At 67.8% G+C, this 57,671-nt stretch carries 51 protein-coding genes, 5 pseudogenes and 1 riboswitch (1 of these 57 running past the window's edge); of the genes and pseudogenes, 23 read left to right on the top strand and 33 right to left on the bottom strand.

Annotated elements, in window-relative coordinates; genetic code table 11:
• Together ACQR3U_RS18350 and ACQR3U_RS18345 are read left to right on the top strand one after the other, a co-directional pair.
• Positions 1-4,322, top strand: the 3' portion of a protein-coding gene (locus tag ACQR3U_RS18350) for an ATP-dependent helicase (protein ID WP_230811358.1). It extends 241 nt beyond the left edge of the window; 4,322 of the gene's 4,563 nt are visible here — the last part of the coding sequence; its start codon lies beyond the left edge, outside the window; it ends in the stop codon at positions 4,320-4,322.
• Position 4,323: 1 nt separating this feature from the next.
• Entirely contained in the window at positions 4,324-5,124 is an 801-nt protein-coding gene (locus ACQR3U_RS18345; protein ID WP_230811357.1) for a DNA-formamidopyrimidine glycosylase family protein, read from the top strand.
• Here ACQR3U_RS18345 and ACQR3U_RS18340 read toward each other — a convergent pair.
• A pseudogene (locus ACQR3U_RS18340) lies at positions 5,094-5,636 on the bottom strand (TetR/AcrR family transcriptional regulator); the annotation flags it as partial. The gene ACQR3U_RS18345 and the pseudogene ACQR3U_RS18340 sit on opposite strands and share 31 nt — an antisense overlap.
• Before the next feature lie 103 nt (positions 5,637-5,739).
• Here ACQR3U_RS18340 and ACQR3U_RS18335 point away from each other — a divergent pair.
• Entirely contained in the window at positions 5,740-6,261 is a 522-nt protein-coding gene (locus tag ACQR3U_RS18335) for a hypothetical protein (RefSeq protein ID WP_006550155.1), read from the top strand.
• A gap of 109 nt (positions 6,262-6,370) precedes the next feature.
• Here the strand turns inward: ACQR3U_RS18335 and glpD are convergent, their stop codons facing one another.
• Positions 6,371-8,101: a glycerol-3-phosphate dehydrogenase gene (glpD, locus tag ACQR3U_RS18330; protein ID WP_019288535.1), complete on the bottom strand. Its 1,731-nt coding sequence runs from the start codon at positions 8,099-8,101 to the stop codon at positions 6,371-6,373.
• A 116-nt stretch (positions 8,102-8,217) separates the two neighbouring features.
• On the opposite strand from glpD, the gene glpK reads away from it, so the two are divergent.
• The gene (gene glpK / locus ACQR3U_RS18325) at positions 8,218-9,732 is read left to right on the top strand and encodes a glycerol kinase GlpK (protein WP_230811356.1); all 1,515 of its coding nucleotides are present in this window, start codon (positions 8,218-8,220) and stop codon (positions 9,730-9,732) included.
• A 39-nt stretch (positions 9,733-9,771) separates the two neighbouring features.
• Here the strand turns inward: glpK and ACQR3U_RS18320 are convergent, their stop codons facing one another.
• Entirely contained in the window at positions 9,772-11,169 is a 1,398-nt protein-coding gene (locus tag ACQR3U_RS18320; protein ID WP_019288536.1) for an NAD(P)H-quinone dehydrogenase, read from the bottom strand.
• 211 nt (positions 11,170-11,380) lie between these two features.
• Here ACQR3U_RS18320 and ACQR3U_RS18315 point away from each other — a divergent pair, with 211 nt between their 5' ends.
• The gene (locus ACQR3U_RS18315) at positions 11,381-11,851 is read left to right on the top strand and encodes a gamma-glutamylcyclotransferase (RefSeq protein ID WP_006550151.1); all 471 of its coding nucleotides are present in this window, start codon (positions 11,381-11,383) and stop codon (positions 11,849-11,851) included.
• Between the two features lie 12 nt (positions 11,852-11,863).
• On the opposite strand, the gene ACQR3U_RS18310 is transcribed toward ACQR3U_RS18315, so the two are convergent.
• From ACQR3U_RS18310 to ACQR3U_RS18285, 6 genes are all read right to left on the bottom strand, one after another.
• Positions 11,864-12,910 (bottom strand): ABC transporter ATP-binding protein, encoded by a 1,047-nt coding sequence (locus ACQR3U_RS18310; RefSeq protein ID WP_006550150.1) that lies wholly within the window; start codon positions 12,908-12,910, stop codon positions 11,864-11,866.
• Positions 12,907-14,394 carry an ABC transporter permease gene (locus ACQR3U_RS18305; RefSeq protein WP_230811355.1) on the bottom strand — a complete coding sequence of 496 codons (1,488 nt, stop codon included), beginning with the start codon at positions 14,392-14,394 and terminating at the stop codon, positions 12,907-12,909. The genes ACQR3U_RS18310 and ACQR3U_RS18305 overlap by 4 nt, the downstream gene beginning before the upstream one ends.
• Before the next feature lie 74 nt (positions 14,395-14,468).
• Positions 14,469-15,512, bottom strand: coding sequence for an iron ABC transporter substrate-binding protein (locus tag ACQR3U_RS18300; protein ID WP_006550148.1), 1,044 nt, complete (start codon positions 15,510-15,512; stop codon positions 14,469-14,471).
• Between the two features lie 71 nt (positions 15,513-15,583).
• A complete protein-coding gene (locus tag ACQR3U_RS18295; protein WP_006550147.1) occupies positions 15,584-16,741 on the bottom strand; it encodes a M20 family metallopeptidase in 1,158 nt (385 codons plus the stop codon).
• Positions 16,738-17,898, bottom strand: coding sequence for a M20 family metallopeptidase (locus ACQR3U_RS18290; RefSeq protein ID WP_024101547.1), 1,161 nt, complete (start codon positions 17,896-17,898; stop codon positions 16,738-16,740). Before ACQR3U_RS18290 ends, ACQR3U_RS18295 begins: the two co-directional genes overlap by 4 nt.
• 78 nt (positions 17,899-17,976) lie before the next feature.
• Complete coding sequence (locus ACQR3U_RS18285) at positions 17,977-18,675, bottom strand: enoyl-CoA hydratase/isomerase family protein (protein ID WP_230811354.1); 699 nt, start codon at positions 18,673-18,675, stop codon at positions 17,977-17,979.
• Between the two features lie 66 nt (positions 18,676-18,741).
• Here ACQR3U_RS18285 and ACQR3U_RS18280 point away from each other — a divergent pair, with 66 nt between their 5' ends.
• Together ACQR3U_RS18280 and ACQR3U_RS18275 are read left to right on the top strand one after the other, a co-directional pair.
• Positions 18,742-19,554: a purine-nucleoside phosphorylase gene (locus ACQR3U_RS18280; protein WP_006550143.1), complete on the top strand. Its 813-nt coding sequence runs from the start codon at positions 18,742-18,744 to the stop codon at positions 19,552-19,554.
• The gene (locus tag ACQR3U_RS18275; RefSeq protein WP_230811353.1) at positions 19,551-21,050 is read left to right on the top strand and encodes a phospho-sugar mutase; all 1,500 of its coding nucleotides are present in this window, start codon (positions 19,551-19,553) and stop codon (positions 21,048-21,050) included. The genes ACQR3U_RS18280 and ACQR3U_RS18275 overlap by 4 nt, the downstream gene beginning before the upstream one ends.
• Before the next feature lie 54 nt (positions 21,051-21,104).
• Here ACQR3U_RS18275 and ACQR3U_RS18270 read toward each other — a convergent pair whose 3' ends face one another.
• Together ACQR3U_RS18270 and upp are read right to left on the bottom strand one after the other, a co-directional pair.
• Positions 21,105-21,806, bottom strand: a complete 702-nt coding sequence (locus tag ACQR3U_RS18270) for an MspA family porin (RefSeq protein ID WP_230811352.1) — start codon at positions 21,804-21,806, stop codon at positions 21,105-21,107.
• A 165-nt stretch (positions 21,807-21,971) separates the two neighbouring features.
• Positions 21,972-22,595 carry a uracil phosphoribosyltransferase gene (upp, locus tag ACQR3U_RS18265; RefSeq protein WP_024101551.1) on the bottom strand — a complete coding sequence of 208 codons (624 nt, stop codon included), beginning with the start codon at positions 22,593-22,595 and terminating at the stop codon, positions 21,972-21,974.
• A 112-nt stretch (positions 22,596-22,707) separates the two neighbouring features.
• Between upp and ACQR3U_RS18260 the strand changes: the two genes are divergently transcribed.
• From ACQR3U_RS18260 to ACQR3U_RS18240, 5 genes are read left to right on the top strand one after another with little or no spacing between them, the layout of a single operon-like run.
• Positions 22,708-23,043, top strand: a complete 336-nt coding sequence (locus ACQR3U_RS18260) for a type VII secretion target (protein WP_230811351.1) — start codon at positions 22,708-22,710, stop codon at positions 23,041-23,043.
• A complete protein-coding gene (locus ACQR3U_RS18255) occupies positions 23,040-24,035 on the top strand; it encodes a C40 family peptidase (protein WP_024101553.1) in 996 nt (331 codons plus the stop codon). The genes ACQR3U_RS18260 and ACQR3U_RS18255 overlap by 4 nt, the downstream gene beginning before the upstream one ends.
• Before the next feature lie 60 nt (positions 24,036-24,095).
• Positions 24,096-24,410, top strand: a complete 315-nt coding sequence (locus tag ACQR3U_RS18250) for a hypothetical protein (protein ID WP_006550134.1) — start codon at positions 24,096-24,098, stop codon at positions 24,408-24,410.
• Positions 24,407-24,775, top strand: coding sequence for a YbaB/EbfC family nucleoid-associated protein (locus tag ACQR3U_RS18245; RefSeq protein WP_121208949.1), 369 nt, complete (start codon positions 24,407-24,409; stop codon positions 24,773-24,775). Before ACQR3U_RS18250 ends, ACQR3U_RS18245 begins: the two co-directional genes overlap by 4 nt.
• A gap of 60 nt (positions 24,776-24,835) precedes the next feature.
• On the top strand, positions 24,836-26,074 hold the full coding sequence (locus ACQR3U_RS18240; RefSeq protein WP_064853108.1) for a hypothetical protein: 1,239 nt from the start codon (positions 24,836-24,838) through the stop codon (positions 26,072-26,074).
• Positions 26,075-26,269: 195 nt separating this feature from the next.
• On the opposite strand, the gene ACQR3U_RS18235 is transcribed toward ACQR3U_RS18240, so the two are convergent.
• Genes ACQR3U_RS18235 through ACQR3U_RS18225 form a run of 3 tightly spaced genes read right to left on the bottom strand, consistent with a single transcriptional unit; the run spans position 26,270 to position 29,107 of the window.
• Positions 26,270-27,355 (bottom strand): adenosine deaminase, encoded by a 1,086-nt coding sequence (locus ACQR3U_RS18235; RefSeq protein WP_230811350.1) that lies wholly within the window; start codon positions 27,353-27,355, stop codon positions 26,270-26,272.
• Positions 27,356-27,411: 56 nt separating this feature from the next.
• Entirely contained in the window at positions 27,412-28,695 is a 1,284-nt protein-coding gene (locus ACQR3U_RS18230; RefSeq protein WP_230811349.1) for a thymidine phosphorylase, read from the bottom strand.
• Positions 28,688-29,107: a cytidine deaminase gene (locus ACQR3U_RS18225; RefSeq protein ID WP_006550129.1), complete on the bottom strand. Its 420-nt coding sequence runs from the start codon at positions 29,105-29,107 to the stop codon at positions 28,688-28,690. Before ACQR3U_RS18225 ends, ACQR3U_RS18230 begins: the two co-directional genes overlap by 8 nt.
• A 253-nt stretch (positions 29,108-29,360) precedes the next feature.
• On the opposite strand from ACQR3U_RS18225, the gene sdhC reads away from it, so the two are divergent.
• Genes sdhC through ACQR3U_RS18205 form a run of 4 tightly spaced genes read left to right on the top strand, consistent with a single transcriptional unit; the run spans position 29,361 to position 32,753 of the window.
• A complete protein-coding gene (sdhC, locus tag ACQR3U_RS18220) occupies positions 29,361-29,768 on the top strand; it encodes a succinate dehydrogenase, cytochrome b556 subunit (RefSeq protein WP_071935442.1) in 408 nt (135 codons plus the stop codon).
• Position 29,769: 1 nt separating this feature from the next.
• Complete coding sequence (locus ACQR3U_RS18215; protein WP_006550127.1) at positions 29,770-30,210, top strand: succinate dehydrogenase hydrophobic membrane anchor subunit; 441 nt, start codon at positions 29,770-29,772, stop codon at positions 30,208-30,210.
• Positions 30,211-30,225: 15 nt separating this feature from the next.
• Entirely contained in the window at positions 30,226-31,977 is a 1,752-nt protein-coding gene (sdhA, locus tag ACQR3U_RS18210) for a succinate dehydrogenase flavoprotein subunit (protein ID WP_006550126.1), read from the top strand.
• Positions 31,977-32,753 (top strand): succinate dehydrogenase iron-sulfur subunit, encoded by a 777-nt coding sequence (locus ACQR3U_RS18205; protein ID WP_006550125.1) that lies wholly within the window; start codon positions 31,977-31,979, stop codon positions 32,751-32,753. Before sdhA ends, ACQR3U_RS18205 begins: the two co-directional genes overlap by 1 nt.
• Before the next feature lie 128 nt (positions 32,754-32,881).
• Here the strand turns inward: ACQR3U_RS18205 and ACQR3U_RS18200 are convergent, their stop codons facing one another.
• From ACQR3U_RS18200 to ACQR3U_RS18160, 9 genes and pseudogenes are all read right to left on the bottom strand, one after another.
• Positions 32,882-33,112: a LapA family protein gene (locus ACQR3U_RS18200; RefSeq protein ID WP_230811348.1), complete on the bottom strand. Its 231-nt coding sequence runs from the start codon at positions 33,110-33,112 to the stop codon at positions 32,882-32,884.
• Between the two features lie 68 nt (positions 33,113-33,180).
• Positions 33,181-34,209 (bottom strand): YhjD/YihY/BrkB family envelope integrity protein, encoded by a 1,029-nt coding sequence (locus ACQR3U_RS18195; protein WP_230811347.1) that lies wholly within the window; start codon positions 34,207-34,209, stop codon positions 33,181-33,183.
• Positions 34,210-34,225: 16 nt separating this feature from the next.
• Complete coding sequence (gene trpS, locus ACQR3U_RS18190) at positions 34,226-35,266, bottom strand: tryptophan--tRNA ligase (RefSeq protein ID WP_006550121.1); 1,041 nt, start codon at positions 35,264-35,266, stop codon at positions 34,226-34,228.
• A 75-nt stretch (positions 35,267-35,341) separates the two neighbouring features.
• On the bottom strand, positions 35,342-36,145 hold the full coding sequence (locus ACQR3U_RS18185) for an exodeoxyribonuclease III (protein WP_230811346.1): 804 nt from the start codon (positions 36,143-36,145) through the stop codon (positions 35,342-35,344).
• Between the two features lie 119 nt (positions 36,146-36,264).
• Positions 36,265-36,900, bottom strand: a complete 636-nt coding sequence (locus ACQR3U_RS18180) for an IS630 family transposase (RefSeq protein ID WP_269572361.1) — start codon at positions 36,898-36,900, stop codon at positions 36,265-36,267.
• Positions 36,901-37,098, bottom strand: coding sequence for a winged helix-turn-helix domain-containing protein (locus ACQR3U_RS18175; protein WP_200358356.1), 198 nt, complete (start codon positions 37,096-37,098; stop codon positions 36,901-36,903).
• A 129-nt stretch (positions 37,099-37,227) separates the two neighbouring features.
• Positions 37,228-37,425, bottom strand: coding sequence for an IS3 family transposase (locus tag ACQR3U_RS18170; protein ID WP_230811587.1), 198 nt, complete (start codon positions 37,423-37,425; stop codon positions 37,228-37,230).
• A gap of 103 nt (positions 37,426-37,528) precedes the next feature.
• Positions 37,529-37,639, bottom strand: a pseudogene (locus ACQR3U_RS18165) (tyrosine-protein phosphatase); the annotation flags it as partial.
• 294 nt (positions 37,640-37,933) lie between these two features.
• Positions 37,934-39,187 carry a metal-dependent hydrolase family protein gene (locus ACQR3U_RS18160; RefSeq protein ID WP_230811586.1) on the bottom strand — a complete coding sequence of 418 codons (1,254 nt, stop codon included), beginning with the start codon at positions 39,185-39,187 and terminating at the stop codon, positions 37,934-37,936.
• A gap of 197 nt (positions 39,188-39,384) precedes the next feature.
• On the opposite strand from ACQR3U_RS18160, the pseudogene ACQR3U_RS18155 reads away from it, so the two are divergent.
• The 3 genes and pseudogenes from ACQR3U_RS18155 (at position 39,385) to ACQR3U_RS18145 (ending at position 45,001) form a co-directional block, all read left to right on the top strand.
• Positions 39,385-40,024, top strand: a pseudogene (locus ACQR3U_RS18155) (hypothetical protein).
• A 214-nt stretch (positions 40,025-40,238) separates the two neighbouring features.
• Positions 40,239-42,815, top strand: a complete 2,577-nt coding sequence (locus ACQR3U_RS18150; protein ID WP_230811585.1) for a YhgE/Pip domain-containing protein — start codon at positions 40,239-40,241, stop codon at positions 42,813-42,815.
• On the top strand, positions 42,812-45,001 hold the full coding sequence (locus tag ACQR3U_RS18145) for a YhgE/Pip domain-containing protein (protein ID WP_230811584.1): 2,190 nt from the start codon (positions 42,812-42,814) through the stop codon (positions 44,999-45,001). The genes ACQR3U_RS18150 and ACQR3U_RS18145 overlap by 4 nt, the downstream gene beginning before the upstream one ends.
• 53 nt (positions 45,002-45,054) lie before the next feature.
• Here the strand turns inward: ACQR3U_RS18145 and ACQR3U_RS18140 are convergent, their stop codons facing one another.
• Positions 45,055-45,675, bottom strand: coding sequence for an IS630 family transposase (locus ACQR3U_RS18140; RefSeq protein WP_269572362.1), 621 nt, complete (start codon positions 45,673-45,675; stop codon positions 45,055-45,057).
• Positions 45,676-46,182 (bottom strand): winged helix-turn-helix domain-containing protein, encoded by a 507-nt coding sequence (locus ACQR3U_RS18135; RefSeq protein ID WP_200358362.1) that lies wholly within the window; start codon positions 46,180-46,182, stop codon positions 45,676-45,678.
• Positions 46,183-46,319: 137 nt separating this feature from the next.
• On the opposite strand from ACQR3U_RS18135, the pseudogene ACQR3U_RS18130 reads away from it, so the two are divergent.
• A pseudogene (locus ACQR3U_RS18130) lies at positions 46,320-46,421 on the top strand (IclR family transcriptional regulator); the annotation flags it as partial.
• A gap of 113 nt (positions 46,422-46,534) precedes the next feature.
• Positions 46,535-46,681: a hypothetical protein gene (locus ACQR3U_RS18125; RefSeq protein ID WP_230811557.1), complete on the top strand. Its 147-nt coding sequence runs from the start codon at positions 46,535-46,537 to the stop codon at positions 46,679-46,681.
• A gap of 46 nt (positions 46,682-46,727) precedes the next feature.
• On the opposite strand, the gene ACQR3U_RS18120 is transcribed toward ACQR3U_RS18125, so the two are convergent.
• Positions 46,728-47,942, bottom strand: a complete 1,215-nt coding sequence (locus tag ACQR3U_RS18120; protein ID WP_230811552.1) for a hypothetical protein — start codon at positions 47,940-47,942, stop codon at positions 46,728-46,730.
• 148 nt (positions 47,943-48,090) lie between these two features.
• The gene (locus ACQR3U_RS18115; protein ID WP_016692844.1) at positions 48,091-49,308 is read right to left on the bottom strand and encodes an NADP-dependent isocitrate dehydrogenase; all 1,218 of its coding nucleotides are present in this window, start codon (positions 49,306-49,308) and stop codon (positions 48,091-48,093) included.
• A gap of 270 nt (positions 49,309-49,578) precedes the next feature.
• Positions 49,579-49,690, top strand: a riboswitch (SAM riboswitch).
• A 134-nt stretch (positions 49,691-49,824) separates the two neighbouring features.
• Here ACQR3U_RS18115 and metX point away from each other — a divergent pair.
• Positions 49,825-50,952, top strand: a complete 1,128-nt coding sequence (gene metX / locus ACQR3U_RS18110; protein WP_230811553.1) for a homoserine O-acetyltransferase MetX — start codon at positions 49,825-49,827, stop codon at positions 50,950-50,952.
• Here the strand turns inward: metX and ACQR3U_RS18105 are convergent.
• From ACQR3U_RS18105 to ACQR3U_RS18095, 3 genes are read right to left on the bottom strand one after another with little or no spacing between them, the layout of a single operon-like run.
• Positions 50,949-51,233 (bottom strand): DUF3017 domain-containing protein, encoded by a 285-nt coding sequence (locus ACQR3U_RS18105; protein WP_024101562.1) that lies wholly within the window; start codon positions 51,231-51,233, stop codon positions 50,949-50,951. The two genes, metX and ACQR3U_RS18105, sit on opposite strands and share 4 nt — an antisense overlap.
• Positions 51,234-51,259: 26 nt before the next feature.
• Positions 51,260-52,114 carry a bifunctional methylenetetrahydrofolate dehydrogenase/methenyltetrahydrofolate cyclohydrolase gene (locus ACQR3U_RS18100; protein WP_006550113.1) on the bottom strand — a complete coding sequence of 285 codons (855 nt, stop codon included), beginning with the start codon at positions 52,112-52,114 and terminating at the stop codon, positions 51,260-51,262.
• Positions 52,115-52,119: 5 nt separating this feature from the next.
• Positions 52,120-53,595, bottom strand: a complete 1,476-nt coding sequence (locus ACQR3U_RS18095; protein WP_230811554.1) for a wax ester/triacylglycerol synthase domain-containing protein — start codon at positions 53,593-53,595, stop codon at positions 52,120-52,122.
• Positions 53,596-53,714: 119 nt separating this feature from the next.
• Between ACQR3U_RS18095 and ACQR3U_RS18090 the strand changes: the two genes are divergently transcribed.
• Positions 53,715-54,929, top strand: coding sequence for a glycosyltransferase (locus tag ACQR3U_RS18090; protein ID WP_230811555.1), 1,215 nt, complete (start codon positions 53,715-53,717; stop codon positions 54,927-54,929).
• 10 nt (positions 54,930-54,939) lie between these two features.
• On the opposite strand, the gene ACQR3U_RS18085 is transcribed toward ACQR3U_RS18090, so the two are convergent.
• The 3 genes and pseudogenes from ACQR3U_RS18085 to ACQR3U_RS18075 all read right to left on the bottom strand — a co-directional run bounded on the left by ACQR3U_RS18085 (position 54,940) and on the right by ACQR3U_RS18075 (position 56,965).
• Positions 54,940-55,554 (bottom strand): maleylpyruvate isomerase N-terminal domain-containing protein, encoded by a 615-nt coding sequence (locus tag ACQR3U_RS18085; RefSeq protein ID WP_230811556.1) that lies wholly within the window; start codon positions 55,552-55,554, stop codon positions 54,940-54,942.
• 149 nt (positions 55,555-55,703) lie between these two features.
• Positions 55,704-56,725: pseudogene (locus ACQR3U_RS18080) on the bottom strand (aldo/keto reductase).
• Between the two features lie 156 nt (positions 56,726-56,881).
• A complete protein-coding gene (locus ACQR3U_RS18075) occupies positions 56,882-56,965 on the bottom strand; it encodes an excalibur calcium-binding domain-containing protein (protein ID WP_228045153.1) in 84 nt (27 codons plus the stop codon).
• Positions 56,966-57,671: the final 706 nt, after the last annotated feature.

Genomic DNA, 57,671 nt, shown 5'->3' with positions numbered 1-57,671 from the left:
TGTACGTCTCGCCGCTCAAGGCCCTCGCCGTCGACGTCGAGCGCAACCTGCGGTCTCCGCTCGTCGGCATCACCCAGACCGCGAAACGGCTCGGTCTGACGCCACCCGACATCACCGTCGGTGTGCGTTCCGGCGACACCTCCCAGGCCGATCGTCGCGCCATGGCGCGCACGCCACCGGACATCCTCATCACGACGCCCGAGTCGCTCTTCCTCATGCTCACCTCGTCCGCGCGGGAGAACCTCGTCGGTGTCGAGACGGTGATCGTCGACGAGGTCCACGCGGTGGCGGGGACGAAACGCGGGGCGCATCTCGCGCTGTCGCTCGAGCGTCTCGACCAGCTCCTGCGCGCGCCGGCCCAACGCATCGGGTTGTCGGCCACCGTGCGACCGCACGAGGAGGTCGGCCGGTTCCTCGCCGGTTCCGCCCCCATCCGGATCGTCGCGCCGCCCTCGGCGAAGACGTGGGATCTCGCGGTGCGCGTACCGGTCGAGGACATGACCGAACTCGGGGTTTCCGAGCCCGACGAGGAATCGTTCTCACCCACACCGCAGGCCGGGTCGATCTGGCCGCACGTCGAGGAGCAGATCGTCGATCTCATCACCGAGCACCGGTCGACGATCGTGTTCGCCAATTCCCGGCGACTGTCCGAACGTCTCACCGCCCGGCTCAACGAGATCCAGGCCGAACGCCTCGGCGAGCAGGTGGACCGCGAGGGCGCACCGCCTTCGCAGCTCGGATCGCCCACCGAGACCACCGCCGGCGCTGCACCCGTGCTCGCCCGCGCCCACCACGGGTCGGTGAGCAAGGACCAGCGCGCTCTGATCGAGGACGATCTCAAGTCGGGCCGGTTGCGGTGCGTGGTGGCGACGTCGAGTCTCGAACTCGGCATCGACATGGGTGCGGTCGATCTCGTGATCCAGGTCGAGGCTCCGCCCTCGGTGGCCAGCGGTCTGCAGCGCGTCGGTCGCGCCGGGCACCAAGTGGGCGAGACCTCACGCGGCGTGCTGTTCCCCAAGCACCGCACCGATCTCGTGCACTGCGCGGTGACCGTCGAGCGGATGGTCGAGGGACACATCGAGGCGCTGCAGGTCCCGGCGAATCCACTGGACGTGCTCGCCCAGCAGACGGTCGCGGCCACGGCCCTCGAACCCGTCGACGTCGACGACTGGTTCGACACGGTGCGGCGCAGCGGATCGTTCGCGACGCTCTCCCGCGGCGTCTACGAATCCGTCCTCGACCTGCTCGCCGGCCGCTATCCGTCCGACGAGTTCGCCGAGCTCCGTCCCCGGGTGGTATGGGACCGCACGGCCGGCACCCTCATCGGCAGGCCCGGCGCCCAACGGCTCGCCGTCACCTCCGGCGGCACGATCCCCGACCGCGGCCTGTTCACCGTGTACATGGTCGGCGAGAAGAACACGCGGGTGGGCGAACTCGACGAGGAGATGGTCTACGAGTCGCGAGTGGGTGACGTCTTCGCGCTCGGTGCCACCAGCTGGCGGATCGAGGAGATCACCTTCGACCGGGTGCTGGTCTCCCCCGCCTACGGCCGGCCCGGCCGGTTGCCCTTCTGGCACGGCGACAGTCAGGGTCGACCCGCCGAACTCGGTGCCGCGCTCGGCGCATTCCTGCGCGAGATGGGCCACGCCTCGCCGGAGGACGCCGAGACCCGCTGCCGCAAAGGTGGTCTCGACGACTACGCCACCGGAAATCTCATCCGTCTGCTCGACGAGCAGCGCACCGCCACCGGTCACCTGCCCACCGACCGAACACTCGTCGTCGAACGGTTCCGCGACGAACTCGGCGACTGGCGGCTGGTGCTGCACTCTCCGTTCGGGTTGCGAGTGCACGCGCCGTGGGCGCTCTCGGTGGGCGCGCGGCTGCTCGAACGCTACGGCATCGAATCGCACCCCACCCCGTCCGACGACGGCATCATCGTCCGACTGCCCGACACCGACGACGCCCCGCCCGGCTCGGAGATCTTCGTCTTCGACACCGAGGAGATCGACGACATCGTCACCGAACAGGTCGGCGGCTCCGCGTTGTTCGCGTCCCGCTTCCGGGAGTGCGCGGCGCGGGCCCTGCTCCTGCCCCGCCGCAACCCGGGCAAGCGCGCCCCGCTGTGGCAGCAGCGCCAACGATCGGCGCAACTGCTCGACGTCGCTCGCCGCTTTCCCGACTTCCCGATCCTGCTCGAGACGGTGCGCGAGTGCCTGCAGGACGTCTACGACCTGCCTGCTCTGCGCGACCTGCTCGGCAGCATCGCCCAGCGCAAGATCCGGCTGGTGGAGGTCGAGACTCCCACGGCCTCACCGTTCGCGACGTCGCTGCTGTTCTCCTATGTGGGTGAGTTCCTGTACGAGGGCGACAGCCCGCTCGCCGAACGTCGGGCCGCGGCACTGTCGCTCGACTCGACGCTGCTCGCCGAACTTCTCGGCCGGGTCGAGCTGCGCGAACTGCTCGACGCCGACGTCATCACCGAGGCCGAGCACGAACTGCAACGCCTGACCCCGCAGCGACGCGCACGCGACGCCGAGGGCGTCGCCGATCTGCTGCGTCTGCTCGGTCCGCTCACCGAGGCCGAGCTGCGCGAGCGCACCACCGACGACCCGACGTCCTGGATCGAGGATCTCGAAGCGCAACGCCGCGCGTTGCGTGTCTCGTACGCGGGTGAGCACCGATGGGCGGCGATCGAGGACGCCTCACGTCTGCGCGACGCACTGGGCGTGCCCCTGCCGATCGGGGTCCCGACGGTGTTCGTCGAACCGGTCCCCGACCCGCTCGGCGATCTGATCGCCCGGCACGCCCGCACCCACGGCCCGTTCACCACCGCGCAGGCCGCCGCCCGGTTCGGACTGGGCACGGCGGTCGTCGAATCCGTCCTCGGCCGGCTCGCGTCCGAGAAGCGCGTCACGGCAGGCGAATTCCGCCCGGGTGCGAGCGGATCGGAATGGTGCGACACGGAGGTGCTCCGAAGGCTGCGGCGCCGGTCGCTCGCCGCCGCCCGGCAGGACGTCGAACCCGTCAGCACCACGACCCTCGGACGATTCCTGCCCGACTGGCACCACCTCGGCACCGGCCCGGGCACGAGTGCGCTCTACGGCATCGACGGTGTCCTCACCGTCGTCGAACAACTCGCCGGGGTACCGGTGCCCGCGAGCGCCCTCGAACCGCTGATCCTCGCTCCCCGCGTGCGCGACTACACCCCGACGATGCTCGACGAACTCACCACGACCGGTGAGGTCCTGTGGTCGGGTGCCGGGTCCATCTCCGGGAAGGACGGCTGGGTGGCACTGCATCCGGCCGATCTGGCCCCGGCGAGCCTCGCTCCGGTCGACAACATCGAGCTGGGGCCGGTGCACCGGGCGATCCTCGAGTCGCTCTCGGGCGGCGGCGCGTACTTCTTCCGGCAACTCGTCGACGCCGTCACCGTCCTCCACACCACGGCGAGTGACACGACGGTCGCCGACGCCCTGTGGGAGGTGGTGTGGAGCGGGCATATCGCGGGCGACACCCTCGCCCCGCTGCGCGCCCTGATCGGCGACACCTCCCGTGCCAAGCCCGCCCACCGCACCCCGCGCCGGGCGCCGCGCGCCCGGATGTACCGGGCCCGGCCCACGCTGCCGAGCCGCACCGGGCCACCGACCGTGAGCGGGCGCTGGTCGATGCTGCCCGAACGCGAGACCGACGCGACGGTCCGCGCACACACCACCGCCGAACTGCTGCTCGAGCGGTACGGCGTGGTCACCCGCGGTGTCGTCGTCGGCGAGGGTGTGCCCGGCGGATTCGCGACGATGTACAAGGTGCTCAGCCGGTTCGAGGAGACGGGCCGGTGCCGCCGCGGTTACTTCGTCGATTCGCTGGGCGGAGCGCAGTTCTCGACACCGTCGGTCGTCGACCGTCTCCGGTCGTTCTCGGATTCGATCGAGGGCCGGCACTCGGAGACCGCGGCCGTCACCCTCGCGGCGTGCGATCCGGCCAACCCGTACGGTGCGGCACTGCCGTGGCCGAAGTCGTCGGCCGACGACGACGCGCCGCGGCACCGGCCGGGCCGCAAGGCCGGTGGACTCGTGGTGCTCGTCGACGGGGCGCTCGTGCTGTTCGTCGAACGCGGCGGACGCACGGTGCTCACCTTCGACGACGATCCGGGCCGGTTGCGCAGCGCATGCGCGTCGCTCGCTGCGAGCGTCAAACGCGGTGGTGTCGACAAGATCGTCGTCGAGAAGGTCGACGGTGAGACGATCCATGGGCACGAGTTCGCCGGATATCTTGCCGAAGCGGGATTCTCGGCGACCCCGCGCGGCTACCGGCTGAGGTTCTGACGTGCCCGAGGGAGACACCGTGTTCCGCGCCGCGAACCGCCTCCGAACGGCACTGGAGGGAAAGGTGCTCACAGAGACGGACTTCCGCGTTCCGCGTTTCGCCACGGCCGATTTCACCGGGTGCACGGTCGACGAAGTGGTCTCGCGGGGCAAGCACCTACTCGTCCGCGTCGCCGACGTCTCGATCCATTCGCACCTGAAGATGGAAGGCGAATGGCACGTCTATCCGCGCGGAACACGGTGGCGCAAGCCCGGATACAAGGCGCGCATCGTGCTCGGCACCGAGGACGTGCAGGCGGTGGGTTTCGAACTCGGCATCGTCGAGGTGCTCGCCCGTGACCGGGAGGACGACGCCGTGGGCCATCTCGGGCCGGATCTGCTCGGTCCCGATTGGGATCCCGAGCGTGCGGCGGCGAATCTCGTGCGCGACCCGGACCGTCCGATCGGGGTGGCCCTGCTCGATCAGCGCATCATGGCCGGCGTCGGGAACGTGTACCGCTCCGAGTTGTGCTTCCTGCGGGGCGTCGATCCGTGGACCCCGGTCGCGCAGGCCGGGGATCCCGCTGCGTGGGTCGACCTCACGCATCGGTTGCTGGTCGCGAACCGCGACCGGACGACCCGTATCACCACCGGCGACCGTCGTCCGGGCCGCAATCTGTGGGTCTACGGGCGTCGCGGGAAGCCGTGCAGACGCTGCCATACCCCGATCCGGTTCGGCGAGATCGGCACCGCGACCGATCCCGAGCGGGTGGTCTACCGGTGCCCGCGATGTCAGCCGCGCCCGGAAGGATCCCCGCCCTGATCGCCCTGCAGACACGCCGCCCTGCCGGCGTCCTCGACGAGCGCGACGCAGTGCCGGACGAGGGTGTCTCGCGACACGGCGAGGTCGCCTTCGAGGTACCTCATGAACAGGCTGGTGAGGGCGCCGACGGCACCCACGGCCACCATGTGGCGCTGTCCCTCGTCGCCGCCCGGGGGTAGTTGGTCGCGGACCAGCGCGACGAAGGCCGGGGCGAGTTCGATACCGCGCCGACTGATTGTGGGTTCGCGCAGCGGGGCGAGGAGGAGCACGCGTCCCTTCGCGGGGTCGTCGACCATGAGCTCGACGAACGCCCGCACCGCGGCCTCGGCCCGGCCGAGGGTGGGGGCGGACAGTACCGCCTCGGTCAGCGCGTCGCGGGCGCGGTCGGCGACGCGGGCGTAGACCTCGCGGACGAAGGTGTCGCGGTCGGTGAAGCTCTCGTAGAAGTACCGTTCGGTGAGTTCGGCGGCCCGGCACACGGCCCTGACGTTCGCTGCCGCGCCGTCGGGCGCTCAGCCCGAAGGTGACGGATCGCCACCGTCCCACTTCTGTTTCACCCTGACGCACCCTTCCGGTAGCGGCGTCGACGAGGGCGTTCTGTGTCACGCTAGCGAGGTGTCCACGCCCTCGTACCTGTCGTCCGGACGGCGCCGCCCTCTGTCCCCGGAGTCGGCGGCCTCCCGCATCAGCGCCTACGTCTACGGCAACATCCTGGTGCTGGCCGCGCTCGTCCCCATCACGACCTCGCCCGAGTACATCGGGATCGCGATCGTGATCGGCACCGCACTCTCGACGTTCATCGCCCATGTCTTCGCGGAGTCGGTCGCTCAGTCCGTTCGTTCGGGTGCTCAACTCACGCGCAGCGAACGCATCGAGGAACTCCGCGACTCCGTTCCCATCCTGTCGTCGGCGGTATTGCCCTGTCTCGTGCTCGCCACGGCCTGGGTCGGCTGGCTCGAGCCCCGGACGGCCCACATCCTCGCCGAGGTCGCCGTGCTGATCCGTATCGGCTCGACCGTATTCGTCGTGCGCCGGTTACAGAATCGCAGCCCGACCCACCGGACCGTGGCGGCCGCGGTGGGGGTGGCTCTGATCGCAACGGTCGTGGTCGTCGTGAAGGTCGTGCTCACGCACTGACCGCCGCGAAGGCGGTGTCACGCACCGACCGCCGCGAAGGCGGTGTCACGCACCGACCGCCGAGAAGGCGGTGCTCACCGCACCGACACCCGTCACGAACCGCCCGCGGCTACGTGATGGGCACCGGTTCGAGGATCTCCGGCCGGGCCTCCGGGGCCGCTGCCCGGAGCGCGTCCGCGGATTCGTCGTCGGGTCGGTTCTGCGACTCGATCTCCGCCTCGACGCGCGCCCGGTAGGTCGCGACCTCCCGGTCGATCGTCGCGTCGTCCCAGCCGAGGACCGGAGCGACCAGCCGGGCCGTCTGCTCCGCACAGTGCAGCCCGCGGTGCGGGTATTCGATCGAGATCCGGGTCCGGCGCGCCAGGAGGTCCTCGAGATGTAGGGCTCCTTCGGCCGCAGCGCCGTAGACCATCTCGACCTGCAGGTACTGGGGGGCATCGGTCAGCGGTTCGAGCAACTCGGGCCGGCCCTTCGCGAGGCTCAGCACGTCCTCGACGAGGGAGCCGTAGCGGTCGAGCAGATGCTTGACGCGGTAGGGATGCAGACCGTACTGCTCGGCGAGATGCATGGTCTGGTTGACCAGCGCGAAGTACCCGTCGGCCCCGACGAGGGGCACCTTCTCGGTGATCGACGACGCGATCCGGGCCGGGATGTCCTCGGCCGCGAGATCGACGGCGTCCTCGGCCATGACGCGGTAGGTCGTGTACTTGCCACCGGCGATCGCCACGAGCCCCGGCGCCACCCGCGCGACGGCGTGTTCACGCGAGAGCTTGGACGTCTCGTCGCTCTCCCCCGCCAGCAGCGGGCGCAGACCAGCGTAGACACCGTCGATGTCGTCGTGGGTGAGCGGGACGACGAGTACGCGGTTGACGTGGTCGAGGATGTAGTCGATGTCGGCCTTCGTCGCTGCCGGGTGCGCCAGGTCGAGATTCCAGTCGGTGTCGGTGGTGCCGATGATCCAGTGGTTGCCCCACGGGATGACGAACAGCACCGACTTCTCGGTACGCAGGATGATCGCCGAATCGCTGACGATCCGGTCGCGGGGCACGACGATGTGCACGCCCTTCGACGCGCGGACCCGGAATCGGCCGCGCTGCCGCGACAACGACTGGATCTCGTCGGTCCACACACCGGTCGCGTTGATCACCGCGTGCGCCCGCACCTCGGTGACCGAACCGTCCTCGCTGTCGCGCACCCGCACACCCGACACGCGGTCGGCCTCGCGCAGGAAACCGACGACCTGCGTCGACGTACGCACCACCGCACCGTAGTGCGCGGCCGTCCGCGCGACGGTCATGGTGTGCCGGGCGTCGTCGACGACCGTGTCGTAGTAGCGGATTCCGCCGACGAGCGAATTGCGCTTGAGACCGGGAACCATCCGCAGGGCGCCCGAGCGGGTCAGGTGCTTCTGCGCCGGAACGGACTTCGCGCCGCCGAGACGGTCGTAGAGGAAGATACCCGCCGCGACGTAGGGCCGCTCCCACACCCGATGGGTGAGCGGGAAGAGGAACTTCAACGGCCTGACCAGGTGCGGGGCCAGGGTCGTCAATGCGAGTTCGCGCTCACGCAAGGCTTCTCGCACCAGACCGAATTCGAGCTGTTCGAGATAGCGCAGGCCGCCGTGGAACATCTTCGACGACCGGCTCGACGTGCCGGACGCGAAGTCGCGGGCCTCGACGAGAGCGACTCGCAGGCCCCGGGTTGCGGCGTCGAGCGCTGCTCCCGCCCCGACGACACCACCGCCGATGACGACGACGTCGAACTGTTCGGTGGCGAGACGACGCCAGGCGTCGGCGCGCTGTTGCGGTCCGAGGAGTTGCACACCCGATTGGTTGGTCACCGCACCTGCTCCCGTGAGTCGTCGACGTATCCCGATCAAGGGTAGTAGCTTCGGACCCGCAGCGCGCAGCGGAAGCGTTGCCGAACCGAGCCGTCCCCTTCACCCGAGGATCACCTGTGAACCAGTTCATCGCGGCGATCGACCAGGGCACCACGTCCAGCCGGTGCATCATCTTCGACCACGACGGGCGCATCGTCTCGCTCGCGCAGAAGGAACACCGCCAGTTCCTCCCGCGGTCGGGATGGGTCGAACACGACCCGGAAGAGCTGTGGCTCAACACCCGTGAAGTGGGCGCCGCAGCACTCGCCAAAGCGGATCTGCGACGCAACGACGTCGCGGCGATCGGCCTGACGAACCAGCGCGAGACCACGGTGGTGTGGGACCGCACCACCGGAAAACCGGTGTACAACGCGATCGTCTGGCAGGACACCCGCACCGACAGGCTCGTCGAGGAGCTTGCCGGCGACGCCGGGCCCGACCGCTACCGCGAGATCACCGGACTACCGCTGTCGACCTATTTCGCCGGACCGAAGGTGCGGTGGATCCTCGACAACGTCGACGGTGCCCGAGAGCGCGCCGAGGCCGGCGACCTCGCGTTCGGCACCATCGACAGCTGGATCCTGTGGAATCTCACCGGTGGTGTCGGCGAGGAGGGTCAGCCCCCCGGACTGCACATCACCGATGTGACCAACGCCTCCCGGACGCTGCTGATGAATCTCGGGACACAGCAGTGGGATCCGGCGATCTGTGCCGAACTCGGCATCCCGGAGTCGATGCTGCCGGAGATCCGCAGTTCGTCGGAGGTGTACGGGCACGCCCGCGAGCGCGGACCGCTCGCCGGGGTCCCGGTCGCCGGCATCCTCGGTGACCAGCAGGCCGCGACCTTCGGCCAGGGCTGCCTGTCCCCCGGCGAGGCGAAGAACACCTACGGCACCGGCAACTTCCTGCTGCTCAACACCGGCACGACCCCGGTGCGCAGCGAGCACGGCTTGATCACCACCGTCTGTTATCGCATAGGTGACGCCCCCGCGGTCTACGCCCTCGAAGGTTCGGTGGCCGTGACCGGTTCGCTCGTGCAGTGGCTGCGCGACAATCTCGGGTTGATCCGGTCCGCCGACGAGATCGAAGCGCTCGCCACGAGCGTCCCCGACAACGGCGGGGCGTATTTCGTGCCGGCCTTCTCGGGATTGTTCGCGCCGCGCTGGCGACCCGACGCCCGCGGCGTCATCGCCGGCCTGACGCGCTTCGTCGAGAAGGGCCACCTCGCGCGGGCGGCGCTCGAGGCGACGGCCTACCAGACGCGGGAGGTCATCGAGGCGATGAACGCCGACTCCGGGGTCGACCTGCGCACCCTCAAGGTCGACGGCGGCATGGTCGCCAACGATCTGCTCATGCAATTCCAGTCCGACATCCTCGGTGTGCCGGTGGTACGACCCACCGTTTCCGAGACCACCGCACTCGGCGCCGCCTACGCGGCCGGTCTCGCCGTCGGCTTCTGGGAGGACGAGGAGGACATCCGCCGCAACTGGACCGCGGACCGCACGTGGGAGCCGGCGATGCCGGTCGACGAACGCGAGCGCCTGTTCGGCGAATGGAACAAGGCGGTCGAACGCACCTACGACTGGGCATGAGCAGGGCGGGATCGCCGCGAATCCCGCCCCGTCCGGTGCCTAGTCCAGATCGTCGTGGCGCATCAGCTGGCGGGCGGCCTCGGTGACCGATCCGCTCAGCGACGGGTAGACCGAGAAGGTCTGCGCGAGGTCGTTGACCGACAGGTTGTTCTGCACCGCCAACGCTATGGGAAGGATGAGCTCGGACGCGGTCGGGGCGACGACCACACCGCCGATGACCACACCGGTCGCGGGGCGGCAGAAGATCTTCACGAAACCGCGCCGCAGGCCGGACATCTTGGCGCGCGGGTTGGTGTTGAGCGGGAGCATGACTGTGCGGGCGGGCACCTCGCCCTTGTCGATCGTCGCCTGACTGACACCGACGGCGGCGATCTCGGGACGCGTGAACACTGCGGCCGCAACGGTTTTCAGCTTGATGGGGCTCACGCCTTCGCCGAGCGCGTGGTAGATCGCGATGCGGCCCTGCATGGCCGCGACCGACGCGAGCGGCAGCAGTCCGGTGCAGTCGCCCGCGGCGTAGATGCCGGGGACGGCGGTACGGGAGACGCGGTCGACGGGAAGGTAACCGCCCCGGTCGAGTTCGAGCCCGACCCTGTCGAGACCGAGATCCCGGGTGTTGGGCACCGAGCCGACGGTCATCAGCACATGGCTGCCCTCGACGATGCGGCCGTCGGCGAGGAGCACGCGGACGCCGTCCTCGGTGCGTTCGACCCGGTCGGCGCGGGCGTGCTTGACGAGGGTCACACCGCGCTCGGTGAGGACGTCCTCGAGCACGAGAGCCGCGTCCTCGTCCTCGTGCGGCAGGATCCGGTCGCGGCTCGACACGACGGTGACCTGCACGCCGACCTCGGTGTAAGCGGAGACGAACTCGGCGCCGGTGACACCCGAACCGACGACGACGAGGTGCTCGGGAAGCTTCTCGAGGTCGTAGAGCTGACGCCAGGTGAGGATCCGCTCACCGTCCGGCTCCGCGCCCGGCAGAACACGCGGGCTCGCGCCGGTGGCGATCAGCACGACGTCGGCGTCGAGCACCTTTTCCTCGCCGGTCAGCAGCTTGGCGCGCACCTGATGGGCGGCCATGCCGGGCTGCGCGTCGACGAGTTCGCCGTAACCGGAGAACAACTTCACCCCGGCGGCCTCGAGCTTGGTGCGGATGTCGGAGGACTGCGCGCGGGCGAGGCTCTTCACACGGCCGTGCACCTGCGGCAACGACACCTCGGCACGGTCGAGTTCGATGCCCAGGTCGGCGGCGCGGCGCATGTCGGTGCGCACGCCGGTCGAGGCGATGAAGGTCTTGGAGGGGACGCAGTCGAAGAGCACGCAGGCGCCACCGATCCCGTCCGAATCGATCAGTGACACCGTCGCGCCGTACTGGGATGCCACCAGCGCCGCCTCGTATCCTGCGGGGCCGCCGCCGATGATGACGATCCGGGTCATTGTTCTCCTCTGTATCGATTCCGAAGGGTGCCGGGTCGGGCTGCACGTGAGCGCCTGGTGGGCACACACGTGGTCTCAACGCTATGCCAATGCCCCCACCTCGCGCACAGGGACCGGTGGACCCGGCACGCAACGGCCCCCGATAACTCCTCGTCCGTCCCTGCGCCGCCCCTCCGACGACTCCGGTGGACGACGGGTTAGCCTTATCCTCGTGCCGATCTACGCCGCCTACGGGTCCAACATGCATCCGGAGCAGATGCTGACGCGCTGCCCGCATTCGCCGATGGCGGGAACCGGGTGGTTGCACGGTTGGCGACTGACCTTCGCCGGCGCCGACATCGGCTGGGAGGGCGCCCTCGCGACGGTCGTCGAGGATTCGGACGCGAAGGTGTTCGTCGTGCTCTACGACGTGCCGGAGGACGACGAACGCAGCCTCGACCGCTGGGAGGGAGCCGAACTCGGTTTCCACCGCAAGATCCGCGTGCGCGTCGACACGGCCGACGGTCCGGTCCTCGCGTGGCTGTACGTCGTCGACGGATACGAGGGCGGCCTGCCGTCGGCACGCTATCTGGGCGTGATGGCCGACGCGGCCGAGATCGCCGGGGCCCCCGCCGAATACGTTCGGGATCTGCGTACCCGCAACAGTCGCAATGTGGGTCCGGGGCGTCCCGACGGCTTCTAGACGCCGGCCTTCCTACCCTCCGGGATAGAAGGGCACCGGTCGCCGGACGCTCACCGTCACCGGGTCGCCCGCCTGCAGACCGTGCAGGGTGGTGCACAGGGCACGGACGGCGATTCCCATCCCCTCGACCCGCACTTCGCTGTGTGCGCCGCCGAATGCCGTGTCGCGCACAGTGAACGATCCGGCAGCAGGGCACTTCGTCGGCGCTGCCCCGACTTCGATCTGTTCCGGTCGCAGCAGGACGCGACCCACGCCGTGTCCGGGTGAGACGAGCTGAACCTTCCCGAGCGGGGTCTGCGCGCAGTCGCCGAACGCCTCGGCCTCGAGTACGATCGCCTCCCCCACGAACTCGCCCACCGCGACGGATGCCGGCCTCCCGTAGACCTCCTCGGGCGAGCCCACCTGGGCGATCCGGCCGTCGAGCATCACCGCCAGCCTGTCGGCCATGGCCAAGGCCTCCGTCTGGTCGTGGGTCACGAGCACCGCCGCGACCGACTGTTCGCGCAGCAGCGTACGGACATCCGCGCGCAGACTCGCGCGCAGACCGGCGTCGAGCGCGCTGAACGGCTCGTCGAGCAGGACCACGGACGGTCGCGGTGCCAGTGCACGAGCCAGAGCGATCCGCTGCTGTTGCCCGCCGGAGAGCGCGCTCGGCTTACGGTGCCCGACTCGCGGAAGACCGACGAGATCCAGTAGCTCCTCGACCCGGCGTCGATGTTCCTCCCGCGCACCTCCGCGCCACGGCCGGTTCGCTCGCCCCAGACCGTAGCCGATGTTGCGCGCCACGTTCAGATGCGGGAACAACGCGCCTTCCTGCGGCACGAGGCCCACCCCGCGACGTTCGGGTGGCACGTCGGTCACGGTCACGTCGTCTACGGAGATCCGTCCCGACGCTGCGGGATGCAGCCCAGCCGCCACTCGCAACAGCGTGGTCTTGCCGCCACCCGACGGTCCGAGGACGGCGAGCAGGTCGCCGCGCGGCACGTCGAGGGTCACATCGGTGACGACTTCGGCGGCGCCGTATCGCGCGGATACATTCTCGATGGTCAGACCGGTCACTCTTCGCCTCCACTTTCCGCGCCGACCCGGCCGCGCAACAGACGTCCCAGCACGAGCGACGGCAGTGCCGCGATGAGGACGAGGATCACCGCATAGGGTGCTGCCGAGCCGTACGCGAGGGTTTCGGTATGTCGCCACATCCCAGTCGCGAGCGTGTCGTGCCCGATGGGGACGAGCAGCAGCGTCGCAGGCAGTTCCTTGGCGATGGTCAGGAATGCCAATGCCGCACCGGCGACCACGCCGGGTGCGGCGATCGGGATCGTCACCCGCAGTCCGGTGAGCAATCTTCCGGAACCGAGAGTTGCGGACGCATCTTCGAGACCCCGGGGGATCGCGGCGACCGCCGCATGGATCGACCCCACCGCGAGAGGGAGGAACAGGACCGCGTAGGCGATCACCAGCATCGGGGTCTGCTGGTACCACTGCGGGAGCAGTCGGATGCCGAAGAACACGAGCGCCAGACCGACGGTGATGCCGGGCAGCGCGAAGCCGATGTAGGCGGCGCTCTCGGTGAAGCGGGACAATCGGGAGTGCGACCGTGCGGCGTAGATGCCCACCGGAAGTGCGAGCACCGTGGTCAGCAACGCACCGAGCGCGGACACCCACAGAGTGTAGGTGGTGGCGGTCCAGATACCGGACCAGTCGACCGCGATCTGCTGTGACCTCCACAACCAGCGGGCCAGGCCCGCGACCGGAACTCCCACGCTCACGACGAGCAGAGCGGTGAGGAAGCCGATCGCCGGCCATCGCCGTGAGCCGAGCATCACGGGTTCGGCCGTGCGCGCGGTACCGGATCCGATCCGCGCGGTGGCGCCGCGGCGCGCTCTCCGTTCGGCGACGGTCAGCACCACGGCGATCGCGACCAGCACGATGCCGAAGACAGCGGCGGGCGTGCGATCGAGAAGTCCCCGATAGCTTCCGTAGATCGCCAGGGTGAACGCTTCGTAGCGCATCAATGCGATGGCGCCGAAGTCGCTGAGCGTGTAGAGCGCGACGAGCAGTCCGCCCGCCGCCGCGGTCGGCCACACCTGCCGCAAGGTGACGGTGAGGATGGCGGTCAGCCGGGACCGGCCGAGAGTGCGGGCCACTTCCTCGAGCCCCGGGTCGGCCGAGGCGAGTGCCGCCGCCACAGGCAGATAGACGTAAGGAAAGGACGCGCAGGTCAGGACGAGGGCAGCACCGACGAAACCTTCGAGCGCGGGGAACTGGGCGATCCAGACGAAGCCCGACACGTACGAGGGGATCGCCAAGGGCAGACTCAGGGCCAACGCGAACCAGCGACGGCCGGGGAGATCCGTGCGGGTCGTCAACCATGCGGCGGCGAGCCCCAGGATCAGGCATGCCACCGTGACCGTCACGGCGAGCGCGCCGCTGCGCCACACCAGTTCGAGAGTGCGTGGACGGAACACGAGCGAGACGACCCGTTCGGGTCCGTCCGCGAACGCGCGCATCACCAGGTGCGCGACGGGTGCGAGCGCGAACACGGCAACACCCAGCGCGGCCGTGGCCAGGATCGGCCGGCCGCGTCGGGTACCGACGCGCGGCGTCGCGAGGGTGATCAGATGAATTCCAGTTCCTGCAGGAGCGCCTGTGTTTCGGCCAGGGACGCCAGTTCGGCCAGTTCGATGTCGGAGGTCCCGATCTCGGAGAGCGGGCGCAGGTCGGTCTGGGTTTCGGTCCCCTCGACGACCGGATACTCCGCGGTCTCGTCGGCGAAATAGGTCTGCGACTCGGGCGAGAGCAACGCTGCCACGAACTGCTCGGCCTGCTCGCGCTGGTCGGTAGTGGCGAGCACCGCGGCGCCGGCGATGTTCACCAGGGCACCGGGATCGCCCGCGTCGAAGAAGTGGAGCTGCACGGCAAGGTTGTCGGCGCCCTTCTCGTCCGCGAGCCCGTACCAGTAGTAGTGATTGGTGAGGCCGAGGGTCACCTGGCCGGTGTCGACGCCCTCCATGAGAGGTCCGTTGCCTTCGAAGGCGACCGGTTCGTTGGCCTTGAACGCCTCGAGCCATTCGCGGGCACCGTCCTCGCCCCGGGAGACACGGAGTCCGGTCACGAACGACTGGAACGACGCATTGGTCGGCGCGAAACCCACCTGGCCCTTCCACTTCGGGTCGAGGAGCCCGTCGATCCCGCTCGGCAGGTCCTGCGGCTGCACCTTGTCGTCGTTGTAGACCAGGACGCGAGCCCGTGCAGAGGTGGCGACCCAGGTGCCGTCCTCCGCGCGGTAGTTCTCGGGCACCTGATTCGTCACACTCGCGGGCAGCTGCTCGAGCAGACCCGAACGGTCGAGCAGACCGAGCGCGCCGGCATCCTGGCTGAAGACCACATCGGCGGGCGATGCGGCACCTTCTTCGACGAGCTTGCCCGTGATCTCCGGCGTGCCGCCGTAGACGACGTCGATCGGGAAACCGAGAGTGCCTTCGAGTTGTTCGACGAGCGGGCCCACCAGGTTCTCGCTACGCCCGGAATAGAGCGTGAGCGCCTCCCCGTTCGAAGCGTCCGGGGTGGTGTCGCCCGAGCCGCTGTCGCTGCACGCGGCGAGAACGGCGACGAGCGTGGCTGCCGTCAGCCCTGCGCCGATCCGGTGTCGAAGGGACATCGATTCCTCCTGGTATGGGTGAGCTCACACATCCTACCGTTCAGGTAAGCCTGAGCTTATTTCGGGCTGCGTCACGCAGCGCCGAGAACCAGATTCGTCATCACCCGCACACCCACGGCCAGCGCCCGCTCGTCGAGATCGAAGGTGGGCTGGTGGATGTCGAGTTCGGGCCCGACCCCCGGCCACACCCCGAGCCGCCCCATGGCGCCGGGGACGTGTTCGAGATACCACGAGAAGTCTTCTCCCCCACCGGATTGTGGGGTGTCCGCGAGGGCGTCGGGGCCGGTCGCGCGGATCGCGTCCTCGAACATGCGCGCCGACACCTCGTCGTTGACCACCGGCGGCACGCCGCGGCGATAGTTCAGTTCGTAGCTGACACCGGTGGGCGCGAGCAGACCGTGCACGATTTCGCGGACCATCGGTTCGAGCAGCTGCCAGGTGTCGTGGTCGCCGGTGCGGACGGTGCCCGCGAGCATGCCGGTGCGCGGGATCGCGTTCGGTGCCTTGCCGGCGCTGACCGCACCCCACACCATGACGGTGCCGGTGCGCGGATCGATGCGACGGCTGAGCATGCCGGGAAGACCCGTAATGACGGCACCGAGGCCGTAGACGAGATCGCCGGTCAGGTGCGGCCGGGAGGTGTGCCCACCGGGTGAGTCGAGGACGAGTTCGACAGTGTCGGCCGCCGAGGTGATCGCCCCGACCCGCATACCGACCTTGCCCGCCTCGAGACGCGGGTCGCAGTGCAAGGCGAAGATCCGCGCGACCCCGTCGAGTCCGCCCGCCGCGACGACGTCGAGCGCCCCGCCCGGCATGACCTCCTCCGCGGGCTGGAAGACCAGCCGGACACCGATCGGCAATTCGGGCATCGAGGCCAGCGCCAGACCTGCACCGAGCACGACGGTGGTGTGGGCGTCGTGCCCACACACGTGCGAGACACCGGGGACGGTGGATTCGAACGGCAGGCCGGTGGCCTCCTGCATCGGCAGGGCGTCCATGTCTGCACGCAGGGCGATGCGCGGTCCGCCGGTCGGACCGAGATCGCAGATCAGGCCGGTGCCGCGAGGCAGGACCTTCGGCTCCAGTCCGGCCGCGCGCAGGTGCTTCGCGACGAACTCGGTGGTGGCGTACTCCTGCCGGGCGAGCTCGGGATTCGCATGGATGTGACGGCGCCAGAGCGAGAGGTCCTCGGTGTGGCGGTCCAACCACTTCTCGACGTAGGGGTTCATCGACGGCCGGCCTGTTCGAGGAGCCGTGCCCGGTGGACCGGATCGGTCGCCGCGCGTACGGCGGTCGCTGCGAGCGCACGCGCTCCGTCGAGTACTGCCCGATCGGCGGACTCGGTGACACACGCGGCCGCGAATGCAGCCTGATGTGTCACCGCGCCACCGGAGTCGAGTCCGATGACCGGATGGATTCCCGGCACCACGTTCGTCACGTTTCCCATGTCGGTACTGCCCAGGGGGCGCGCTCCTTCCTCCTCGACGGGCAGCGGTCGGCGCCCGAGATCGATGATCTCCTCACGATATGCCTGCACCAGCCACGGATCGGGAGTGAGTTCGGTATAGGTCGGCGAGACCGTCCGGATCCGGTGGTTGCATCCGGTGGCCAGCGCCCCGGCGGCGAAGCAGTTGCGTGCGCGGTCGACGAGGTCGTCGAGGAGTTCGCTCGTCCCGGCCCGCAGGTAGTACAGCAGTTCGGTGTGGCTGGGCACGATGTTCGGTGCCGTCCCGCCCTGCGCGACGATGCCGTGGATCTGTTGCCCGGGATGCAGGTGCTGCCGCAGCAGTCCAACCGCGACCTGGGCGACGGTCGCAGCGTCGGCAGCGTTGAGCCCGTATTCGGGGGCCGCGGAGGCGTGCGCCTCGCGGCCGTCGTACTCGACGGCGATGTCGGCGAGGGCGAGCGACGTCGCCCCGGTGATGTCGAACGGGCCGGGATGCACCATCATCGCCGCACCGACGCCGTCGAAGACGCCGCGTTCGAGCATGAGGACCTTGCCGCCGCCGGTTTCCTCCGCGGGGGTTCCGATGACGCGGACGGTCACGTCGAGTTCGTCGGCGAGCGCAGCGAGACCGATCCCGGCGCCCACGGCCGACGCCGCGATGATGTTGTGGCCGCACGCGTGCCCGATGCCCGGCAGTGCGTCGTACTCGGCGCAGAACGCGAGGACGAGTTCGCCGCTGCCGAACCGCGCATCGAAGGCGGTGGGCAGGTCGGCGATGCCGGTGGTGACCTCGAAATCGTGGTCGCGCAGCACCTCGACGATCTTCGCGGCGCTCCGGTGTTCCTCGAACGCGAGTTCCGGTTCGGCGTGGATGGAATGCGACAGGCCGACGAGGGTGTCGGAAGCAGCCTCGATCGCCGTGGCGTAGTCGGTCGTCACGGGGTCCAGTCTGTCATGCTCACCGCGTCCCGATCGATCGGCGCGTACGACCGGTTCGTCGACTTCGCGGCGGGGCGATCAGCCGAACCGGAAGTTCGACGCGTCGGTCCGGATCTCCAGTGCCGAGATCAGCGGCGCGTGCAGACCGCGCTTGATGCCCGACAGATTCGGCCCGCGGGTGGCGGTGAGCGCCGCTGCGCGCTCGACCGCCGTTGAGAGCACGGCGTCACCGGTGACGGCCTGCTCGGCGATGCCCGCGGCCACGGCGTCCTCACCGCCGTAGCGACGGCCGGTGGTGATGGCCTCGACCGCCGTCTGGATCGGCAGGCGGAAACGGATCAGCGCGGACATCCCGACGGTGAACGGCATGTTCAGCTGCACCTCGGGCAGACACCAGTAGCCGCGGTCGCCGCGCATCACCCGGAAGTCGTGCACGAGCGCGAGCATCGCGCCGGCACCGAAGGCGTGCCCCTGCACGGCCGCGACCGTCGCCGCCGGGAAGGTGAGCAGCCGCACATAGAGGGCGTGGACGGAGTCCAGATAGCCCGGCAGATCCGGCAGGTTCGCGCCGACCCAGTCGATGTCGAGTCCGTTGCTCCAGAACTTTCCGGTCGCCGCGGTCACGAGGGCGGCGGGTCCGTCGTGCGCTTCCACCTCGTCGAGGAGGGAGTGGATCGCGGCGAGACGATCGGGGTGGAACCGGTTCTCGGAGACCTCCGCGTCACGGTCACCGAGATGCAGGACGAAGACGTCGCCGTCACGTTCGAGGTAAGGCATGCGCGTCAGCATACCGCGCCTACTTACCCACGAGTAACAAGCTGTGAGCGATTAGGGTCCGATGCCATGGGAGAACCCGATCACGTCTTCGACCCCACCGCGGCCGCCGACGCCGCAGCCGCCGCTCTCGCCGAACGGACGGGGGTCGCCGAACACTCCGTCGCCGTCGTCCTCGGGTCCGGCTGGCGGGCCGCAGTCGAGAGTTTCGGCATCCCCGTCGCCACGATCCCGATGAGCGAGCTGCCCGGCTTCGCACCGCCGACGGCGGCAGGGCATGCCGGGAACATCCACTCCGTGCGCGCCGGTGACAACGCCGTCCTCGTCCTCGCCGGCCGCATCCACGCCTACGAGGGGCACGACCTCGCCCGCGTCGTCCATCCCGTGCGCACGGCAGTCGCAGCGGGTGCCCGCACCGTCGTCCTCACCAATGCGGCGGGCGGCATCGATCCCGAGTTCTCCGTGGGACAACCGGTTCTCATCTCGGACCACCTCAATCTCACCGGTCGCTCGCCGCTGGTGGGTGCCCAGTTCGTCGACCTCGTCGACGCCTACTCGCCGGATCTTCGTGCACTCGCCTGCGAGATCGATCCGTCGCTGCGCGAAGGGGTCTACGCCGGTCTGCCCGGGCCGCACTACGAGACCCCGGCGGAGATCCGGATGCTGCGCACCCTCGGCGCCGACCTCGTCGGCATGTCCACGGTCCACGAGACCATCGCGGCGCGCGCGGCCGGAGCGCGCGTGCTCGCGGTCTCGCTGGTGACCAACGCCGCGGCCGGCATCACCGGCGCTCCCCTCGACCACACCGAGGTACTGGCCGCGGGTCGTGCGGCCGCGACCCGGATGGGCGATCTTCTGCGCGATCTGGCGGCCCGGCTGTGACGCTGCGATTCGGCACCGCGGGGTTGCGCGGCCCGGTCGGCGACGGACCGGACTGCATGAACGTACCCGTCGTCGTCCGCACCACCGCCGGACTCGCGGCGTGGCTCGAGGCGAACGGGCAGGGCGACGGCACCGTCGTCGTCGGCCGCGACGCCCGTACGGGCTCGGCGGAATTCCACACCGCCGCGGCAGAGGTTCTCGCCGCGGCCGGCTTCGAGGTCGTCGCCTTCGGAGAGCCGCTCCCCACCCCGCTGACCGCCTTCGCGGTACGGGCGCTGGGCGCCGTTGCGGGCGTGCAGATCACGGCATCGCACAATCCCGCCGCCGACAACGGGTACAAGGTCTATCTCGCCGACGGAGCGCAACTGGCCGCACCCGCCGATCGGGAGATCGAAACGGCGATCGACGCCGTCGGTTCCGCCGCGGACGTGCCCCGGATGCCGGTCGCGCCGTCGGGTGACGACCTCGTCGACCGCTATCTCGCCCGGGTCGCGTCGCTCCCCCGCTCACCGCACCGAGGCATGCGCATCGCCCTGACGGCACTGCACGGTGTCGGCGGCGAGACGGCAGTCGCGGCCCTGCGTTCCGCGGGATTCGACGACATCCACGTCGTGGCGTCCCAGTTCGCACCCGACCCGGCGTTTCCCACCGTCGCCTTCCCCAACCCCGAGGAACCGGGCGCAACAGAGGCTCTGCTCGCGCTGGCGGCCGAGGTCGACGCCGACATCGCCCTGGCGCTCGATCCCGATGCCGATCGTTGCGCCGTCGGTGTCCCGGGCCCGCGGGGATGGACGATGCTGCGCGGCGACGAGACCGGGGTCCTGCTCGGCGACCGGATCCTCGCGTCGTCACCGCCCGGCTCACTGGTCGCGACCACCATTGTCTCGTCGACCATGCTGGGGCGACTCGCGACCGCACGCGGCGCGCGATATGCGCAGACGCTCACGGGTTTCAAGTGGCTCGCCCGCGCCGGTGACGGCCTCGTCTACGCGTACGAGGAGGCGATCGGGCACTGCGTCGATCCGGACGCTGTGCGCGACAAGGACGGCATCGCGACCGCCGTAATGGTCGCCGACTACGCGGCCGATTTGAAGCAGGCCGGCCGGACACTGCTCGACGCACTCGACGACCTGCATCGCGAACTCGGTGTCCACGTCGGCGATCAGGTGTCGATCCGCGTCGACGACCTGCAGCGCATCGGCACCGTGATGACGCGACTGCGTGCGGAGCCGCCGACGACCCTCGCGGGTCTGGAGGTGACCGCGACCGATCTCGCCGAGAGCCCGGGACCGATGCACACCGACGCTCTCGTCTTCGAGAGTCGCGAGGACGTCGCGGGCGGGCCGAGGGTGCGCGTGGTGGTGCGCCCCTCGGGCACCGAACCGAAGCTCAAGGTCTACCTGGAGGTGGTCACGGAGCGGGACCGCCCGGCGGCGGAAGCGATACTCGACGCCCTGCGCGGATGGGCGGCCTCGCTCGGTGACGAGAACCCCTGACCCGGCCGGATCCGGCCGGGCCAGGACCCGATTCGATCAGACCTGCTGCTGCAATCAAACCTGCTGCGGCACACCGTAAGTGACGACGGTGTTCCGGTCGGCGGTGACAGCCTTCAGGTACGGACGGATCATCACCGGCCCGATGGCTCCCGAGACCGAGCCGTGCACGCCGGCGATCCGGATGGTCGTCGAGCTGCCGTCGAACTCGAAGCCCTCGACGATCGGGACGGACGTGATGCCGCCCGGCTCGAGCGGGATCTCGATCTCCTGGGACGGGATGATGTCGCCGCTGAGCGAACCACCCGCCTCCAGGCCGAGATCGAGCGAGGCACCACCTTCGTTGTCGAGCGAGAGGCCGATGGCCGCACCGTTGTCCACACCCCAGGACAGGCTCGGAGTGATGACGGTGACCGTCGCCCCCGGCAGCGCGACCGGGTAGCCGACCTGGAAACCGACCTCCACCGCCGTCCCGACGAAGTTCGCCGCATTCGGACCGGTGATCCGAACGGTAGCAATCTCGTCGTGGAAGAACTCGACACTCAGCGGTGAGCTGTCGAGCGGCGGCACCGACTGTGTCGAGGTGTCGGCCTGGATCACTTCGATCGCGTGCCCTCCGTCCAACGGGAGGATACGCGAGTTGTCGACAGCAGCCGCAGCCGTGCCGTGACTCGTCACTGCGGCGAGGACGGCGACCGCGACCACCGAAGCCGCTCTGACACTTCCACGAATCAGATTGCGGGAGAAGATTCTTGCCATTCCGCCGACCCCATCTCCGGCTGTACCTACGCAGTGGACTTCACACGGAGCACACCGAGCGTAAGAAGAAATCGAGACCTGCGGGTTGTTTTTCGATAACGAGATGACTGCGGTCGGGTGTCACATCCGTACCGTCAGTCACACGAGTAACACACGACGCGCGGTTTATCGCGGCCCGAACTGCCTGTCCCCCGCATCGCCGAGACCCGGCACGATGTACTTGTTCTCGTTGAGACCTTCATCGACCGACGCCGTGACCAACCGGACCGGATGACCCGAGGCAGCAAGGGCCTCGACGCCCTGCGGCGCCGCGACCACACAGATCGCGGTGATATCCGTGGCACCGCGCTGGGCGAGGATGTCGAGAGTGTGCACCATCGACCCCCCGGTCGCGAGCATCGGGTCGAGCACGAAGACGGGAAGACCCGACAGGTCCTCCGGCAACGACTCCAGATAGGGCACCGGCTCGAAGGTCTTCTCGTCACGAGCGAGACCGACGAAACCGACCTGCGCCTGGGGAATCAGGGCGTGGGCCTGTTCGACCATGCCGAGGCCGGCGCGAAGAACCGGGACGAGCAGCGGAGGCTGCTGCAACCGTACCCCCGTCGTCACCGCGACCGGCGTCTTGACGTCGAACGTCTCGGTGGGCGCATCGCGCACCGCCTCGTAGACGAGCATCTGGGTGAGCCGCCTCAACGCGTGCCGGAAGGCAGCGTTGTCGCTGCGTTCGTCGCGAAGGATGGTCAGGAGCGAAGCAGCGAGCGGATGGTCGACGACGAGCGAATCCATGTCCGAAGGATAGAACGACGGAACCGATCGGCAGTCGGGTGCGTCGAACCAGGCAGGGACGGAACCCTCCGAAGGTGCCGAATCCCACATCAACGACGCGAGAGGCGACGAGGTGACCGAGAACTCCGGTAGGGACGCGATACGGATCGACACGAGTGCCGTCGGGAGGTTCGGCGACGACGCCGTCGAACTCGCCGCGCGCCTGCACGAGGCCGCCGAACGGACAGGGCACGGCGACCCCTCGGCGCTGAGCGCCGCACTGGGTCCGATCGGGGCACCCGTGCTCGCCGCTCTCACCGCGACCCACTCCGCGCACGTGCGCGATCTCGGCCGGCTCGGCGACCTGCTCGGCGGAATGGGAGACGCCGCGAAGGCCTCCGTGGCCGCCTACGAGCACACCACCGACGACACCGCCGCACGACTCGACTCCGTCGTGGAGTCACTGTGATCGGAGGGGATCTGCTCGTCGCTCCGCTGACCGGCCTGCTCGACGCGTTCGGCACCGCGCTGCCACCCGGCGTCGATCCGGGCGAGATGGTGCGCATCGGTGCGCAGTGGGCCGAGGAGGTACATGCGACCGGGCGCGACGCCGTCGCCGAGCTCGCCTGGGCCTGGGGTGGCCCGGCCGCCTCGCAGGCGATCGCGAGTGCCGAGCAGGTCCTCGCCGACGTCCTCGCGGCGGCCGATCGTGGGTCGGCACTGGCCGGGATCGCGCTCGAGGCGACCGTCACGGTGGTCACCGGTGCGGCCGAGATCGCTCGTCTCGTCGACTCGTTCGTCACCTTCGCCGAGCAGGCCGCACCCGCGACGTCGCTTCCACAGGGGCAGCTCGCGCTCCTCGCAGTGGCGATCGACCACCTCGTCGCCGGGCTGGACGTGCTGACACAGGTGACCGGAACGCTCGCGGAGCTGACCGATCGGGCGTCCGCACTCCTTCCACCCGAGCCCTCCGCTCCCCCGATCGACTCCGGCCACCATCCCGGCCCCGACCCGGCCGGCGACGAGCCACGTTCGCTCCACACCTTCGGTGGAGGGCTCTCGACGGGCGTGGAGGTGCGGCTTCCGGACGGCAGCGTCAGCCTGGCACCGAACGAGACCGCTGCGGCAGCGGTGCGTCACGCCCTCGCCCAGCAGGGCACCCCGTACGTGTGGGGCGGCACGAGTCCCGGCTCCGGCCTCGACTGCAGCGGACTGACGCAGTACGCCTACGCGCAGGCTGGGGTCGAACTGCCGCGGTTGGCCCAGGAACAGGACGTCGGCACACGGGTGGATCCTGCGGCCGCCCTGCCCGGAGACCTCGTCGTGTGGGACGGGCACGTGGCGATGGTGGTGGGCAACGGCCTCATGGTCGAGGCGGGCGACCCCGTCTCCGTGACGCCGATGCGCACCAGCAACGGTGGAATGGCCTTCCACGGTGTCTACCGCCCGACCGCCGGCTGATTCCGGAGAATCTCCGCACCGGGAGGGAACCGGCCGGGCTCGCGCTGCGTCCAACCCGATATGGACAGCACGACGACGGAACCGATCACGGCCACCGCCCACAACCGGGCCGGGACGATCTCGGTGCGCACGACGGACGGTGGACTACCCGTGGACCTTCGCATCGACCCCCGCGAGTTACGTTACGGAGCAAGGCAACTGGCCGATCAGATCCTCGCCTTGAACCGGCAGGCCGCTCTCGAGGCCGCGGTGGTCCGCGGCGAACGCCTCGCCGCCGAAGGTGTCCCCCGCGAGATCCTCGACCGGATGCGGCTGCCGTCCCGCGCCGACCTGGCGGACGGACCGACCGATCGTCGTGGAAGTCTCGTTCGATGAGCGAACCGATGGTGGAGGCGATCGTCGACCGAGCCCACGTCCGGCTCGATGCGCTCGAACGCACGGTGGAGAGGCTCGGCGCGGTCCGGGGCACCGCGAGCAGTCCCGACGGACGCGTGACCGCCCGTGTGGACGGTTCGGGAGCGCTCGAAGGACTCGTGCTGGCCGAGCCGATCGGCGGCACCGACCCCCGCGAACTGGCCGCGGTGATTCTCGCGACCGTGCACGACGCCGCACGGCAGGCCGCTGCCGCGCGCGTCTCCGCGATGGACGAGCTCCGCGCGGCCCTCGACGCGAGCGACGCCGGTCCGGTCGCCGTCGGTCACCACCCGGTCACCGTCGGCGACCGTCCGGTAACGCGATGAAACCGATAGCGAGCCGCCCCCGGCTATATTCTCGGCGCCGACATGGCTAGGCTTCGCGCCATGGCTGGAGACATCGTCCCGATCGAGCTCGGTCTCACCGACGGCAACCTCGTGACGCTCTGGGCGCCGCGCTGGCGCGAAGGCGACGACGAGTGGGAGGCATTCCTCGGCCACGGCGACGATCTGTACGCCTTCCCGTCGGTCCCCGAGCTCGTCGCGTTCGTGCGTTCGGGTGCCGACAACGACCTCGTCGAGCACGAGGCGTGGCCGATCGTGTCCAAGCTTGCGGCCTCGGAGTTCGAACCCGACGAACCGCACACCTACGACCTCGTCGGCGTCCCCGAACTCGTGGCCGACGATCCGGATCCCGTGTCGGTGTCCGAGCTGCAGGACACCTTCGACATCGTGAGCATCCTCGGCGACGTCTGCGATCTCGACGTCGTGACGAAGTTCTTCGAACGCGAGGAGATCGACCTCCTGTTGCAGCACGGTGTCTCGGCCTTCCGCACGCGTGAGGGCCTCGACCTGTGGAATCGCGTCGGAACCGCGGTCGCGCAGGACTGGGACGGCGTGATCGACGCGCTCGACGCCGTGATCTCCACTCCCGACGTCGATGCTGCCGTGGTCGCCGAGATCGAATCCGAGCTCGTCGCGGTCGACGAAAACGAGGTCGAGGCCGACGACACGGTCGAGGACGTCGACGCCGACGACGAGTACGAGTTCATCGACACCGATGACGAGGACGACGGCTACGAGTTCTGGGCCCGGGTCGGCATCGATCCCATCCGGATCATCACGACCGACGGCACCTGGTACTCGCTGCGGTGCTACGTGAACGACGACGCCGTCTTCCTCGGCCACGACGGCACGATCGACGTCTTCCCGTCCGAGCGCGCGCTGGCCCGCCACCTCGCCGACAACCACGACCACGACCTCGCGACGCTCGAGCCGTACACGGAGATCCAGCTCGCCGCCGTCGACGGATCGCTCGACGTGACGGTCACCGACGACAACGTCTATGTGCTCACCGGGATCGCCGACGACATCGCTCAGGGTGTTGCGGCCGTCGACCCCGACCAGCTCGAACTCGCGGTCGAGTTGTTCGTCGACGCAGCGAACTTCGCGGACGACGACTCGACGGAGGCCGCGCTCGCCGCGTCCACGGAACTCGGCTGGTTCGTCAACCACGTGATCGAACCCGACTCGGGACACACGGCACCCAAGCCGCCGTTCGACACCGAATCCCTCGCCTGGCGCGAGCTCGAGCGCGAGTTCGAAGCGCGACTGCGTCGGCACTGACGCGCGTCGCGTCGGGTCGGCACTGACGCGCGTCGCGTCGGGTCGGCACTGACGCGCGTCGCGTCGGGTCGGCACTGACGACAGCTCCACTTGGGCACTCCGGCGCGCGAAGTGGTCACAAGAGCGCGTTGTAACGCGCTCCGATGACCATTTCCCGCCCCGCGCACCCATAGAGGTATCTGCGGGTCGCGGTCTCTACCCGACGAGGACGGCGTATCCAGGCTTGATGACGTCGTCGATCAGTTCCAGTCGCTGGTCGAACGGGAGGAAGGCCGACTTCATCGCGTTGATCGTGAACCGTTCGAGGTCGACCCAGCTGTAGTCGAAGGTCTCGACGAGCCGCACCATCTCCTGCGTCATCGTGGTGTCGCTCATCAACCGGTTGTCGGTGTTGACGGTGACGCGGAAGCGCAGGCGGGCGAGCAGGTCGAAGGGATGCTCGGCGAGCGTGCGCACCGCGCCGGTCTGCACGTTCGACGACGGGCACAGTTCGAGGGGGATGCGCTTGTCGCGGATGTAGTTCGCGAGCCGGCCAGGAGTGGCGGTTCCGTCGTCGTGCACTTCGATGTCGTCGACGATGCGCACACCGTGGCCGAGTCTGTCGGTGCCGCAGAAGGCGACCGCTTCGTGGATGGACGGGAGCCCGAACGCCTCACCGGCGTGGATCGTGAAGTGCGCGTTGGCCGCGCGGGTGTACTCGAAGGCGTCGAGATGACGGCTGGGCGGGTTGCCCGCTTCGGCGCCGGCGATGTCGAATCCCGCCACGCCGCGGTCCCGGAAGCGCACGGCGAGTTCGGCGATCTCCAACGAGCGTGCAGCGTGCCGCATCGCAGTGAGCAGGCAGCGCACCCGGATGCGACGACCACCGGCGGCCACCTCCGATTCCCCGGCGCGGAAGCCTTCGAGGACGCGCTCGACGACCTCGTCCAGAGACAGTCCCTTCTCCAGGTGCTGCTCGGGCGCGAACCGCACCTCGGCGTACACCACGCCGTCGTCGGCGAGGTCGAGGACGCACTCGCGTGCGACGCGTTCGAGTCCTTCTGCCGTCTGCATCACGGCGACGGTGTGCTCGAAGGTCTCGAGATAGCGTTCGAGCGACCCACTGTCGGCGGATTCGCGGAACCAGCGGGCGAGATCCGCTTCGGTGTCCGCGGGCAACGACCACCCGCACGCGTCCGCGAGTTCGAGGACCGTCCGGGGACGGAGTCCGCCGTCCAGGTGATCGTGTAGGACCACTTTGGGTGCGGTGCGAACGAGTTCGGGAGTCAGACGGCCGTTCATGATCGGGACGGTAGTCGGCGGCGGCCGGTTCCGCTCGGTCTCCGGCCACCGAGCCCCTACGCCCGGATCCGTTCGATCACGAGCGGCTGCCGAACGGGGGCCGTGTCGGAGATTCGGACACCGCCGCGGAGGGCGGCGAGCGCGTCGGGGATACGTCCCGGAGTGTCGGTGTGCAGCGTCGCGATCGGCTGCCCCGCGCGGACGCGATCACCGAGGACCGCGTGCAGTTCGATACCGGCCCCGGGCTGCACGTCCTGACCCTGCCGTTCGCGGCCGGCTCCGAGCCGCCAGGCGGCGATACCGACCTTGTACGCGTCGAGTTCGGAGACCACCCCGTCCGCGTCGGCGTGGAAGGTCTCGGTGTGGGTCGCGACCGGCAACGGCGCCGCGGGGTCGCCGCCCTGGGCGGCGATCATCGCGTTCCACCGGTCCATTGCGGTGCCGTCGCGCAGTCGGTCGGCGGGATCGACATCGTCGACACCGGCGGCGGCGAGCATCTCGCGGGCCAGGGCCAGGGTCAGCTCGACGACGTCGTCGGGTCCGCCGCCGGCGAGCACCTCGACGGCCTCCCGGACCTCGAGCGCGTTGCCCGCCGTGCGCCCGAGCGGGCTGTCCATGCGGGTGAGCAGGGCCGTCGTGGGCAGCCCTTCGTCGGTGCCGAGTTCGACCATGGTGCGCGCGAGCTCGCGGGCCTCGCCGAGTTCCTTCATGAAGGCGCCGCTGCCGACCTTCACATCGAGGACGAGGGCTCCGGTGCCCTCGGCGATCTTCTTGCTCATGATCGAGCTGGCGATGAGCGGGATCGACTCGACGGTCCCGGTGACGTCGCGCAGCGCGTAGAGCTTGCGGTCGGCGGGGGCGAGATCGGCACTCGCCGCGCACACGACCGCACCGACGGCCGGGTCGCTGAGGATCTCGGCGATCTCCGCGGTGGTCAGATCGGCCTTCCAGCCGGGGATCGCCTCGAGCTTGTCCAGGGTGCCGCCGGTGTGACCGAGACCGCGGCCCGACAATTGCGGGACCGCGACGCCGCAGGCCACGACGAGCGGTGCGAGCGGCAGTGTGATCTTGTCCCCCACACCGCCTGTCGAGTGTTTGTCGACGGTGCGCAGGCCGAGAGCGGAGAAATCGAGACGGCGACCGGAGTCGATCATGGCGGTGGTCCAGCGTGCTGTCTCGGCCCGACTCATGCCGCGGAACCAGACTGCCATCGCCAGGGCCGACATCTGGGCGTCGGAGACGATCCCGTGGGTGAACGCCTCGATGACCCAGTCGATCTCGGCGCCGGAGAGCTCGTGTCCGTCGCGCTTGCGGCGGATGACGGTGACGATGTCAGGCACGGCGGTCCTCGTTCTCCCGCACGGCCGCCAGATCGTCGGGGCCGAACGCGTCGGGGAGGAGCTCGCAGAGGCGACGCGGGCCACCCTGGGCGTCGACCTCGAGATCGGGACCGCCGTGTTCGAGGAGCACCTGCCGACACCGGCCGCACGGGGTCAGGACGTGGCCTCGGGAGTCGCAGACGGCGACGGCCCGCAGACGCCCTCCACCCTGGGCGAACAAGTTACCGACGAGTACACATTCGGCACACAGTCCCAGTCCGTGTGAGACATTTTCCACATTGCACCCAAGGACCATCCGACCGTCGACGGTGAGGCCGGCAGCCCCCACCGGGAACCCGGAGTAGGGGGCGTAGGCTCGACCCATCACCTCATGTGCTTTGGCGCGCAACATTTTCCAGTCGATGTCCGGCATGGTTCCCCATCCTGTCACGGTGGCGTGGACGACGATAGGCGACCCCCACTGCGCCAGATCACAGTTGGAAAGGCAAACCTAACTTCGCTTTTGGGGCCTGTACGAATGGCGCAGGAGATTGGTTCCCGAGTTTGGGATGGGTCTAGAGTCGATCCAAGTCGGTTCAGGTTCACGTCGGGCCCGTACTGCGGAATCCCCCACAGGTAGGAGCAGCTCGACGCGTCCACCATTGACGTTGGAGGCACAGCACTCGATGAGCAGCACGACTGAAGCCGCCCCCGCAAAGGCGGGGCGCACACGGTCGCTTTACCGGGGAGATCCCGGCATGTGGTCCTGGGTATTGCACCGGATCACGGGCGTGGCGACATTCTTCTTCCTTTTCGTCCACGTCCTCGACACCGCACTCGTCCGGGTCAACCCCGAGACCTACGACGCGGTGATCGATACGTACAAGAACCCGATCGTCGGCCTCATGGAGCTCGGCCTGGTCGCGATGGTCCTGTACCACGCACTCAACGGCCTGCGGGTCATGCTCGTGGACTTCTGGTCGAAGGGCCCGAAGTACCAGCGCGTGATGCTCTGGACGATCCTCGCGATCTGGTTCGTGGTGATGATCCCCGCGGCCGTTCGCATCCTCTTCAACACGTTTGCGGGGCACTGACATGACCGAAGCGAAGACTCTGGGTAAGGAATACGACCGGCCCGCAGGCCTCGACAACCCGCGCACGCCGCGGCGTGCCGCGAAGAACAACTTCGAGCTCTACGCCTGGTTGTTCATGCGCCTGTCCGGCCTGGCCCTGATCATCCTGGTCCTCGGTCACCTCTTCATCATGCTGATGCTCGATGACGGCGTGCACCGCATCAACTTCGCGTTCGTCGCAGGCCGCTGGTCCAGCCCGTTCTGGCAGTTCTGGGACCTGTCGATGCTGTGGCTCGCACAGCTCCACGGCGGTAACGGTCTGCGCACCGTCATCGCGGACTACGCACGTAAGGACTCCACCCGGTTCTGGCTCAACACGATCCTCGTCGTGTCGATGATCCTGATCATGGGCCTGGGCACCTACGTGATCTTCACCTTCGACCCGAACATCACGGCGAGCTAGGGGAGCCGAACCTTCATGCAGGAACATCGTTACGACGTAGTCATCGTCGGCGCCGGCGGCGCCGGCATGCGTGCGGCCATCGAAGCCGGCCCGCGTGCGCGCACCGCAGTGCTCACGAAGCTCTACCCCACCCGCAGCCACACCGGCGCCGCTCAGGGTGGCATGTGCGCCGCCCTCGCGAACGTCGAAGAGGACAACTGGGAGTGGCACACCTTCGACACCGTCAAGGGTGGCGACTACCTGGTCGACCAGGACGCTGCGGAGATCATGGCCAAGGAGGCCATCGACGCCGTTCTCGACCTCGAGAAGATGGGTCTTCCGTTCAACCGGACGCCCGAGGGCAAGATCGACCAGCGTCGCTTCGGTGGTCACACCCGCGACCACGGTAAGGCCCCGGTCCGTCGCGCGTGCTACGCCGCCGACCGCACCGGCCACATGATTCTGCAGACGCTGTACCAGAACTGCGTCAAGCACGACGTCGAGTTCTTCAACGAGTTCTATGCACTCGACATCACCCTCACCGAGACCGAGAACGGTCCCGTCGCGACGGGTGTCATCGCGTACGAGCTCGCGACCGGCGAGATCCACGTCTTCCACGCCAAGGCCATCGTCTTCGCGACGGGCGGCTCGGGCCGTATGTACAAGACGACGTCGAACGCCCACACCCTCACCGGTGACGGCCTCGGCATCATCTTCCGCAAGGGCCTCCCGCTCGAGGACATGGAGTTCCACCAGTTCCATCCGACGGGCCTGGCCGGTCTCGGCATCCTCATCTCGGAGGCCGTGCGCGGTGAGGGCGGCATCCTCCGCAACGCCGACGGCGAGCGGTTCATGGAGCGTTACGCCCCCACCATCAAGGACCTCGCGCCCCGCGACATCGTCGCCCGCTCGATGGTGCTCGAGGTGCTCGAGGGTCGCGGCGCCGGACCGAACAAGGATTACGTCTACATCGACGTGACCCACCTCGGCGAGGACGTCCTCGAGGAGAAGCTCCCCGACATCACCGAGTTCTCCCGCACCTACCTCGGTGTCGACCCCGTCACCGAGCTCGTGCCCGTGTTCCCGACCTGCCACTACGTCATGGGCGGTATCCCGACCAACGTCGACGGCGAGGTCCTCCGCGACAACGAGAACGTCGTGCCCGGCCTGTACGCGGCCGGCGAGTGCGCGTGCGTGTCCGTCCACGGCGCCAACCGTCTCGGCACCAACTCGCTGCTCGACATCAACGTCTTCGGTCGTCGCGCCGGCATCGCCGCCGCGGAGTACGCCAACAGCACGAAGCACGTCGAGATGCCCGAGCAGCCGACGAAGTACGTCGACGACTGGCTCGATCTGATCCTGCACCAGGGCGGCAAGGAGCGGGTGGCCGACATCCGCACCGAGCTGCAGCAGACGATGGACAACAACGCGTCGGTGTTCCGCACCGAGGAGACGTTGACGCAGGCGCTCAACGACATCCACGAGCTGAAGAAGCGCTACAAGGAGATCACGGTCCACGACAAGGGCAAGCGCTACAACAGCGACCTGCTCGAGGCGCTGGAGCTCGGCTTCCTCCTCGAGATGGCCGAGGTCACCGTCGTCGGCGCGCTGAACCGCAAGGAATCGCGTGGCGGACACGCCCGCGAGGACTACCCGAAGCGCGACGACGAGAACTTCCTCAAGCACACCATGGCGTACAAGGTGGGCGAGGAACTGATCTCCGACATTCGCCTGGACTACAAGCCGGTGGTCCAGACCCGGTACGAGCCCATGGAGCGTAAGTACTGATGACAACCATCGAGAAGACCGACACGGGCGCGTCGACACTGCCACCCGTGCCCGAGGGCGCGACGATGGTCACCCTCAAGATCGCCCGGTTCAACCCGGAGGACGACAAGGGTCAGCACTGGGATTCGTTCCAGGTGCCGGCGCTGCCGTCCGACCGTCTGCTCAACCTGTTGGGCTACGTCAAGGGTTACCTCGACGGCACGCTCACTTTCCGTCGCAGCTGCGCCCACGGCGTGTGCGGCTCGGACGCGATGCGTGTCAACGGCGTCAACCGTCTCGCCTGCAAGATCCTCATGAAGGACATGCTGGACAAGAACGGCAAGGACGTCACGATCACGATCGAGCCGATCCGTGGCCTTCCGGTCGAGAAGGACCTCGTCGTCGACATGGAGCCCTTCTTCGACGCCTACCGCGCCGTGAAGCCGTTCCTCATCGCCTCCGGCAACGAGCCGACCCGCGAGCGTATCCAGTCGCAGGCCGACCGTGCCCGGTTCGACGACACCACCAAGTGCATCCTGTGCGCGTGCTGCACCACCTCGTGCCCGGTGTACTGGAGCGACGGCAGCTACTTCGGTCCCGCCGCGATCGTCAACGCGCACCGGTTCATCTTCGATTCGCGTGACGAGGGTGCCTCCGAGCGGCTGGACATCCTCAACGACAAGGAAGGCGTGTGGCGCTGCCGCACCACCTTCAACTGCACCGACGCGTGCCCCCGTGGCATCCAGGTGACGAAGGCGATCCAGGAGGTCAAGCGCGCGCTCATGTTCGCTCGCTGATCACCTCGCACGACAGCAGGTCCGTCCCTTCGGGGACGGGCCTGCTGTCGTCGGTGCCTACTCCGCTGTGCCCACTCCGCTGTGCCCACTCCCCTGTGCTCCGTTGCCGGTGGCCGCACCGATGCGGATCAGCGTCCGCGTGCGAACAGGAAGCCCGCGACCCACCCGACCGCGAAGATGATGACGAGCACCAGCCACAGCGGTGCCTGCAGCGAGATCCAGAAGAGGTCGATGCTCGTACTGTTGCGGTTCTGGAGAACGAACAGCGCAGCGAGCAGGACCAGGACGGCCGCGAGCGCTCTGCGCGGAGTCACCCGGAACGCGCGTTGGGACGCGGCGGATCGCGACTGTTTTGCCACGCCTCCATCGTCGCCCGTCCGCGGCACGATCGGCACCCCCGAACCGAGTTTTCACCCCGGGAGTTCGCTCATTTCCTCCGGAAGCGCAGCCCGGCGAGGAGTCCACCGACCAGGCCCGCACCGAGGATTGCGGCGCCGCGGCGCGCGTCGAGACCCTCGTGCACCTCGAGGCGAGGCGTGATGACCGCCCCTGTAGGCGCGGGATGGTGTGCGAGTGCGAGGCTCGCTCGGGACGTCGCTGCGAACGCGGTGCAGAAGAGCACCAGGCGGGCCGTGAGGTTACCGAACACGAGGATGCCGAGGATCGGGCCGAAGGCGACGCCGGCCGGGCCGTTGAGCACACGTTCGAGGTAGATCGAACCCGTCTGCTTGAGCAGTTCGAAACCGATCCCGGCGATCGCACCCGCGACGAGCGCGCTGCGGAACGGAACGGGTTCGCGGGGCAGGCGAGCGATCACCCAGGTGAACACCAGACCGGTGGCGGCAGTGGCCGCCACCAGAGCCAGAATTCGCAGACCCACGCCGATGCCGACGAGATTCTCCATGTTGAGCAGCTCGACGATCCTGCGCGCGATCGGCCCGCTGCTCAGCGCCGAGAGCCCCAACGACACGGTCATCGCGAGTCCGAGACTGAGAAGTGCGCCCCCGTCGCGCAACTTCACTACGAAGAAGTTGCCCTTGTCGCGCGGGTGCTCCCACATGGCGGTGAGGGCTTCGCGAAGATTCGTGATCCAGCCCAGACCGGCATACGAGGCGGTGAGCAGGCCGATGAGGCCGACCGCGCCGCGGGATTCGATCGCCGAGTCGATCAGGCTCTGCACGGTGCCGCCGAGCTGACCGGGAATGTTCTCGGAGATGACCTGCCGGATCCCGTCGAGCAGTTCGGGTCGCCCGGCAAGCACGAAACCGGCCAGCGAGAACACGACCATGATGATCGGGACGATCGCCAGCACCGTGAAGTAGGTCAGACCGGCCGCGTAGTAGTCGCCCTTGTTCTCCTGGTACCGAACCCCGGCCCGGAGGATGCGGTCGAGCACGGGATGGGCCGCGCGTTGACGCTCGAGAAATCCCGGCTTCTCGTCGGGTTCGCCGGCCATCCGGGTGCTCCTTCGTCTAGGTCCGCGGCAGGAAACCCACCTTGTCATAGACCTGCGCCAAGGTGCGGGATGCGACCTCGCGAGCGCGGTCCGCGCCGCCCGCGAGAATGCGGTTCAGTTCGGCCGGGTCGGCCAGGTACTCGTCGACCTTGGTGCGGATCGGGGTGACGAACTCGGTGAGGACCTCTGCGGTGTCGGCCTTCAGATCGCCGTAACCCTTGCCCTCGTAGCCGGCGACGAGTTCGTCGACGCTGCGACCCGACAGCGCAGACTGGATCGTGAGCAGGTTCGACACCCCGGGCTTGTTCTCCCGGTCGAAACGGATCTCCCGCTCGTTGTCGGTCACCGCGGAGCGGATCTTCTTCGCCGACACCTTCGGATCGTCGAGGAGATTGATCAGGCCCGCGTCGGTCGTCGCGGACTTGCTCATCTTCGACGTCGGATCCTGCAGATCGTAGATCTTCGCGGTCTCCTTCACGATCGTCGGCTCGGGGACGACGAAGGTCTTGCCGAAGCGGGAGTTGAAGCGCTGCGCGAGATCTCGCGTGAGTTCGAGGTGCTGACGCTGGTCCTCCCCCACCGGCACGTGGCTCGCGCGGTAGAGCAGGATGTCGGCGGCCATGAGGATCGGATAGGTGAACAGGCCGACGCCGGCGTGCTCGGTGCCCTGCTTGGCCGACTTGTCCTTGAACTGCGTCATCCGGCTGGCCTCACCGAAACCGGTGATGCAGCTCAGGACCCAGGCGAGCTCGGCGTGCTCGGGCACCTGGCTCTGCACGAACAGCACGGACTTCTCCGGATCGATACCGATCGCGAGCAACTGCGCCACGGAGACGAGCACTCGCTTGCGCAGCAGCTTCGGCTCGTGCGGAACGGTGATCGCGTGCAGATCGGGGATGAAGTAGAAGGCGTCGTTCTCGTCCTGCGCCGGAACCCACTGCGCCAGCGCCCCGAGGAAGTTCCCGAGGTGGAACGAATCCGAGGTGGGCTGGATGCCGGACAGCACACGGGGGCGGGCCTTCGGCTTCGTGGCGTTCTGTTCTGCAGTGCTCGACATGCCGTCGATGATTCCACGCAGGCCACGCCGCGCTGCGACCGAGGTGGGCACTTCTGCGCCGATCCGCAGAAGCGGTCAGCGATCGAAGGTCACGGTCACCGGTGCATGGTCGGACCAGCGCTGGTCGTAGCTCGCTGCGCGTTCGACGCGGGCCTCGCTCGCGCGGGCCGCCAGGCCCGGGGTCACGAGATGGTAGTCGATGCGCCAGCCTGCGTCGGTGTCGAATGCCTTGCCGCGGTACGACCACCACGAATAGGGGCCCGCGACGTCGCCGTGGAGGTCGCGCACCACGTCGCGCCAGCCGGTCTCGAGGAGGTCGCCGACCCACGCGCGCTCCTCGGGCAGGAAGCCGGACTTCTTGACGTTGCCCTTCCAGTTCTTGATGTCTCGCTCGGTAGGGGCGATGTTCCAGTCGCCGCACACCACCATGTCGCGACCTGCGGCCGTCACCGCGGCGTACCGTTCGGCGAGGTAGGTCGCGAAGCTCTTCATGAAGTGTTCCTTCTCGTCCTGCTTCGGCGTCTGTGCTTCACCGGTCGGCAGGTAGAGGCTTCCCACCGTCACGTCGCCGAAGTCGGCCTCGATGTAGCGGCCGGCCGAGGCAAACTCGTCGACGTCGAATCCGACGCGGACGGCGTCCGCCGGGACACGCGAGAGGATCGCCACCCCGGCGCGGCCCTCGGCCGAGGACTCTGCGCCGACACAGTGCCATCCGGCCTCCAGCGCCGGGGCGATCGCGGCGTGGAACTGCTTCTCGGTGGCCCGCACCTCCTGCAGGCACACGATGTCGGCGGCCGACGAGGCGAGCCAGTCGACGAGACCCTTGGCTGCGGCTGCACGCACGCCGTTGACGTTCACGGTGGTGATCACGAGAGGCACCGGGTCACCGTAGCCGACGCCGGCGATGCCACTGCTCCACCGTGGCAGGAGCCTGCCGTGAGAGTGGCTCACCCCACGACCGCGAGTTCCACAAGACGGAACACATTCACCATTTTCTCTCATTCAGCGGAACGTCCCGAGAGTATTAAAGATGTTTCGGTAATTGAGTGAGCGTAGATCATAACGAGAGCCTGGTGTGGTCGAGGAAGCCGTGACACACGGTCGTAGCTCGACCCGATCCGGGTCAGCCCTGCCTCGATCGCCACACGAACCTCGTCGAGAGTATCGGGGCACAGGTTGGCCAGTTCGGTGGATTTCATGTTGCCCCAGACTTGTTCGATGGGATCGAGCTCGGGCGCATACGCCGGGAGACGTTCGACGTGGAGCCAGTCGCGCTGGGTCGCCAGCCACGCGGTCATCGCCCGGGACCGGTGGGCCATCAGTCCGTCCCAGAGCACGATGAGCTTCTCGCTGGCGAAGTGGCCACGCAGTTCGGTGAGGAACTCGATGAGTTTGTCGGTGTTGTAGGCACCGTCGGCCATGGAGAACACAAACGCACTGCGACTGCGGTCGGGCCGATAGGCCAGGACTCCGGCCATCGACAGGCGTTTCCAGGAGAACCGGTGATGCAGAACGGGTGTGTCGCCTTTCGGCGCCCAGGTTGCGCGGACCACCGGGAGCAGCGAGACGCCGCTTTCGTCCTGGAAGCAGATCCATGCACCTCGGCGCCGCGCTATTTTTTTATCCGCGGCCACTCATCTCTCGCGCCAGGCGACGATGGCGTCCTCGTCGCGTTCGACCGCGCGCCGTGCGGGCCGCCGCCGGCTCCAGCCGAGCCGGGTCCGCAGGATCGTCCAGGTCTGGGTGGGTCCGTAGGTCACGCGTCGAGCGCCACGTTGCTTGGCTTTCCGGTAGTTGGGCTCCTCGCCGGAACCAGTCTTCTTCCCTGCCATTCGTCAATAATCAAGCAGCGCGGTGTGAATCAAGTGCAACGACACACCCTATTACCGAAATATCTCTAGGTGAAGTCGGTGACCCACTTCCGGTTCGGCACCTCGGCGGTGAAGTCACGATCGACCAGGTCAGGCGCCCGATTTGCCTTCCGGCCGCCGGGGATCGTGGTCCGATCCCCGGCGCCCACGAGTCACACCGGACAGGCCCTCGTCGCGCATCAACCGATCCACCGTGTGCTTGCCGACCTCGTGGCCCTGGTTGCGCAGGTGCACGGTCATCTTGCGGCGCCCGTACAGCCCCTCCGCGGCGCCGACGGTGCCGAGCAATGCATTCGTGACATGCGCGTCGGCGACGGTCCGTTCCGACGGCGGAGCGGTTTTCCAGTTCCGGTACGTGCGTGGGGCGACCTTGACGGGCCGCTGCCGCCCAACCGGTCCGGTCCTTGCCCGTCGTGCAGTGGATGAGCGCCGGCCGTACCTCGGGGTCGGCGAGCGCGGTGTACAGATGCCGGTATGCGGCCAGTGCGCTGTCGAGTCGCATCCGGCCGCACAGTGCCATCAGCAGTGCGGTTCGGGCTGCACCGGCCTGGGCGGCGATGACGCTGACCCCGCCGAGGTCGATGTCGAGGTCGAGTGGGCCGAACACGTGCCCCCACGGCCCGTGCAGTTCGATGCTGCGGGCTGATACCAGGGTTCCTGCGGTGTTCGTGACGATTGGCGGCGGTGGCTGCCAACTCTCGGACTGCATGTCGACCAACTCGACCTCCGGATTCGGGTACAACGCACTGACCGATTCCGGCCACGTCACCTGGAATCGGATGTCTGTGAACGTGCGCTACTGGAGAAGGTTCTTGACCACGTTGCCGTTCTTGACGATGACGGAGAGGTGTTTCGCGGGGTCGGCCAGCAAGCCGAGATCTTCGAGTGGATTGCCGTCGACCAGCAGGACGTCCGCCCACGCGCCCTCGGCGATCGCCCCGAACGGGGCCTGCCGGTACGGATCTCGCTCGCCGGCGAGCCGGAACAATTCGGCGTTGCCCGAGGTGAGCATCCGGAGGGCGTCGGCGTTGCTGTAGTGATCGCCGAGGCGTGCTGCCATCTCACTCTGCCGGTGCGCAAGCTGAGGTTCGAGCAGGAGATCAGTGCCCCATGCGGTCTTGACGCCGTGCTTGCGCGCCCACTCGTATACGTTGTCCGTTCCCGAGCAGATCTCCTTGTCCTTGTCGGCTCGGTTCGGATCCGGATAGTGGTGATCTCCCAACGCGAACGGCTGCATCGACAGCCAGACATCCTTCTCCGCCAGCAGGGCGATGGTCTCCTCGTCGGCGAGGTGGCCATGCTCGATCGACTTCACCCCTGCCGCGACCGCCCGGCGGATGCCCGTGACGTTGTAGACGTGCGTGGCGACGTAGGTTCCGTAGTCGGTGGCGGCGTGCACAGCCGCACGAAGTTCGGGATCGGTGAACTGGACGGTGTAGAGCGGGTCGTACATGGACGCGGCACCACCGCCGACCATCACCTTGATCTGGGATGCGCCCTTCTTGAGCTGCTCACGGACGGCGGCGAGGACGCGATCCGGCCCGTCAGCCACCCGCATGAACCCGATTTCCTCTGCGCGACTTTGATTTCTGCCGAGCGCTGTCGGACACTCGTAGACGAATCCGAAGTCGCCGTGCCCGCCGGTCTGGGAGATCGCGGCCCGCGACGGATAGATGCGAGGTCCCTCGAAGAGTCCGCGGTCGATCACCGACTTGATACTCCCGGTGTCGCCTGCCATGTCGCGCACCGCGGTGAATCCGCGGTGCAGCATGTTCTTGGCTTCGGCGAGGCCGTTGAGTGCGATGTGGGATTCGGTTCCCGCCACCATGTCGACGTAGGAGTTGGCATTTCCGACCAGATGCACGTGGGCGTCACTCATGCCCGGCATCAGGACACGATTTCCACCGTCGATGACGATGGTTTCCCGGCTCGGATCTTCGCCGACAGGGGAGCTGGACACCCCCGCGATGGTCGCCCCGTCGATCAGGACGTCACCGGTGACGAGTGACGGCGACACGCCGTCGTATACACGAACGTTACGGAACAGCAAACGAGTTCAAGTGTCCGATTTGGGTGGCATGGGCCGACCGTAACACCGAGGAAGCCGTCCTGCTCGCCACGGCGCGGGCAACCCGTTCCGTGTCGACCCGAGGGGCGCGATTCGTCGAATCACACGAGGTTGTCGTGTCGACAAATGGACCGAGTGTCGTGCTGAAAGTATTTGGGATTCTAACTATCATGCGGCGCATGTTGATTCACCCGACACTGCGAATGCAGTCCTGGGGCTTCGTGATCGGCTCCGCCCTCTTCGCGCTCGGTTCGGCGCCGTATCTGTCTGCTGTCTTGGGGGTCATGCTCGCGAACGTCTTCTTCTTCGCGGGATCCTGGTTCTTCACCGCAGCCGCGTTCCTACAGCTAACGTTGAGTCAACCGGCCACCGTCGTCGACGCCGGCCGTCCCGCGATCCGCGCGCTGTGGCTGGCTGCCGCAGTCCAGCTACTCGGGACGATCCTGTTCAACATCAGCACCGGCTCCGCACTCCACGCCCACACCGTGAAAGGGGAGATGCACCTGGTCTGGAATCCGAACGCGGAAGGCTCCATCGCCTTCCTCGTTTCAAGCGCCCTCGCCGTACTCATTCTGTTCAGAGCCGGAACCTACCTGGGCACCGAAGTCGAGGGACTGGCAGAGCGTCTGGCTCAACACCCTCGGTTCGATCGCGTTCGGCATCTCCGCAGTCGGAGCATTCGTCCTGCACGACGGGACCTCGCTCGACCCCAACTTGGCCAACGTGGGCACGTTCGTCGGCGCAGTGTGCTTCCTCCTGGCGTCTGCAGTCTTCCTCGGTCGCAGGAAATCGGCGCCGGAGCCGCTCCCGGTGTCGTGATTCCGCGGTGCCCATCCCGCTTCCGCCGCGACAGTGTTCGCCGAGCGATCATCGAGGCGACCGCAGACGTGCCCGGCAAGTACCCGTTCGAGACAACCAATCAGGCCGCACACGCGGCCTGAACCGCTCAACCCCACGAGTCAACTGAAGTGGGGGCAGTCCCTTATCCACGGTGCGATCCATGAATGTCCATACAGCTAAGCGGGGAAAGTGTATGCGCAACGCCTACAAGGTGCTTCGTCGTGACCTCACGCGTATCCGTCGGGCTCCGAAGTCGTGGGCGATCATCATCGGACTGCTGGTGCTGCCCTCCCTCTACGCCTGGGTCAACATCATCGCGTTCTGGGATCCGTATGGGAACGCAGACCACATCAAAGTCGCCGTCGTCAACCAGGACGAGGGAGCCAGTACCGAGCTGACCGGTGAAGTGAACGTCGGCGAGCAGGTGGTGGCCCAGCTCAAGTCGAACGACCAGCTCGGCTGGCAGTTCATGGATGAGGACGCGGCCATGGAATCGGTCAGGTCCGGCGAGAGCTACGCCGCGATCGTCATGCCCCCCGATTTCAGCAAGAACCTCCTCACCATCGTCACCGGCGACTTCGTCCGGCCGGAACTCGAGTACTACACCAACGAGAAGGCCAACGCGATCGCCCCGAAGATCACCGAGGTCGGTGCGTCCACGCTCGACACGCAGATCAACTCGAACTTCGTCTCCACCGTCGCACAGACCATCGCCAAGGAAGCCGAGCAGGCCGGGGTCGATGCGGGAGACTGGCTGGTCGATTCGCGCAGCCAGACGCTGACCGCGTTGGACCAGGCCCTCGCGACGGTCCAGGCCACCCGCACGACCCTGACCGAGTTGAACGGCACGCTCGAGCCCGGGGCGGCGGCGCTCACCGATGCCAGGCGAGCCCTGGAGCGGGTGGACGCGGCCATCGGGGACGTCACCGCAGCGGTCTCCGACGCGCAGGGCCTCGTCAACGAGGTCCAGGGCGACCTGGTCAAGTTCTCCGACACCCTGACCGGCGCCTACGTCTCCGGCACGGCGAACCTCACGGGCGCCACCACCCGCCTCAACGAGAGCGTCGGGCAGGTCGCGGTCGGCGCCGACGCGGCCCGGTCGGCTCTCAGCACAGCTCAGCGTGATGTGCAGGCGGTGATCATCGCAAATCAGGCGCTACTCGCCACCATACGTCCTCTCGTCGCCGCCACCCCTGACGGGCTGCCGCTCAAGAACCAGCTGAACCAGGTGATCGGCGCGCTCGAAGCGCAGACGGTCCGCGATCAGGAGCTCCTGGCGACCCTGGAGGCCGCGCAGGCTGGTGTGTCCACGGTGGCCGATCAGACGGCCGCCGCGTCGGAGGCCATGGCCGCCGCCCAGCGTTCCTCCGGCGCGCTGCAGAGTGTGTTGTCGGGGACCTTCCCGGGGCTCAACCAGTCCATGTCGTCGCTGTCCGCGACCGTCGGGGCGTTCTCCTCGGCGCTCGATTCGCAGCGTGTGCTCGTGGGCGAGGCCGTTGGCATGCTCACCGAACTGGAATCGGTCATGGATGAGACCGGCTCCGCAGTGTCGTCGCTGGACGGGAACCTCGCGGACGTGCAATCGGATCTCATCGCCCTGCAGACCGACCTCAGTGCGATCAGTGCCACGGACCTCCTCAACCAGGTGAGCACACTGACCTCGCTCGACCCGGACACGATCGCCGAATTCATGGCGGGGCCCGTGGTGGTCCACGAGAACGACCTGTTCCCGGTGCCGGCCTACGGCTCGTCGATGGCGCCCCTGTTCACCAACCTGTCGCTGTGGATCGCCGGGTTCGTGTTGATGGTGCTGTTCAAGCTCGAGGTCGACGACGAGGATGTCGAGGGCCTGACGGTGCGGCAGGCGTACTTCGGGCGCTGGCTGCTGTTCGCGGTGATGAACGTCATCCAGGCGCTGCTGGTGAGCATCGGCAATGTGGTGATCGGCGTCCAGACGGTCAACCCCGTCGTGTTCGTCGCCACGGCGGTGTTCATCGGCCTCGTCTACATGTCCATCATCTATGCGCTCTCGGTGTCCTTCGGCTACATCGGTAAGGGCATAGCCGTGTTGCTGGTGATCATGCAGATTCCCGGCGCCTCGGGAATCTATCCGATCGAGATGATGCCGGACTTCTTCCGGGCGTTGTTCCCGTTCTTCCCGTTCACGTACGGGATCGACGCGCTGCGCGAGACCATCGGCGGCTTTTACGGCTTGCACTACCTCCGGTGCATGGCCGTACTCGTACTCTTCGCCGCGCTGGCCTTCATCCTCGGGCTGTTCCTCCGCCAGCGGCTGGGCAACTTCGCTCGATTGTTCAACAGCAAGTTGGCCGATACCGGTCTGTTCCTGAGCGAGGACGTGCAGATCCTCGGCTCCCGTCACAGGCTCACCCAGTTGGTGCAGGCCCTGACCGATCGGGACAAGTTCCGGGAGGACAACGCCCGCAAGCGTCGTTGGCTGGACACCAACCACAAGGCCGCGCAGCGCGCCGCACTGTTCGCCGGCGTGATCGGGTCCGTGGTTCTCTTCGTGATCGGGTCCGTCTTCCCCGATGAGAAGGCCACAGTCCTCGGACTGTGGGGGCTCCTGTGCCTTCTCGTTATGGGTTCGATCGTGGTGGTCGAGTACATCAACCAGAACGTCCTGTACGGCGCAGAGGTCAGCGATCTTCCAGACGATGCGTTGAAGCGAGCTCTGGCACAGGAAGATATCGCGATCAGGTCGGACGCCCGACTCGACCAGCTTGAGAAGCAGGGACAGAACGCGTGAACAACATCATCACCCTGATCCGTCATGACTTCCGTCAGGCCACCAGCAACGTGGTCGCGGCGGTGGTGCTCGTCGGCGTCATACTGATCCCCTCCTTCTTCGCGTGGTTCAACGTGTTGTCGAGCTGGGACCCGTTCGACAACGTCAACAACCTCGAGGTCGCGGTCGCCAGCGCCGACGAGGGTTTCGAGAGCGACCTGTTCCCGATGCGCGTGAACGTGGGCGACCAGGTGGTCTCGCAGCTGCGCGCCAACAGCGACATCGACTGGCAGTTCGTCTCGGAGGAAGAAGCGATCGAGGGCACCAAGTCCGAGGAGTACTACGCAGCGATCGTGCTGCCGAAGGACTTCAGCCAGAAGATGCTGACCTTCATCGCCCCCGGCGCCTCGCCGGTGGAGATCGACCTCTACGTCAACGAGAAGAAGAACGCACTCTCCTCGCTGATCACCGGCGAGGCCGCGACGGAGGTATCGACGCAGATCAACACCAGCTTTACAAAGACCCTCAACGAGGTCGGTCTGGCGCTGGTGTCGTCATTGGCCACCTATCTCGAGGGCTCCGAGACGCAGCAGACTCTGGACCGGCTGCAGGCTTCGGTGGGCGGGATCTCCACCCAGCTGAATTCGGCAGCCGGCACTGCCGACATCTTCGCAGTGGTGCTCTCGTCTGCCGACAGTCTGCTCTCCAGCGCCGGTTCGCTCGCCACCGCATCGTCCGATGCCGTGCGGGACACCTCCGGAGCGATCGGACAGGGTGCCGGTGCCGTCACCTCCGCCCGGGACGTCCTCGCATCGACGTCCGAGCGACTCTCGCAGGCCTTCAGCGCCAGCGCCGGAAGCTTCGAGGCTCTTCGTGCCGAGGTCGACCGGATCTTGGGCAACTCGCCGTCGCCGCAGTCCGTGGCGACGCTGTCGCAGGCCTCCTGGATAGTCGGGCAGCAGGCCGAGTCGTACGCCCAGCTTCGTGATCGGTTGCGGGACCAGGCATCGGCGGCAGGTCTGGACCCTGTGACCCGGGACGCTGTGAATCTTCTCGCCGATCGAGTCGCTGGCATCGTCGACCGTCAGGAGGCTCTCGAGCAGCGCCTCGACGCGGCGGCGGCCGGTCCCCAGTCGACGGGTGACGTTGCCGCGGCGCGCAGCGCAATCCTGCGGGACGTGGATGCCGTACAGGCAGCGATCGTCGGGGCGCGGGACCAGTACACCAACAGCCTGCGGCCGAAGCTCGACCGACTCGCAGGCGACCTCTCCACAGTGGAGGGGAACTTCGCGGGTATCGGTCAGGATCTGCGAGCAGCGGAGCAGTCGCTGTCCTCCGGGGCGGGTTCGCTGAGTGCCGGCCTCTCCGACGCGGAGACCGCGGTCCGGCTGCTCGCGAGCGATCTCCGTGGGACCTCGGATATCTTTGCCGATCTCGAGGCGGCCCTCGCGCGTGCCGAGAACACCGGTGACCTCAGCAAGGTGACCGAGATCATCGGCTCGAACCCGGCGACGTTCGCCTCCCAGCTCGCCTCTCCGGTGAACCTCAAGGAAATCCCGGTGTTCAAGGTCGACAACTTCGGTTCGCAGATGGCGCCGCTGTACACGGTCCTCGGGCTCTGGGTGGGTTCGCTGCTGCTCGCGGTGCTCATCCGCACCGAGGTCTCGCGCGAGTCGCTTCCACCGCTCGATAAGCCGCTCAAGCCGTGGCAGGAGTATCTCGGCCACTACGCGATCTTCGGCGGGATGGCTCTTCTGCAGAGCACGATCCTCTTCGTGGGCCTCATCGGCTTCGTCGGGGTTCGTCCGGCGCACCCGTTCCTGTTGATCCTCGCCGGGTGGGTGATGTCGTTCGTCTTCTCGCTCATCACGTACACGCTTGTGCTTGCATTTGGCGAGGCGGGTAAGGCAATAGGGGTGCTCCTGCTGGTCGTGCAGATCTCCGCGGGTGGGGGTGCGTATCCGTTGGCGGTCCTGCCGGAGTGGTTCCAGAACATCAGCCCGTTCGTCCCGGTCTCCCATGCCACGACAGCGGTGCGCGCGGCTATCGCGGGAATTTACGATGCCGACTACTGGAAGGCGCTAGGCTTCCTGCTGCTGTTCACTCTGCCGGTCCTGCTGATCGGTTTGGTCTTGCGCCTGGCGGTGAAGAATTTCAACGATGATCTGAATTCGTCGTTGGAGGGGACCAAGCTCCTGAGCGTGTGAGCGCTCAGCACCCGACTACTGCTTCAGGAGATCAGCCACCTCATCAGAGATGGCTACTGCACGGTTAAAGATGGTTCGGTAATTGAGTGAGCGTAGATCATAACGAGAGCCTGGTGTGGTCGAGGAAGCCGTGACACACGGTCGTAGCTCGACCCGATCCGGGTCAGCCCTGCCTCGATCGCCACACGAACCTCGTCGAGAGTATCGGGGCACAGGTTGGCCAGTTCGGTGGATTTCATGTTGCCCCAGACTTGTTCGATGGGATCGAGCTCGGGCGCATACGCCGGGAGACGTTCGACGTGGAGCCAGTCGCGCTGGGTCGCCAGCCACGCGGTCATCGCCCGGGACCGGTGGGCCATCAGTCCGTCCCAGAGCACGATGAGCTTCTCGCCGGCGAAGTGGCCACGCAGTTCGGTGAGGAACTCGATGAGTTTGTCGGTGTTGTAGGCACCGTCGGCCATGGAGAACACAAACGCACTGCGACTGCGGTCGGGCCGATAGGCCAGGACTCCGGCCATCGACAGGCGTTTCCAGGAGAACCGGTGATGCAGAACGGGTGTGTCGCCTTTCGGCGCCCAGGTTGCGCGGACCACCGGGAGCAGCGAGACGCCGCTTTCGTCCTGGAAGCAGATCCATGCACCTCGGCGCCGCGCTATTTTTTTATCCGCGGCCACTCATCTCTCGCGCCAGGCGACGATGGCGTCCTCGTCGCGTTCGACCGCGCGCCGTGCGGGCCGCCGCCGGCTCCAGCCGAGCCGGGTCCGCAGGATCGTCCAGGTCTGGGTGGGTCCGTAGGTCACGCCGGTGAGCCGCTCGATGACGATCGCGACCCGTCCCAGGGTCCACACCCCGGTGGCGAAGCCATGAGCTTGGGGTCCTTTGAGCAATTCCTCTCGGATCACTTCGATCTGGGTGTCGTCGAGGCGGGGCCGGCGTCCAGCTCGCCTGGGCCCTTCGAGTGCGTCACTGCCCCCGTCGGCCCATTGCCGATACCAGCGTGAGGCGGTCTGCTGGGTCACCTCCAGTTCGACCGCGACATCGATCTGTCGTCGTCCTGCGGCGAACATCTCCGCGGCGCGCATTCGCCGGTCACGCAACGCCTCGAAATCGCGTCGAGCGCCACGTTGCTTGGCCTTCCGGTAGTTGGGCTCCTCGCCGGAACCAGTCTTCTTCCCTGCCATTCGTCAATGATCAAGCAGCGCGGTGTGAATCAAGTGCAACGACACACCCTATTACCGAAATATCTCTACTGGGGAAACACTCATGCGTTCCATTCTGCGGATTGTTCGGACTGTTCTGTGGGCCTGGAGTGACTCGCATGACACAGGCATCGACGGTCGCCGGAGCCGACGGCGGCGTGCGGAGCGTCGCCCGCGCGTTCGATCTGCTCAACGCATTCGACGCCGAGCACCCGATCCGGACGCTGCGCGAACTCGTCGGGATCACCGGGCTCCCCAAGTCGACGGTGGTGGACTGGCCGCTCTCGGATCGACCACCGAGATCACCGTCCGGGTCCGCCGTGCAGGCGAGATCGTGCGGGAGGGCACGGCGCTCTCCCGGATCGACACTCCCCTCGAGTGGGAATGGCTGCGCGCCGGGGGTCTGTTCGACCACCTGCTGACCGAGCAGACGGAGCGGCAGCGCGCTACGCACCGCGATCCGGTGGGCGCGCACCGGTAGACGAGCGGATCGACGGGGCCGCCCTCCGAGGAGGACGTCCCCGTCGTCATGTCCGGTCCGCCGGAGCGACACGGGCGACGGTGCGCGCCCGCACGATCAGATGACGGAGCGGCGGGACGGAACCCTCCGCTCGACCGTTCCTCCGACCACCGTCGAGCTCGGCGCGCCGCACCCGGTACCGCTCGCGCAGCACCGCGGCGCGCAGGGCGGCGGTGACACCCGGGAAGCGACCCCGACGGCCCACCCCGACGGTGCCGAGGAGCAGGACGGCGGCCGGCAGGACTATCCAGGCGTACAGGACGGCGGCGGAGGCGATCGCCTCGGCGACGGCGTCCTCGTCGAGTGCCGCCCACACGATTCCCGCACCGACCACGACGTAGAGGGTGCCACCCAACGCCGCGGCCAGGACCGCGCCGACGTATCGGCGGAGCAACCAGCAGCGGACCGTCCACAGCACGAGGACGACGGCCGTGAACATCGTGATCGCGGACGTGACCACCACGAAGACCACGTCCGAGGAATCCAGGAAGGGCCCGGAGCCCGACTCGTCGTCGAACACCACGATCATGAGGAGCCCCGCCACCACCGTGACGACGGCCAGGACCGCAAGTTCGACGGCGAGCGCCGCGAAGGGGTGGCCGGCGACCCGCGGGTCGCCCGGTCGCAGCCTCGCCGCCGTGGCGAGCAGTTCACGTCGGCGCAGCAGCGACGCCTCCCGGCGCAGACGACGGCGGGCACCGACGCCGCGTTGGGTCGCGAGGAACAGGTCCTGGCTGAGTACCACGATCACGAAGACCGCCGGGAACAGCAGCAGCGCCGCCAGATCCACGGAGTGCGGGAGACCGTCGAGCAGCGCTGCGACGAAGGTCATCGTCGCTCCGACACCGAACACCGACCCGCACAGTTCGAGGTGCTCGAGGCGCAACGCCTCGGTCGATCGGGACGAACCCTCGGCGGCGATGACCGGCCCGAGCGACCAGGCGATGAGATTGAGCGCGATGACGAGGGCGGCGAGGACCCCGAGAACAGCGGCGGCCTCGCCCATCGTGAGGGTGGTGAGCACGCCGCTGCGCACCGGCGTGGACCGGTCGTAGGCCAGTTCGTCGGTTCGGCGGGCGATCGCGTGGATCATGTTCGGGGCGAGGGCGACCGGCAGGTAGGCCAGCGCCGAGCCGAACATCAGCGCCCACACCCGGGTCCAGAAGCGCCGGCGGGCATGCGCCCCGCCGCGACCTTCGGAGTCGGCACCAGTGGTGGTCACGGCCGTCCTCCTCCCGGGCACTACGGCGGTGATGCGACTGACAGTGGTACACGGAACGGTAGCCCGTGCCCGGAGTGCTCGGGAAACACGACACGGGACGCCCGGTGCGGGCGTCCCGTGTTCGTGCTGCCGAGAAACGAGCCGAAGGTCAGGCGCGAGCCTTCTGCAGGTTCTCGTCGAGTGCGCCGAGGAACTCCTCGGTGGTCAGCCAGCCCTGCTCCGGGCCGACGAGCAGTGCGAGGTCCTTGGTCATCTGACCGGCTTCGACGGTCTTGATGACGACGTCCTCGAGCTGCTGCGCGAACTCGATGACCTCGGGGGTGTTGTCCAGCTTGCCGCGGTGCTCGAGGCCGCGGGTCCAGGCGAAGATCGACGCGATCGGGTTGGTCGACGTCGGCTTGCCCTGCTGATGCTGGCGGTAGTGCCGCGTGACGGTGCCGTGTGCGGCCTCCGCCTCGACGGTCTTGCCATCCGGGGTCATCAGGACGGAGGTCATCAGCCCCAGCGAGCCGTAGCCCTGGGCAACGGTGTCGGACTGGACGTCGCCGTCGTAGTTCTTGCAGGCCCAGACGTAGCCGCCCTCCCACTTGAGGGACGATGCGACCATGTCGTCGATGAGGCGGTGCTCGTAGGTGAGACCGGCGGCGTCGAACTCCGCCTTGAACTCTTCCTCGTAGATCCGCTGGAACTCGTCCTTGAACATGCCGTCGTAGGCCTTCAGGATCGTGTTCTTGGTCGACAGGTAGACCGGGTAGTTGCGCTGCAGGCCGTACGAGAGCGAGGCGCGCGCGAAGTCCTGGATGGACTTCTTGTAGTTGTACATACCCATGACGACGCCGCCGTCCTCGGGGATCCGGCAGACCTCGTGCTGGATCGGCTCGCTGCCGTCCTCGGGCGTGAAGGTGATGGTGACGGTGCCCGGGCGGTCGACCTTGAAGTCGGTGGCGCGGTACTGGTCGCCGAACGCGTGGCGGCCGACGATGACGGGCTTGGTCCAGCCCGGAACCAGACGCGGCACGTTCGAGATGATGATGGGCGCGCGGAAGATGGTGCCGCCGAGGATGTTACGGATGGTGCCGTTGGGCGACCGCCACATCTTCTTCAGGCCGAACTCCTCGACACGCGCTTCGTCGGGGGTGATGGTGGCGCACTTGACACCGACGTTGTGCTTCTTGATGGCGTTCGCCGCATCGACCGTCACCTGGTCGTCGGTGGCGTCGCGGTTCTCCACGCCGAGGTCGTAGTACTCGAGATCCACGTCCAGGTACGGGTGGATCAGCTTGTCCTTGATGAACTGCCAGATGATGCGGGTCATCTCGTCGCCGTCGAGTTCGACGACCTTACCTTCAACCTTGATCTTGGACATATGCGTTTCGTGTCCTCCTAGGACGTTTCTGTAGGTCCCCAATCGACCGCACTTTGTGGGTGCGGTCGCCGTCGGCTCGCGAGCAGCGAGCATGGCCGTGTCCACGTCCTGAACCGCGGCCAAACATGACAAGCGTACTGCTATTGCCGACGACCGCAAAGCGCCTCGTCCCACCCTCACGCCCTACCGACCGGTAACTTTCCTGCTGGTCAGGGATGCTCAGAGGGTGCATAAAGACCCTGCAACGGAGAGTCGCTAGACTGCCGGGAAAGTCATGAGTGCCAGCGTCAAGCCCCGGCTTGCTGGCCGGCAACCCTCCGACCGGGGTGGGGTGCTCCGGGTGATGACACGGTCGGTGGAACCCCACCGACAAGCCTGTTGTCGGGAGGACTGAGATGATGATGTGCTGTCGCACCCAAGCCACGATCACACCTCCCATCACCGCCGGAAGGACACGATGACCGACATCCGCAGCCGGCGCTGCCAGCCCACCGCGAGCCTCGAGGCGGTCATCTCTTGACGGCGGGCACCGAGCGGCGTCGCGTCGAACTGCCCCCGGCAGACGGACGCCTCGACACCATCGACATCGGCGATCTCGCGCTCGAGAGCGGCGAGACGCTGCCGAACGTCACCGTCGCCGTGCAGAGGTGGGGCGAACTGTCCCCCGCCCGCGACAACGTGGTGCTCGTCGAACACGCCCTCACCGGCGACTCGCACGTCACCGGCCCCGCCGGACCGGACCATCCGTCCCCCGGCTGGTGGTCGGGCATGGTCGGCCCCGGTGGTCCGATCGATACCGACCGCTGGTGCGTGGTTTCGACGAACATTCTCGGCGGGTGCCGCGGCACCACCGGCCCCGGCAGCACCGCACCCGACGGCAAGGCCTGGGGATCCCGCTTCCCGCTGATCACCGTGCGCGACCAGGTGGCGGCCGAGGTGGCGCTGCTCGACAAGCTCGGCGTCGACGTCCTCGCCGCCGTGACCGGCGGATCGATGGGTGGCATGCGCACCCTCGAGTGGATCATCGCGTACCCGGAGCGGGTGCGAGCGTCGCTCGTCCTCGCCACCGGTGCCCGCGCGACCGCCGACCAGATCGGCACCCAGACCGCGCAGATGGCTGCCATCACGGCCGACCCCGACTGGCAGGGCGGCGACTACTACGGCACGGGGCGGCGTCCCGAAGCCGGACTCGCCATCGCCCGGACCATCGCGCACCTCACCTACCGGACCGAACTCGAACTCGACACGCGCTTCGGGAATCTACCCCAGGACGACGAGGACCCGTGGCGCGGCGGCCGGTACGCCGTGCAGAGCTATCTCGAGCACCAGGCGCGCAAGCTCGTCGCGCGTTTCGATCCCGGTACCTACGTGGTGTTGTCCGACGTGATGAACCGGCACGACGTCGGGCGCGGACGCGGCGGCGTCGAGGCCGCACTCGCGTCCACCCCGGTCCCGACGATCGTCGCCGGCGTCGACTCCGACCGCCTGTACCCGCTGCGCCTGCAGCAGGAGATCGCCGATCTGCTCCCGGGATCGGGCGACCTGCGTGTGCTCGTCTCCCGCGACGGACACGACGGATTCCTCACCGAGGCCGACGAGGTCGCGAAGCTCCTCGTCGAACTGATGAAGCTCGCCGAGGGCTAGTCGGTTCCCAGCGGGTCGATCGACGCGGCGAGCGCCACCACGATTCCGCCGACGACCATCATCGAGGCGACGTCGAACGCCTTGCCGCGTACCGCGAGGACACCGACCTTGTCCTCGTCGAGAGCCCAGCGGAACAGGCCGGCGAGGATGGTGGCGCCGCCGAAGACGAACGCTCCGCGTCGCCACCGATCGGCGATCACCAAGATCACCGCTGCCGCGATCACCAGGGTGACCGCGAGCAGCGGCAGGTTCAGACGCGTGAATCGCATAGCCCGAGCCATCTCGTCTCCCGGGGTCGTCGACCCGCTTATCGGGTCGCGAGCAGCTCGGCCCGCTCCACGACGTTGGTCAGCAGGAAGGCGCGGGTGAGCGGTCCGACGCCACCCGGGTTCGGGGACACGAAGCCCGCGACCTCGCGCACGTCCGCGGCGACGTCGCCGCGCAGTCCGTCCTCGGTGCGGGAGACACCCACGTCCAGCACAGCGGCGCCGGGCTTGACCATGTCCGCCGTCACCAGCCCGGGAACACCTGCGGCGGCGACGATGATGTCGGCGCGACGCACCTCTGCAGCGAGATCACGAGTGCCGGTGTGGCAGAGGGTGACCGTCGCGTTCTCCGAACGACGGGTCAGCAGCAGACCGATCGGGCGGCCGACGGTGACGCCACGACCGACCACCACCACGTGCGCGCCGGCGATCTCCACGTCGTAGCGGCGCAGCAGGTGGATGATGCCGCGCGGCGTGCAGGGCAGCGGAGCCTCCTTGCCGAGCACGAGCCGGCCGAGGTTGACCGGGTGCAATCCGTCGGCGTCCTTGCCCGGATCCATGCGCTCGAGCGCCGCGTTCTCGTCGAGATGCTTCGGCAGCGGGAGCTGGACTATGTAGCCGGTGCAGGCAGGGTCGGCGTTGAGCTCGTCGATCGCCTCGAACAGCTGTTCCTGGGTGATGTCGGCGGGCAGATCCTTGCGGATCGACGTGATGCCGACCTTCGCGCAGTCGTTGTGCTTACCGCGCACATAGGCCGCGGATCCCGGATCGTCGCCGACGAGGATCGTGCCGAGACCGGGCGTGACGCCCTTGGCCTTCAGCGCATCCACGCGGACCTTCAGGTCCTCGAAGATTTCGTCGCGGGTTGCTTTGCCGTCCAGGATCGTCGCAGTCACGTCGTTCATTCTTCCAGGCGCCCGTCCGGCGTCGAATCGCGGCCGGTACCGGAAACCGTCCGCGCGCCGGGAGGCAGGCAGTCCCGGGATAGTTCCGCGAAGGCTTCGGCGAGGTGCCGCTCGTACTGCTCGGGGTCGGGCATGCAAGAGTCCGAGGCCAGAAAGGACAAGGTGAGAACCTCGCCGAGCGAGGTCACGGAGTGGACGAGACCGTAGTTCCGGTTGAGCATCGGAGTACCGATCGCCTCGACGGCGGGACTGCCACCGAATCGGAGGCCCTCGACCGGCCCGCGCGGCACATTCGTCACGGTGGTGTTGGCCAGCGGCACCACGTCTCCCGTGGGCCCCACCCGCCCGCGGTGCGCTCTCCGGATCGTCATCGCCAGGTCGAACGCGGGCGATGCATCCACCGCCGCAACGGAGGCAGCCGACTCCGGACGCCGGATGCGCTGTTTCTCGAGAGCGGCCGACTCGTGGACTCGGCGGAGTCGCTCGCGCGGATCAGCCCGATCGAGGTGCAGGTCGACATACATGAGCGTGACCTTGTTCTCCGACTCCGCTCCCGCTCCGTCCCGGAGGGATCCCGGAACGATCGCCGCCGGTGAATCGGTGGGAATTTCCTCGTAGGATGCGAGGTAGGCGCGTAGTCCGCCCGAGACGACCGTCAGGATCACGTCGTTCACCGAGGTATCCGTGGCGCGCGCGACGGCACGCACCTCCGGCAACGGCATACGGACGACGCCGAGCTGCCAGGCGCTGCCGGCGTCGGTGTCGAAGCGGGTGCGGGGACGCTGCGGCCGGGGGGCGGTGATCTCCCCCGATGCGGTGAGACCACCCAGTGCTCGTCGAGCGCGACGTGCTGCGACCAGAGCCGGGAGCATCCTCGCGTACCGGAAGGGCAGCGAGACCGCCGCGCGGACCGGTCCCGGCACGGCGACGATGCGTCCTCCCGCCGAAGGGGCGGCAGCCGGATCGTCGAGCAGTGCACGAGCGATCTCGACGGCTCCGAGCCCGTCGGTCACCGAGTGGTGCAGGAGCAACGCGACGATGGTGGCGCCCTCGGGAAGGTCCTCGACACCGCGGATGTCGGTCAGGACGTGCACTTCCCACGGCGGTGCGGACAGATCGAGGCAGCGTTCCTTCATCGACGCGAGCAGCCGATGCAACCCGCTGCGCGAGGTCGGTCCGATCGTCTCGTACCGGACGTGATCGTCCGGATCGACGCCGGTCTCGACCCAGTACGGGAAGTCGAGGTTCGCCGGCACGCGGTGCAGGCGTCGGGTGAGCGCCGGTGTGCGATGCAGGCGCTCCCCGATCCAGGTGACGGCGTCCCCACGTGTGCGGATGGGGGCCTCGCCTCCCCGGGCGTCGAACACGTAGAAGCTCACCATGGTCGACGGCGGAGCTTCGGGGTCGGTGTCCCCCACGAAGACGTGGAGCGCGTCCCGCGCGGCCAGTCTGATCCCGCGTCGGCGTGTCATCGCGATGGTTCTCTCCCGGGTCGCCCGCTGCTCGTGCCTCTCGATTGAACCAGTTACCGCCCGGGGCCACACCCGGTCGACGATTCGCGTACACGAGCGCGGAGCGGTGTAATTCGGCCATGGCGCACCGAGTCGGATCGACGACCGGCAGCACACGAGGCCGGGCCGCGCGTCGCGTCCTGTTCGCGTTCGCAGGCGGCCTCGGCCATCTCGCACCGATGCTCCCGATCGCCGACGTCCTGCGCGGAGCCGGCCATCGCATCGGCGTGTGTGGGGACGCGGACGTCCTCGCCGGCACCCAAGGCTTCGACGCGTACTTCCCCGAGGGAGACACGACATCCGCTTCCGGCCGGTCCATAGGCACGCTCGCTCCTCCGGATCTCGACCACGAGTACTCGGTGATCGGCACCCACTTCGCCGGTGTGCTCGCATCGCGACGATTCGACCTGGTCCGCGAGGTCGTCGACCGCTGGCATCCGGATCTGCTGATCTGCGACGAGATGGACTTCGGTGCGATGACGGCGGCCGAGCACGCCGCCGTTCCCCGCGTGGTGGTCGACGTGATCGCCTCCGGAGCGCTCGTCCGGATCGACCGCATCCGTGAGCCACTGCGACGACTACGGGCCGCCCACGACCTCCCTTCCGATCACGAGTGCTCTTTCCTGTCACAGGATTTGGTCATCTCACCGTTCCCACCGTCGTTCCGTGATCCTGACGTCCCGTTGCCTGCCACAGCCGTCTCGACAGGGCCGGGCTCATCGCCCGCGCCCCACGGACATCTCGCAGTCGACTGGCTTCGTGGCGGCAAGGAGCCCCACCGCGTGTACGTCACGCTGGGTACCGTCTTCAACACCGAGTCCGGTGATCTCTTCGTCCGTCTCCTCCGGGGGCTGCACCGACTACCTGCGCGCGTGCTCGTCACCGTCGGCCGCGACGTCGACCCGGCCACCCTGCCGTCACCGGGCGGCAACGTCCGCATCGAGCGGTTCGTGCCCCAGTCGGCCGTGCTCCCGCACGTCGATGTCGTCGTCAACCACGGCGGATCGGGCAGCGTCATCGGTGCGCTCGCCCACGGCGTTCCGGTCGTCGCGCTTCCGATGGGTGCGGACCAGGAACTCAACGCCCGACGGCTGGTCGCGCTGCGTGCAGGGACCAGGGTCGATCCCGTCACCGCAACCTCGGCGGAGATCGGAAGGATCACCCTCGATGCGTTGTCCTCGGGCTCTCTCCGCCCCGGCGCCGAACGGTTGCGCGACGAGATCGCACGATTGCCGCTACCGGAATCCGTGCTCGCGCTGCTGGAGGATTCGATGTTCCGGTCCCGGCTGCGCTGAACCTCTCCGCTCACACGACGGAATAGCCGTTCGGCAACGCCATCCGACCGGTCAATGCCCGCAGCACGGTCGTGCCGTCGCCGAGTGCCAGAGCGATTCTCGCCGCCAACAGGGTGGACTGCTCGAGAACCTCGGCGGGAGGTTCGTAGGGAACATCCGCGGCGGCGGCGATGTCGAGACCGTGGACGGCGAGTTCGAAGGTGCGTGTCGGGAGGTAGGAATGCAGCCGGATCCCCGATCCTCCGATCACCCGGATCAGACGATCCTCCCCGGTACCGAGCCGCTCGATCACCGCAGCCGACAGGGCACCGATCGTCGCCACCGGGTCGTCACCGAGGCCGGCACCGGCACGCCGCCCGCGTTCGACGATGTCGCCCGCGCCGAGGACCGAGGTCAGTTCCTCGACGTGGACGTAGTACTGCTCCGCGCTCGCGAGGTCCTCGGTGTCGGCAGGACTGTCGAGATACGTCGCGACGGTCGTCAACGAGCGTGAGGTGTGTCCGATCAACGATCGGAGGTCCCACTTGCCCCGGCCCGGTCCGTCCCAGCGGTCTTCCGGCACGGCACGGACCAACTCCGCGAAGCTGCGTACCGCCGAGACATACATCGCTACCGGCGATTCCATGACATCTCCCGCGGCCGACCGGATCGAACCCGACACGAGAATGAAAGCACGCGTCTCCCGGCTACACCGTCGGTGTGCGCACGCGGGTCGGCACGGATCGCTCGCGCAACGTGAATCCCAGCTTCTCGTAGAGCCGGATGGCGGTCATGTCAGAGACCGAGGCCGGTGCCGTGGACACCGTACTCGTCGATGACCGCGAGTTCGTCGTCGGTGAGCGGCGGGAAGCTCAGTGTCTCGACGTTGTGGTCGAGCTGCCAGGTCGAGCTCGCGCCGAGGTCGCGGCGGGCTGCCGGAGCACCCACTGCAGTGCCAGCTGGGCCAGCGACTGCCCACGCGACCGGGCGAGCTTGTCGAGTTCGGTGACGCGCTGCCGGTAGATCTCGTCGATCACGTCCGGGGAGAGGAACGCACTGTTTACCGCTCGCGCACCGTCCGGGATGGTCTCGAGATACTTGTCCGTCAGAAGTCCCTGTGCGAGCGGCGAATACACGACGAGTCCGAAGCCGTCCTGCTCGGCCGCGTCGAGCAGACCGTTCTGCTCGATGCTGCGGTCGAAGATCGAGTAGCGCGGCTGGTGGACGAGCCGTGGGACACCGGCTTCCCGCAGAAGTGTCGCGGCCTCATGCGCACGATCCGGTTGGTAGTTCGAGATGCCGACGTAGAGCGCCTTCCCCTACTCGACGGCGGAGACGAGTGCCCCGACGGTCTCCTCGAGCGGGGCCGTCAGGTCGGGACTGTGACTGTAGAAGATGTCGACGTAGTCGGTGCCGAGGTCACGCAGGCTGTGCTCGAGCGAGCCCAGCAGCGACTTGCGCGACCCTCCCTTTTGGTAGGGACCGGGACCGATCGGGTTGCCGGCCTTCGTCGACAGGATGATTTCGTCCCGGTAGGGCGCGAGGTCCCTGCCGAGGATCCGGCTGAAGTTCTTCTGCGCGGCGCGGTGCGGCGGACCGTACCGGTCGGCGTTGTCGAAGCGGGTGATTCCGAGGTCGAAGGCGTGGAGGATGATCTCCCGCTGCGCCTCGAAGGGGTAGTCGGTGCCGAATTTCTGCCACAGCCCGAACGAGAAGGCCGGCAGGTCGAGCCCGGACCGCCCCGAGCGCCGGTAGGGAATCGTCTCGTAACGGTTCTCGGATGCGGTGTACGGGGTTTCGACGGTGCCGTGCGACATCGGGCGGGGTTCGCCTTTCGGTTCCAGCGGAAATTCGGGTCCACGACACTCGATCACGGGCACTTCCGGACTGTCACCGGTTCCGCTCAGACTGCGCACTATGCACCATCACCGGTGTTCGGATGTGACAGGCACATCCGAACACCGGAGCGCGCACTACTTGTCACAGGCGATGCCCTCGTTGTCCCCATCGAGGTATGGCGCGTATCGGGGGTTCCCCGCGCAGAATCGGGGCGGCACCTGCTGCTATGGCCTCGGAGCAGTTCTTGTACGACACCGCAGACTCGAGCGAGGACGGCGTGGTAGGCGTACGAACGCGTCGAATACCCCAGTCCTGGGAGCCCAGCGAGCAATAACCGTGGCTGCGTGCATACCGTTGACCGTGAGCGAAACGACCCACCCGCGTGGTCTTGCATCCGCGTCTGCTTTCAGCGGTACGGGGCACGCCCCCTGCCTCCGCTCCACTCTCTCCTAGCGTAGGGTCAAGCGGCTCCTCAGAGAGCCGCTGAAGACCGAAGAAAACAAAACGGAGATCTACTGAGGGAAGAGATGCCGACCGCAGAGGAGATCGACGCAGCCCGCACGGAGCGGGGTGGACGGACGAAAGAAGCACTCGCTCAGTGGGGCGTACCGTGGCCTCCCCAAAAGGGATGGAGGCAAGCACTGATCAAGGGTCGTACGCTCGGAGGCAGCACCGAGCACCAGAGCGGGTGACCACGGTCAGACCAAGCCCCACTCGCGTTCGATCCGGGCGATCTCCGCCGCGAGTTCGGGGCCGTCCGAATGGCTGTAGGCGTAGTACACACCGACGTTGATGACTGTGACCCAGTCCAAGGACGGGTTTAGATGCAATACCGTTCAGTTAGGGGGGTTTGCGTTACGATGAGGTGTGCCTCGGAGTGGATGGGTGAAGCCGGTCTCGGATCGGCGGTTGTCGGATGTGGTG

It is taken from the genome of Rhodococcus sp. IEGM1339 (genome assembly GCF_050321925.1).
Taxonomy (GTDB): Bacteria; Actinomycetota; Actinomycetes; order Mycobacteriales; family Mycobacteriaceae; genus Rhodococcus; species Rhodococcus pyridinivorans.
The sequence above is the reverse complement of the archived record's forward strand: the minus strand, read 5'-3'. Positions and strand labels throughout refer to the sequence as shown.

Bases quoted from the DNA above. Each gene is read 5' to 3' on its own strand.
- ACQR3U_RS18135 (WP_200358362.1), bottom strand. From the start codon at position 46,182: ATGGCAGGGAAGAAGACTGGTTCCGGCGAGGAGCCCAACTACCGGAAG.
- ACQR3U_RS18090 (WP_230811555.1), top strand. From the start codon at position 53,715: ATGGCGCACCGAGTCGGATCGACGACCGGCAGCACACGAGGCCGGGCC.
- ACQR3U_RS18300 (WP_006550148.1), bottom strand. From the start codon at position 15,512: ATGTCCCTTCGACACCGGATCGGCGCAGGGCTGACGGCAGCCACGCTC.
- trpS (WP_006550121.1), bottom strand. From the start codon at position 35,266: ATGTCGAGCACTGCAGAACAGAACGCCACGAAGCCGAAGGCCCGCCCC.
- ACQR3U_RS18175 (WP_200358356.1), bottom strand. From the start codon at position 37,098: ATGGCAGGGAAGAAGACTGGTTCCGGCGAGGAGCCCAACTACCGGAAA.
- ACQR3U_RS18115 (WP_016692844.1), bottom strand. From the start codon at position 49,308: ATGTCCAAGATCAAGGTTGAAGGTAAGGTCGTCGAACTCGACGGCGAC.
- ACQR3U_RS18105 (WP_024101562.1), bottom strand. From the start codon at position 51,233: ATGGCTCGGGCTATGCGATTCACGCGTCTGAACCTGCCGCTGCTCGCG.
- ACQR3U_RS18250 (WP_006550134.1), top strand. From the start codon at position 24,096: ATGGACAGCACGACGACGGAACCGATCACGGCCACCGCCCACAACCGG.
- ACQR3U_RS18085 (WP_230811556.1), bottom strand. From the start codon at position 55,554: ATGGAATCGCCGGTAGCGATGTATGTCTCGGCGGTACGCAGCTTCGCG.
- ACQR3U_RS18205 (WP_006550125.1), top strand. From the start codon at position 31,977: ATGACAACCATCGAGAAGACCGACACGGGCGCGTCGACACTGCCACCC.
- ACQR3U_RS18150 (WP_230811585.1), top strand. From the start codon at position 40,239: ATGCGCAACGCCTACAAGGTGCTTCGTCGTGACCTCACGCGTATCCGT.
- sdhA (WP_006550126.1), top strand. From the start codon at position 30,226: ATGCAGGAACATCGTTACGACGTAGTCATCGTCGGCGCCGGCGGCGCC.
- ACQR3U_RS18280 (WP_006550143.1), top strand. From the start codon at position 18,742: ATGGGAGAACCCGATCACGTCTTCGACCCCACCGCGGCCGCCGACGCC.
- ACQR3U_RS18225 (WP_006550129.1), bottom strand. From the start codon at position 29,107: ATGCCGGACATCGACTGGAAAATGTTGCGCGCCAAAGCACATGAGGTG.
- ACQR3U_RS18215 (WP_006550127.1), top strand. From the start codon at position 29,770: ATGACCGAAGCGAAGACTCTGGGTAAGGAATACGACCGGCCCGCAGGC.
- ACQR3U_RS18320 (WP_019288536.1), bottom strand. From the start codon at position 11,169: ATGACCCGGATCGTCATCATCGGCGGCGGCCCCGCAGGATACGAGGCG.
- ACQR3U_RS18295 (WP_006550147.1), bottom strand. From the start codon at position 16,741: ATGAACCCCTACGTCGAGAAGTGGTTGGACCGCCACACCGAGGACCTC.
- ACQR3U_RS18245 (WP_121208949.1), top strand. From the start codon at position 24,407: ATGAGCGAACCGATGGTGGAGGCGATCGTCGACCGAGCCCACGTCCGG.
- ACQR3U_RS18235 (WP_230811350.1), bottom strand. From the start codon at position 27,355: ATGAACGGCCGTCTGACTCCCGAACTCGTTCGCACCGCACCCAAAGTG.
- ACQR3U_RS18095 (WP_230811554.1), bottom strand. From the start codon at position 53,595: ATGACACGCCGACGCGGGATCAGACTGGCCGCGCGGGACGCGCTCCAC.
- ACQR3U_RS18270 (WP_230811352.1), bottom strand. From the start codon at position 21,806: ATGGCAAGAATCTTCTCCCGCAATCTGATTCGTGGAAGTGTCAGAGCG.
- ACQR3U_RS18240 (WP_064853108.1), top strand. From the start codon at position 24,836: ATGGCTGGAGACATCGTCCCGATCGAGCTCGGTCTCACCGACGGCAAC.
- ACQR3U_RS18195 (WP_230811347.1), bottom strand. From the start codon at position 34,209: ATGGCCGGCGAACCCGACGAGAAGCCGGGATTTCTCGAGCGTCAACGC.
- sdhC (WP_071935442.1), top strand. From the start codon at position 29,361: ATGAGCAGCACGACTGAAGCCGCCCCCGCAAAGGCGGGGCGCACACGG.
- ACQR3U_RS18285 (WP_230811354.1), bottom strand. From the start codon at position 18,675: ATGCCTTACCTCGAACGTGACGGCGACGTCTTCGTCCTGCATCTCGGT.
- upp (WP_024101551.1), bottom strand. From the start codon at position 22,595: ATGGATTCGCTCGTCGTCGACCATCCGCTCGCTGCTTCGCTCCTGACC.